A 54,295-nucleotide genomic window follows, 5' to 3' on the forward strand; every position below is an offset into this window, starting at 1 on the left:
TGCAGGGCTGGGCCGACGAGGGCATCCTCGACGCCTACGAGGCCGAACGGCTGCCGATCACCGAGCAGGTCTCGCAGTTCGCGATGGACCATGCGCAGAAGATGATCCGCGCGCGCCGCGCGGTGCCTTCGAACATCGAGGCGCCCGGCCCCGAGGGCGACGCGCTGCGCGCCGACATCGGCCAGGAGGCCTACGAACTCAACGTGCAGCAGTTCTGCTGCGCGGGCCTGAACTTCGGCTACTTCTACACCGGCTCGCCGATCATCGTGCCCGACGGCGAGCACGTGCCGCCGGCCTATTCGATGGGCGCCTTCACGGCCTCGACCGTGCCGGGCTGCCGCGCGCCGCACTTCTGGCTGGCCGACGGCCGCTCGCTCTACGACGCCTTCGGCCCGGGCTACACGCTGCTGCGCTTCGACCGCAGCGCCGACGTGCGCGCGCTGGAACGCGCGGCCGACGCCTACCGCATGCCGCTCACGGTGCTCGACATCGACGCCGCCGTGGTGCCGCCGGCCTACGCGCACCGGCTGGTGCTGTGCCGCGCCGACCAGCACGTGGCCTGGCGCGGCGCCTACGTCCCGGCCGACGTGTACGAACTGGTGGCGCGGCTGCGCGGCGAGCCGCAGCGCGAGCGCGCGGCCAAGCGCGCGCTGCCGTGGGAAGGGGTGCTGGCCTAGGACTCGCGCGTGGTCGACACCACGCGCCGCGCCAGCAGCACCACCAGCGCCGGCGCGATCGCGAAGCTCGCGAACAGCCACACGGCCGCCGAGCGCGCGCCCTCGACGCCGCCCGGCTGCGTGAGCCCGGCCGCGTTCGCCACCAGCCCGGCCACCGCGGCGCCGACCGCCATGCCGTAGAGCTGGACCGTGGTGATCGAGGCCGAGGCCAGGCCTTCCTCGCCGGCCGGCGCGCGCGACATCACGCGCGTCAGCAGGTGCGGCCAGCCGATGCCCACGCCGAGCCCCACGGCCGCCAGCGCCAGCGCGACGGCCAGCGTCTCGAGCCCGGCGGGCAGATGCCCCGGCGCGGGCAGCAGCACGGCCAGCGCCGCCAGGCCCAGTGTGCAGACCACCGGGCCGGCGCGCAGCATGCGGTCGGCACCGACGCCGCTGCGCCCCGACGAGAGCAGCGAGCCCACGCTCCAGCCGCCGGCCATCGCGGCCGTGAGGTAGCCGGCCGCGAGCGGCGTGTGGCCGTGCAGCAGCTGCAGGAAATAGGGCACGAAGATCTCGGTGGTGGTGCCGATCAGCAGCAGCGCCACGCTGGCGTAGATCGCGCCCAGCGGCGCGGCGATCGAATAGGCGCCCGTTGGCAGCAGCCGCACCGCGGCCGCGCGGTCGACGCGGGTGGCGGCGATGCCGAGCGCCAGCCCCAGCGCGACGCCCGCGGCCTGCACCGGCAGCGAGGCGCCGAACTCGCTGGCCGCGATCACCAGCACCGAGGCCAGCAGCAGCGCGATCTGCGGCAGCGCGATGCGCGGCGCGGCGGCGGGGCGCTCGTGGCGCACGCCGGCCGCGGGGCGCAACTGCAGCGCCACCAGCAGCGCCTGCGCGGCCGCCACCGGCAGCAGGGTCCAGAAGGCCCAGCGCCAGTGGCCGCCCTGCGCGAACAGCCCGCCCACCGCCGGCCCGCACAGCGTGGCCACGCCCCACATGCCCGACACCAGCGCCACCGCGCGCGGCCACAGCCGCGGCGCGAACACCAGCTGGATCAGGCCGTAGCTCAGCGCCGCCAGCAGCCCGCCGCCCAGCCCCTGCACCGTGCGGCCGGCCAGCATCCACGGCATGGCCGGCGCGAGCGCGCAGCCGATGGCGCCGGCGCTGAACACCGCCAGCGCCGCGAGGCAGGCGCCGCGCGGGCCCAGCACCGCGAGCAGGCGCACCGACAGCGCCGCGCCGAGGATCGAGCCGAGCACGAACAACGTGGTGCTCCAGGCGTACCAGTCGAGCCCGCCGATCTCGCGCACCACCGAGGGCAGCACGGTGGTCACGATGTGGACGTTGACCGCATGCAGCGCGACGCCGCCGGTCAGCGCGAGCGCGCGCCAGCCGTTGCGGCCGCTGAAGAGTTCGCCCCAGCCGGCGGTGGCCGGCGGATCGGCGCGGGAGCGGTCGAGGGCGGGGGAGGAGGAAGAGGCCATGGTGGAGGCGTTGGCCCCGGCGGCGAAAGCGCCCGGGCCCGGATCTGGAAAGGTGCCTGGATCCTAGGCTGCCACTCCGAATTAAACAAGTAATCTCTTTGATAAATAAAATCGAAGACGACGGGCCGCGCGCCCCGGCGGCACCCGCTGCGGCAAGATGCGCGACACTCCCGGCTGATGCACGCCGCCGTTCCCGCCTCCGATCCCGCCCGTCCGATGCCCACTTCCGGCGCCATGCCCCCGCCCTCCATCCGCCGCCCGAGCGCGCGCTTCCTGTTCTCGCATCCCGCGCACTTCATCGGGCTGGGCCTGGGGTCCGGCCTGTCGCGCTTCGCGCCCGGCACCGTGGGCACGCTGTGGGCCTGGGCCGCGTTCTCGGTGATGCAGCACTGGCTGTCGCCGGCCGCGATCGGCTGGATCATCGGGGTCTCGCTGCCGCTGGGCTGGTGGGCCTGCACGCTGACCGCGCGCGACATGAACCTGGCCGACCCCGGCGCGGTGGTGTGGGACGAGGTGGTCGCGTTCTGGATCGTGCTGTGGCTGGTGACGCCGGCCGGCCTGTGGGCGCAGATCGTCGCCTTCGCCCTGTTCCGCTTCTTCGATGCCGCCAAGCCGGGCCCCGTGGCCTGGGCCGACGGCCTGTTCAAGCAGCGCGATGCCGCGCAGGTGCGCTGGTGGCACGCCGGCTTCGGCATCATGCTCGACGACCTGGTGGCGGCCTTCTGCTCGCTGCTGGTGATCGCGCTCTGGCGCGCCTGGTGAGACCCCGACCCATGGAATCCTCCTTCCCGCCCCCCTCGTCGCAGGACCTCGACACGCCCGAGCTGGTGGAGGCCCTGGCCGGCCTGCTGCTGAAGAAGGGCTGGCTGCTGGCCACCGCCGAGAGCTGCACCGGCGGCCTGATCGGCGCCGCCTGCACCGAGCTCGCGGGCTCCAGCGCCTGGTTCGAGCGCGGCTTCGTGACCTATTCCAACGCGGCCAAGACCGAGCTTTTGGGCGTGGACGCCGCGCTGGTCGAGGCGCACGGCGCGGTCAGCGAGCCGGTGGCGCGCGCGATGGCGCTGGGCGCGATCGCGCATTCGGCGCCGGCGCGCGCCGCGGTGGCGGTCACCGGCATCGCCGGCCCCACGGGCGGCACGCCCGACAAGCCGGTCGGCACCGTGTGGTTCGGCTGGTCGGTCGACGGCCAGGTGCGCACCGAGCGGCGCCGCTTCGACGGCGACCGCGCGACGGTGCGCGCGGCCACGGTGCGGCATGCGCTGCACACGCTGGTGCAGCTGCTCGAAACCCCGACCGCGGCCTGATCAGGCCAGCGCGAACTCGCCCAGCGGCCGGCGCGGCGCGGGCGGCACCAGCGCCGTCGGATAGCCGATGCGGCACAGCAGCTGCAGCGTGCGGCCGCGCGCATCGCGCGGCGGCGGCAGGCCCAGCAGCATCTCGTGCGCCGCTGCGTGGTGCGCGGCCATCTCCGCGAACTCCTCGAGCGGCTGGCTCAGCGGGTGCATGCCCAGCCCGAGGTCGGTGGCGCGCAGTTGCTGGCGCAGGTAGGCGCGGCCGGCGTTGAGCTGGTCGGTGCGGCTGTTGCCCGCGGTGCTGAGCCAGGCGAAGCCCATGGCGGTGCTGGCCTGGTCGGCATACAGCGCCAAGGTGCGCTCGAAGGCGCGGCTGCCCTCGCGCGCCGGCACCTCGCGGTCGAAGCGGCCCAGCGCCACGGCCAGCCGCAGCGCGGGATCGTTGAGCGAGAAGCCGTCGCGGTGCGCGAGGATCTCCTCGGGCCCCACGCGCAGCAGCCGCAGGTTCTCGCGCGCGGTGTGGGGCGTGGTGATCTCCACCCGCGCCGCGGCCAGGCAGAGCCCGCGCAGCGGCAGCACGCGGGCCATCTCGACGGTGCCGTCGGCACGCAGCGAGCCACCGTCGGGCACCGCCGCGATCACGCCCTGCAGCAGTTCGGCCGAGACCGGGCGCGCGGTGTCGAAGCGCTGCTTCGGCGTGCGCCGGCGCAGCACCTGGGCGAACAGCGGATCGGGCGTGCCGCCGCCCGAAAGCCGCAGCCGCGCCACCGGCAGGTGGCCCCACTGGCGCGGGTCGGCGGGCAGTTCGCCCTGCGGCCACAGCTGCACGCTGGCCGCCACGCCCTGCTGGGCCAGCGCCATCACCAGCAGCTCGAGGAAGGCGCCCTGGCCGATCACCAGCTGGCGGCCGAAGGGGTCGGTCTCGGGCAGCAGGCGCTCGCGGTCGCAGTACAGGACGATCGCATCGGGCTCGCGCAGGTCCACGCGCCAGGGCTGCCGGTTGTAGGCCGAGGGCGCGGTCACCGCATAGGCGAGCGCGCGCCGGCGCACGTCGGGCTCGTCGGGCTCGTCGCCCGGACCGTTCCAGATCTCCAGGGCCGCCGCCGGCATGTCGTCGTGCAGCCACCAGGTGGCCAGTGCCGCGGCGCCCGCGGCCAACACCACACCGCCTCCCAGCAGCCGGACAAAGTTTCTTCGCTCGTCCATGCCGGGGATTATCGGAAGTCAAGAATGACTTCACAATTAGACAACCGTTGACAACAGATATTCAGAATTGAATACCCCATGCGGCGCGGCACCGACCTCGATTTCGACTGGCGACTGATCCGCTCCTTCCTCGCGGCCCTCGACAGCGGCAGCCTGCTGGCCGCCTCGCGCCTGCTCAATGCGAGCCAGCCGACGCTGGGGCGGCACATCGCCGAGCTCGAATCGCAGCTCGGCGTGCTGCTGTTCGAGCGCACCGGCCAGGGCCTGCGTCCCACCGCCATGGCCACGCAGCTGGCCGAATCGGCACGCGTCATGGAGAACGGCGCGCTCGCGCTGTCGCGCAGCGTGGCCGGCGCCAATGCCGCCAGTTCGGGCACGGTGCGGCTGTCGGCCAGCCAGGCGACGGCACGCCACCTGCTGCCGGCAATCCTGGCGCGCATGCGGCTCGAGCTGCCCGAGATCCAGATCGAGCTGGTGGCCAGCAACGAGGTCAGCAACCTGCTGCGGCGCGAGGCCGACATCGCGCTGCGCATGACCCGGCCCGAGACCGCGAGCCTGGTGGCGCGGCGCGTGGGCCGCTTCGCGCTCGGCGCCTTCGCGCAGCGCGACTACCTGCGCCGGCGCGGCACGCCGCGCCACTGGAGCGACCTGCCGCGGCACGACCTGCTGGGCTACGACCGCGACGAGAGCATCCTGCGCAGCTCGGCCGCGCTCGGCGCGCCGCTGCAGCGCGAGGACTTCTGCTTTCGCACCGACGACGTCAGCGTCTACTGGGAGGCGCTGCGCCACGGCATGGGCATCGGCTTCGTGGCCGAATCGCTGGCGCGCAGCGACCCCGAGGTGGTGCGCGTGCTGCCCGCGCTCAAGCTGCCCGTGCTGCCGGTGTGGCTGGCGGTGCACCGCGAGGTCCGCACCGACCGGCGCATCCGCGCGGTCTATGATTTCCTGGTGCGCAGCCTTCCGGCCGCGCTCTGACCCTCTTCCCAACCACCGCGCCGCCGGCGCCCGAGGCCCATGACAGCCACCACCAACGCGCAGACCATCGAGCGCTTCTACGGCGCGTTCGCCCAGCTCGACGCCGCCACCATGGAAGCCTGCTATGCACCCGACGCGGTGTTCGACGACGAGGCCTTCTCGCTGCGCGGACGGCGCGAGATCGGTGGCATGTGGCGCATGCTGTGCGAGGCCACGAAGGCCAAGGGCGCGGACGTCTGGCGCCTGAGCCATCGCGACGTGCGCGCCGACGAGCGCGGCGGCAGCGCCCACTGGGACGCCCACTACCGCTTCAGCGCCACGGGCCGGCTGGTCGACAACAGCATCGACGCGCGCTTCGGCTTCACGCCCGAGGGCCTGATCGCCACCCACCGCGACAGCTTCCCGTTCTGGACCTGGTCGCGCCAGGCGCTGGGCACGCCGGGGCTGCTGCTGGGCTGGTCGCCGATGCTGCGCAACAAGGTGCGCGCCACCGCCGCCGCCAACCTCGCCAGGTACCTCGCGAGCCGGCCCGCCTGAACACCAACCTTGCAAGGAAAACCATGAGCACCGACGACAACGCCCCGATCCTCTCGAACAACGAGGCCGAGCACCGCTACGAGGCCCGCATCGGCGGCGAGCTCGCCGCGCTGGCCGAATACAACCTGCTGACCGACGCGATCATGTTCACCCACACCGAGGTGATGCCCGCGCACGAGGGCAAGGGCCTGGGCTCGAAGATCGCGAAGCACGTGCTCGACGAGGCCCGCGCGCGCGGCCTGCACGTGATCCCGGTGTGCCAGTTCATCGCGGGCTACATCCGCAAGCACCGCGAGTACGCCGACCTGGTGCGGCCGGACATCCAGCGCGCCTTCAAGATCTAGGAACGCTGCTTCGCGGCCGGCGCCGGCAGCCAGGCGAAGGCCGCGATGCCCGCCAGCAGCAGCGCGGCGATGGTGGCCAGCACGGCCGTGAGCGGATCGCCGCCATGCGCCGCCGCCACCGAGGCGGCGACGCCCGTGCCCCACTGCATCAGCGCCACGCCCATGAACATCGCCATGGTGAAGACCGCCATCGCACGCCCCGTGAGCGCCGCCGGGTAGGCGCCGCGCACGTCGGCGTACTGCCAGACGATGAAGCCCGACAGCAGGCCGATCAGCAGCATGCCGGCGATGTCGAGCCAGGCCGAATGCACGAAGGCGATCAGCGCGAACAGGCCCGCGTAGGCCAGCGCCCAGAGCACGATGCGGCGGCGCCGCGCGCGGGGCTCGGCACTGTCGAGCCGGCCGAACAGCGGCGCGCCGACCAGCGAGATCACCGACACCGCGAGCGCGACGTTGCCGCTGTTCACCAGCGAGAAGCCGTGCCGCTCGATCATCAGCGGCCCAAGCCAGAGCCCGCGCAGCGAGATGAAGGCGGCGTAGGTCACGCCGCCCAGCACCACGATGCCCAGCGTGTGGCGCAGCATCAGCAGCGCGCCGAACTGGCGGATCGCCTCGGGCACCGACTCGCGCCGCGCCGGCACGGCCGCCGCGGGCTCGCGCACCCAGTGCCAGATCGCGAGCCAGGCCAGCGCGGCCGCCAGCGCCAGCAGCACGAAGCCGGCGCGCCAGGAATGCGCCTGCACCAGCCAGGCCAGCGGCGTGCCGGTGACCAGCATGCCCAGGCCGCCGATCGCCAGCACCAGCCCCGAGACGGTGGCGAAGCGCTCGGCCGGGAAGTGGCGCGCGATGAAGACGGTGCAGACCAGGAAGGCCGGCGCGCAGCCCACGCCGATCAGCGCCTGGGCCAGCACCAGCACCAGGTAGTTCGAGGACAGGGCCGACAGCAGCGCGCCCGCGATCGCGACCGGGAAGGCCACCAGCACGGTGCGCCGCACGCCGTGCAGGTCGATGCCGATGCCCATGAACAGCTGCATCGCGCCGAAGGCGAAATGGAAGGCGCCCGAGAAGATGCCCAGCGCCTGCGGCGACAGGCCGAACTCGGCCTGCAGCGGGCTGGCCATGATGGCGCCGACGGTGCGGAAGGCCTGGCTCAGCGCCACGCCCGCGCACAGCGCGAGCACCATGGCCCAGGCCGCGCGCGCGTTCAGCCCGCCGGCCGGTGGTGAAGCGGTGCTGGCGCCCTCAGCCGGCACCGTGGCACTTCTTGTACTTCTTGCCGCTGCCGCAGGGGCAGGGATCGTTGCGGCCCGGCGTGGCCTCCTTGCGGAGGGTCTCGACCTTCGGGCCCAGGCTCTTCCAGAGCTGGCGCAGGTCGTACACGGCCCAGATGGCGGCGCCGAAGTCGTCCAGGCGCTGCTGGCTCACGCTGGGCGGGCCGTTCTCGTCGTACATCGAGAGCACCGGCTTGGCCTTGTCGTCCTCGGTCAGCACGACGATGTTCTCGAGCGCGTCGTCGAGCATCTGGGCCGCCTCCTTGTCGCGCGGCGGGGTCCAGTCCTCGGGCCAGTTCTCGACCGCGTACATGAAGCCCAGCGCCCAGACCTGGGCGAACGAGGGCAGCGCCTCGCCGTCCATCTCGGCGCGCTCCTCGGGCGGCAGCGCGGCGACGGCGCCGCGGGTGTCGAGCACCTCGGGCTGCCAGCTGCGCTCGTCCTCGAGCGTCTCGACGTCGGCATCGAGGCCGGTCTCGATCTCGCGCCAGCGGCGCTTCCAGTGCCAGACGAACTCCATCTGCTGGGCCGGCACGAAGCCGTCGCCCAGTAGCACGGGCCAGTACTCGGCGGGCTCGATGACGCGGCGGGTACAAACCAGCGCTGCCAGGAAGCCCTCGCAGAACTCCCACTGGGGGATTTCCTCGTCGTGCTCGCGCATCGCGTCGAGCGCCCGATCGAGGGCGTCGAAGTCGTCGGGACCGAGGGGTTGCAGGTCGGTGGCGGGGGCCGGGGTGGTGCCGGCGGAGTCGGGTGGGGTGGTCGTCATGGCAAGTTCGAAGCAGCCCTCTATGATGCAGCAGGCTCCGGCAGCCCCCAACAACCATGCCCACGATCACTCCGTTTCCGGTCCGCTACACCGCCTTCGCCCTGTGCGTGGCCGGCTTCGCGGCCAGCCTGGCCTTCGTCCTGGCCTCCCCCCATCTCTGGTTCGCCTGGCTCGCGCTGGTGGTGTTCGCGGTGCTCGCGGGCACCGGCGTGCACGACCTGCGGCAGACCCGGCACGCGATCCTGCGCAACTACCCGGTGATCGGGCACCTGCGCTTCCTGCTCGAATTCATCCGGCCCGAGATCCGCCAGTACTTCATCGAGAGCGACGCCGAGGCCGCGCCCTTCTCGCGCGCCCAGCGCTCGCTGGTCTACCAGCGCGCCAAGGGCGAGCCCGACAACCGTCCCTTCGGCACCCAGCTCGACGTGACCATCGCGGGCTACGAGTGGATCAACCACTCGATGCAGCCGACCAAGCTGGCCGGCCACGACTTCCGCATCGTGATCGGCGGCACGCCGCAGCCGGCCGATGCCAATCCGAACCAGGTCTGTACGCAGCCGTACAGCGCCAGCGTGTTCAACATCTCGGCCATGAGCTTCGGCGCGCTCTCGGCCAACGCCATCCTCGCGCTCAACCAGGGCGCCAGGAGCGGCGGCTTCGCGCACGACACCGGCGAGGGCTCGATCTCGCAACACCACCGGGTGCACGGCGGCGACCTGATCTGGGAGATCGGCTCGGGCTACTTCGGCTGCCGCAACGACGACGGCTCGTTCAGCGAGGAACGCTTCATCGCCAATGCGCGCGACCCGCAGGTGAAGATGATCGAGATCAAGCTGAGCCAGGGCGCCAAGCCCGGCCACGGCGGCGTGCTGCCGGCACCCAAGGTCACGCCCGAGATCGCGGCCGCGCGCGGCGTGCCGATCGGCGTGGACTGCATCTCGCCGTCCTCGCACAGCGCCTTCTCCACGCCCACCGAGATGATGCATTTCGTGGCCCGGCTGCGCGAGCTCTCGGGCGGCAAGCCCACCGGCTTCAAGTTCTGCCTCGGCCATCCCTGGGAATGGTTCGGCATCGTCAAGGCGATGCAGGCCACCGGCATCACGCCCGACTTCATCGTGGTCGACGGCGCCGAGGGCGGCACCGGCGCGGCGCCGGTCGAGTTCAGCGACCACGTGGGCGCGCCGCTGCAGGAAGGCCTGCTGCTGGTGCACAACACGCTGCTGGGCGTGAACCTGCGTCACCGCATCAAGCTGGGCTGCGCCGGCAAGGTCATCACCGCCTTCGACCTGGCGCGCATGATGGCGCTGGGCGCCGACTGGTGCAACGCGGGGCGCGGCTTCATGATGGCCCTGGGCTGCATCCAGGCGCAGAGCTGCCACACCGGCCACTGCCCGACCGGCGTGACCACGCAGGACCCGGTGCGCCAGCAGGCGCTGGTGGTGCCGACCAAGGCCGAGCGGGTGCGCAACTTCCACCACAGCACGCTGCATGCGCTCAAGGAACTGGTGCAGGCCGCCGGCCTCGACCATCCGCAGCAGATCACGGCCCACCACATCGTGCGCCGCATCTCCGACACCGAGGTGCGCCTGCTGAGCAACCTGGTGATGCAGGTGCAGCCCGGCGCGCTGCTGGGCCCGCTCGACGCGCAGCACAACGTGTTCCGCACCTACTGGCCGCTGGCCAGCGCCGACAGTTTCCAGCCCCTGACGCAGGGGATCCAGGGCACGCAGGAGGCGCTCGCGACGGCGCCCCAGGGGCTCGCGCTGGCCGCATGAATCCGTTGCGACGTGGCGGCGCCGGTGCGCGCCTTTCGATGCGCAAGGGCGTGGCCTCGGGCCCGGCCCCGCTGGACGCGATCCCCTCCGCGCCCGCGCCGGGCGACTACGCCGCCTTCCTGCGCACCACCCTGCCGCGCCAGGCCAAGAACGTGGCCAGCCACCGCTTCGGCGACGAGCGCGTGTGGCTCAAGAAGGCCGGCCCGCGCCACGGCAAGTGGGGCTACCGGGTGATGGCCGCGGTCGCGCGCATGGCGCGGCTGGACATCATCAAGCCGGTGCCGAACCCCGGCGGCGAGGCCGCCATCGCGACCGAGGCGCGCCGGCTGCGCCAGCTGGCCGCGGCCGGACTGCGCGTGCCCCGGGTGCTGGCCGAGCAGGCCGACGGCCTCTTGATCTCGGACCTGGGCGCCAGCGGCCGCGGCACCGTGGTGCTGCAGGAGCGGCTCGACCAGGCCGCCACCGCCGGCCCGGCCGCGCTGCTCGCGGTCTGGCGCGAAGGGCTGGCGGCGATCGCCACCGTGCATGCGCACGGCCAGCACCTGAGCCAGGCCTTCGACCGCAACCTGGTGCAGTGCCCCGACGGCGTGATCGGCTACATCGACTTCGAGGACGACCCCTCGGAGGTGATGACGCTGGCCGAATGCCAGGCGCGCGACTGGCTCAGCTACCTGCATTCCACGGCCATGATGCTCGAGGCCGCGGCGCCGATGCCGCCGGCCAGCACTGGCATGCGGCGCTGGCCGAGGTGAACGCCGACGTGCGCGAGCGCATCGCGAACGCGGCGCGGCGCATGAAGTGGGCGCAGAAGCTGCCCGCGAGCCGGCGCTGGGGCCGCGACACGCAGCGCGTGCGGGCGGTGGCGCGGCTTCTGGGCCGCTGGCACAACGCCTGAGCGACGGAGCCGGCTACGGCAGCGGCTCGAAGGCCGCCTGCACCGCCACCCCGAGCGTGCCCAGCCGCTTGCGCATCGAGAGCACCGCCTTGTCCTTGCTGAGCAGCCGCGCGCGGTGCGCCACCGCGAGGTCGACGAACATCTGGTCGTCGGGGTCGCTGCAGACGTAGGGCGCACGCTTGGGCACGCCCTCCACCAGCCGCGCGCGCGCATCGAAATCGGCCAGCACGGCCGGCAGCTCGAGCGCGCGCTGCGCCATGCGGCGCGCGATCAGCGGATAGCGCAGCACGCGCGCGAGCTCGCCGCGCATGGGCTCGGTGGCGATCCAGCGCAGTTCGCCGGCCGCGAGCACGGCCGCCAGCGGGGCCCAGGCCGGGTCCTCGAACACCAGCAGGTCGAGCGCGATGTTGGTGTCGATGACGATCGACGGCGGCGCGGGCAGCGCCGGGCTGTCTGCGGACACGCGCATGAAGCCGCTAGCCCCGCGCCGAGCCCGCCACCATGTCGAAGCGGAACAGCCGGCACTCGATCGGGCCGTTCCACATCGGCACGCGGCGCGATTCCTTCAGGCGCATGCGCTTGGGCAGCTTGAGGTCGGGCGTGAGCACCCAGGCGGTCCAGCCCGGGTAGTTCTTCTTCCAGTGGCTCGCGAGCTGCGGGAAGAATTCGCCGCCGTCGCCCTCCGCCTCTCCCTCGGCGGGTGCCGCCACCTGCGCGGTCTCGCGCGCGCCGCTGCGCGTCACGCCGCCGATGCCGATGCGCTCGCCGTAGGGCGGGTTCAGCACGATCAGGCCGGCCTCGGCGGGCGGCATGCGCTGCAGCGCGTCGCCGCCGCGGAACTCGACCGCGTGGTCGACGCCCGCGCGCTCGGCGTTGCGCTGCGCGAAGTCGACCATGCGGTGCGAGACGTCGGAGCCGAAGATGCGCGGCGAGGCGCCGGCTTCGGCCGCCGGCGGTTCGGAGGCGGCGCGCACCGCGGCCCACACGTGGGGCTGGAACGGCAGCAGCTTCTCGAAGCCGAAGCGGCGCAGCCAGCCGGCCGGGATGCCGAGCGCGATCTGGGCCGCCTCGATGGCGATGGTGCCGCTGCCGCAGCAGGGGTCGTACAGCGGCTGGCCGGCGACCTCGCCGGTCTCGGGGTTCCACCAGCCGCTGGCGGCCAGCATGGCGGCGGCCAGCGTTTCCTTCAGCGGCGCGTCGCCCTTGTCCTGGCGCCAGCCGCGCTTGAACAGCGGCTCGCCCGAGGTGTCGATGTAGAGGGTGCAGGTGTCGGTGGTCAGGTGCGCGAACACGCGGCAGTCGGGCCACTGGGTCTCGATGCTCGGGCGCACGCCGCCGGCGCGGGCGCGGAAGCGGTCGGCGATCGCGTCCTTGATGCGCAGGGTGGCGAAGTTCAGGCTCTGCAGCGGGCTGTGCTGGGCCGTGGTCTCGATCTTGAAGGTCTGCTTCGGCGTGAACCAGATCTCCCAGGCCACGCCGCTGGCCAGCCCGTAGAGGTCGTTCTCGTTGCGGTACAGGCCCTGGGCCAGCTCGACCAGCACGCGCTGCGCGAGGCGGCAGTGCAGGTTGAGCTGCAGCACCTCGCGCCAGTCGGCGCGCACCCGCACGCCGCCGCGCAGCATCAGCAGGTCGTCGCCGGCACGGCCGGTGAGCGCATGCACCTCCTGCGCGAGAAACTCCTCGACGCCGGCGGCGCAAGGCAGGAAAAGGGAGAGATCATTCACGGAAGTTCGCTTGGTCGACGGCCGGCTACGGGATTGCCATTGTCGCTGTGTCGCCCTGCTTGCCTATAGTGGTCCGGTCCATGAAGCCCCTGCACGACTCCGCGGCGCCCGCCGCCCACCCCGCCAGCGCCGGCGGAAACCCCTCTTCCCCCGGGGCGGCGCGGGACGACGGCTTCGCCATCCAGTGCGAGGTGCTGCGCATCTCGGTGCAGCCGATCGGGCCGATCCTGGCGGTGCAGTACCTGCTGAACTGCGGCATCGCGGCGCTGTTCGCCTGGCAGTTCTCGCTGCCGCTGTCGCTGGCCTGGCTGGGCCTGATCACGCTGGTGACGGTGATGCGCGCCTTCGTGCCGCAGCGCCTGCCCGAGCCCTTCACGCCCGCGAGCCTGCGCCGCGCCCAGCGCGTGCACGTGCTGCGCACCGGCATCTGGAGCTGGCGCACGGCGCGGCCGGCGTGCTGCTGTTCGACCCCTCGCGCATCGAGCTGCAGCTGCTGCTGGGCGTGATCGTGATGGGCATGACGCTGTCGGCCGCCTTCTCGGTCTCGTTCTACACGCCGGCCACGCAGCTCGCGATCACCTTGCTGCTGGCGCCGATCATCGTGATGGGCATCTGGCTCGGGCCGCCGATGATGATCGCGGTCGCCGTCATCGGCGCCGGCCTCACCGCCATGATGTGGAAGCTGGTGGCCGAGCGCTCGCGCCAGCTCGAGGAGAACATCGGCCTGCGCCTCAACGAGCGCACCCTGCGCGAGCAGGCGCTGGCCGGCCTGCGCGCCTCCGAGCAGGCCCAGGCCGAGCGGCTGCGCTTCTTCTCGGCCGCCAACCACGACCTGCGCCAGCCCGTGATGGCGATCGGCCTGCAGGCCGAGGTGCTGCGCCAGCAGCTGCGCGAGGGCGCCGACACGATGGCGGTGCAGCACACGGTGGGCTCGCTGGCACGCGCCCAGCAGGCGCTGGAAGGACTCACCAACCAGTTGCTGGAGATCGGCCGCATCGAGGCCGCGGCCGACCCGCTGCGCCCGGCCGCGGTCGCGCTGGCGCCGCTGCTGCACGAACTCGCGCGCCAGGCCGGCGAGCGCCGGGTGCTGGTGCGCTGCCCGAGCGACGCGGTGGCCTGGAGCGACGCGGTCTCGCTGCGCCGCGTGCTCGCCAACCTGGTCGACAACGCCGTCAAGTTCACGCCCGCGGGCCGGGTGCTGCTGGCGGTGCGCGCGCGCCGGCGCGAGGGTGAGGCCGCCTGGCGCGTCGAGGTGCGCGACAGCGGCATCGGCATCGCGCCCGAGGCGCACGAGCGCGTGTTCGGCGACTTCGAGCAGATCGGCAACGTCGAGCGCAACCTGCAGCGCGGCCACGGCCTGGGGCTGGCGATCGTGCGGCGGCTCGCGACCCAGCTCGGCATCGAGGTGGTGCTGCGCTCGGCGCCCGGTCGCGGCTCGGTGTTCGCCTTCGAGCTCGCGGCCGCGCCCGCCGACGCCGCGCCGCCGGCGCCGGCCGCCCTCAAGCCGCCGGCCGATGCCGCGCCCGCGCTGCGCCCCGGCCTCGCGGTGCTGGTGGTCGAGGACAACGCCGTGGTCGCCGACAGCCTGCAGTCGCTGCTGCGCCAGTGGGGCGCGCAGCCGCGCGTCTACGGCAGCGCCGCCGAGGCGCTGGCGCTGGCCGACCTGCAGGCGCTCGACCTCGCGCTGTGCGACATCCGGCTGCCGGGCGCGCTCGACGGCATCGCGCTCGCCACCCGGCTGCAGCAGCTCAAGCCCGCGCTGGCCATCTCGCTGGTGTCGGCCGACATCGACGAGGCCACGCAGCGGCTGGCCAACGAGCGCGGCTGGCATGCGCTGCGCAAGCCGGTGCAGCCGGCCGAGCTGCATGCGCTGCTGCGGCGCGCGCAGCAGGCGCCGCCGCGGTAGGAGCGGCGCCACCGGGCGCGGCGTTCCGAGCTATGCTGCGCGCCATCCCCGATGCCGGCCCGCCCGCCGATGCCCAGCGCCCCCTCCGCCCCGACCCTCGCCGAACTGAAGGCGGCCCGCTACACGCCGGTCGCGATCGGGCTGCACTGGCTGCTGGCGCTGCTGATCCTCGGCGCGCTCGCACTGGGCCTGTACATGACCGGCCTGCCGTTCTCGCCGCAGCGCGTGCGCCTCTACAGCTGGCACAAATGGACCGGCATCGCGATCCTGCTGCTGTCCGCCGCGCGCCTGCTGTGGCGCCTCGGCCATCCGCCGCCCACCTTGCCCGACTTCGTGCTGGCCGCCATGCCGCGCTGGCAGCGCACGGGCCGCACGATCAGCCATCGCCTGATGTACCTGCTGTTCTTCGCCGTGCCGCTGCTGGGCTGGGCCCAGAGTTCGGCGCTCGGCGTGCCGGTGGTGTGGTTCGGCGTGCTGCCGCTGCCCGATGTCGTGCCCGTGGACCGCGCGCTCGCCGAGCAGTGGCTGCAGCCGCTGCACCGGGCCGGCGCCTACCTGCTGGGTGCCGTCTCGGTGCTGCACGTCGCGGCCGTCGTCAAGCACCAGTGGATCGCGCGCGACGGCCTGCTGCGGCGCATGTGGCCCGGGCCGTCGTCGACTTCCAGGAAACCCAACGCATGACCTCGCTTCTTCACCGCTGGCCCGGCGCGCTGGCGCTCGCCACGCTCCTCCTTCCGGCGGCCCATGCCGAGCCGCCGCCCGCGCGGTTGGTGCCCGAGAAGAGCCAGATCGTGTTCGTGAGCAAGCAGATGGGCGTGCCGGTCGAGGGTTCGTTCAGGAAGTTCGACGCGCGCATCGCCTTCGATCCGAAGAAGCCCGAGGGCGGCAGCGTGGCGCTGCAGATCGACACCGCGAGCGCGGCCTTCGGCATTCCGATGACCGATGCCGAGCTGCCCAAGGCGCCGTGGTTCGATGCCGCGCATTTCCCGCAGGCCGGCTTCCAGACCATGGCCATCAAGGCGCTCGGCGACGGCCGCTTCGAGATGGCCGGCAAGCTCACGCTCAAGGGCATCGCCAGGCCGCTGACCGTGCCCGTGACGATCGCGCCGGGCTCCAACGGCCAGTCGGTGGCCAGCGGCAGCTTCGTGCTGCAGCGCATCGACTACAAGGTCGGCGACGGCGAATGGACCGACACCTCGGTGATCGCCAACGACGTGCAGGTGCGCTTCAAGCTCGTCGTCGACGGCCTCGGCGCGCCCTGACCCCCACACACTCCCCGCATGCAGCATTCGCCATGAAGAACAAGACACTGCCTTCCGCCGTCCTGCTGGGCTTCGCGCTCGCCGCGTCCGGCCTTGCCGCCGCGCAGGAATACACCGCCCCGGCCGTCGCGGCCAAGCCCGCGGGCGGCCCGGTCAAGGGCGCCAGCTACGTGGTCGACCCGACCCACACCTTCGTCATGTACGAGATGGGCCACTACGGCACCACCACCAACCGCGGCCGCTTCAGCACCAAGGACGGCTCGGTGCAGATCGATGCCGCCGGCACCAGCGGCAAGGTCGACATCACCATGGACATCAGCTCGATCAACACCGGCGTCGACCTGCTGAACCGGCACGTGCAGAGCAAGGACTTCTTCAACGTCGCCGAATTCCCCACCGGCCGCTTCGTCGCCGAGCGCATCGCCTTCAGCGGCGACAAGGTGGCCGAGGTGCCCGGCACGCTCACGCTGATGGGCCAGACCAAACCCGTCACGCTCAAGGCCGTGCGCTTCAACTGCTACCTGAGCCCGCTGATCAACCGCCAGGTCTGCGGCGGCGACTTCGAGACCACCGTCGAGCGCAGCGACTGGGGCATCACCTGGGGGCTGAACTTCGGCTTCGAGAACAAGGTGAAGCTGCTGGTGCAGGTCGAGGCGGTCAACGTGCAGCCATGAGTTCCGAAAGAGAGCACCTCCAATGATCGACACCACCCTTTCCCTGCTCGGCATCGCTGGCGCCATGGCCGTGGGCGCGATGAGCCCGGGCCCGAGCTTCGTGATGGTGGCGCGCACGGCCGTGGCCTCGCGCGCCGACGGCCTCGCGGCCGCGCTCGGCATGGGCGCGGGCGGGCTGGTGTTCGCGATCGCGGCGCTCGCGGGGCTGCAGGCCGCGTTCCTCGCGGTGCCGGCGCTCTACCTCGCGATCAAGGGTTTCGGCGGTGCCTACCTGGTCTACCTCGGCATCCGCATCTGGCGCGGCGCGCGGCAGCCGCTCGCGATGGCGCCGGAGGTGGGCACGCCCGCGGCATCGGGCGGCCGCGGCAAGCGCACCTTCCTGCTCGGGCTGGCCACGCAGGTCAGCAACCCGAAGACGGCCGTGGTCTACGCGAGCATCTTCGCGGCCTTCCTGCCGCGCGAGGTGCCGCTGGTGCTGGCGCTCGCGGTGCCGGCCGTCATCTTCTGCATCGAGACCGGCTGGTACGCCATCGTCGCGCTCGCGCTGTCGTCGGCGGCGCCGCGCTCGGCCTACCTGCGCTACAAGACCTGGATCGACCGCGCGGCCGGCGGCGTGATGGGGCTGCTGGGGCTGCGGCTGGTGTGGTCGGCGGTGCGCGGGACCTGAGGCCGGTTCCTAGAGCAGGCTTTCGGGCGTCAACGGCGCCAGCAGCTCGAGCATCGTGCGGTCCCAGAAGCCCGAGTCGGGCTCCTCGCTCAGCACCGTGGTCTTGCCCGCCTCCTCGCTGATCCACTCCAGCCGCGAGTCGCTGCCTTCGGCGAAACGCAACCGGTAGGCGCCCTGCTGCTTGAGCACCTCGAGCAGCTTCAGCGCCTGCTGCGCCATCTCGGGGCTGCGGATGAATAGGCCGATCTCGGTGTTGTGGACCTCGGAGCGCGGGTCGAAATTCATCGAGCCGACGAACAGGATGCGCCGGTCGATCACGGCCGACTTGGCATGCAGCCGGCCGACCGAGGTGCCGAACAGGCCCAGCCGCACGCTGCGACGCGTGCGGTTGGTGCTCAGTTCGTAGAGCTCGGCGCCCAGGCGCAGCATGTCGGGGCGGTAGCGGCGGTAGGCGGTGTGCACCAGCGGCTCGTCGGTGGCGGCGAGCGAGTTGGTCACCACGCTGATCTTCACGTCGCGCCGGCGGATTTCGTTCATCGCCTCGAGCCCCGCGGCGCCCGGGATCAGGTAGGGCGAGACGATGGTCACCTCGCTGCGCGCGCGGCGCATCTGCTCGACCACGTTGTAGCGCACGCTGTCGACATCGAGCAGCGGCACGCCGCCGTACGAGGCGGTCTTGCCGATCACGCGGTCGGGCGAATCGGCATAGGCCTCGGCCGTGGTCCAGATCAGGCCGAGCCGGCCGGCGTCGAGGTCCTCGGCGATCGGGCCGTAGCCCAGCAGGTCGTTGGGCGCGGGCTTCGGCGGCGGCGGCGTGGTGTCGGGGCCGGTGGCGGCCTCGAAGCGGCGCCGCAGTTCTTCGGCAGGCAGCGCGCTCGCCACCACCGACTCGACGGGCCGCACGTAGGGGCTGTTCCAGTACTGGTCGAACAGGCTGCCCAGGCGCGGGATCAGCGCGCCGGTCACGAAGGTGTCGAGGTCGATGAAGTTCTCGCCCGCGGTGCGCCGGAAGTACTGGTTGCCGATGTTGCGCCCGCCCGCCACCGCCATCGCGCCATCGGCGATGAACAGCTTGTTGTGCATGCGCCGGTTGACGCGGTTGAAGTCGAACAGCGAGGCACCGAAGCGCGCGAGCAGGCTGCCGCGGCCGGCCGGGAAGGGGTTGAACAGGCGCAGCTCGACGTTGGGCGTGGCCGCGAAGCCGCGCAGCAGCTCGTCCTCGCCCGAGGTGTAGAGGTCGTCCATCAGCACCGCGCACCCGCACGCCGCGCTGCGCGGCGTCGCGCAGGGTGCGCAGCAGGTAGCGGCCGGTCTCGTCGTTCTCAATCTGGTAGTACTGGACGTCGAGCGTGCGCTGGGCGCGGCGCGCGAGCTGGATGCGGGTGTCGAAGGCGAAGTCGCCGCCGGGCATGAGGCGAAAGCCGCTGAGGTCGGGATCGGGCTGCGCGGCCAGCGCGATGCGGCCGAGCGCGGTGTCCTTCGACACGGCGATGGCCTGGGTGGGCGCGCGCGGGGCCTGGTCGGGCAAGCTCGCGCAGCCGGCGGCCAGCAGCGTGGCCGCGAGGGCGAACATCCAGAGCCCACAGCGCGACAGCAGGCGTCGGGCCATCGGCGGCTTTCTACAGGGCCTTGCGCAGGTTGGCGGGCGCGATGCGCAGCGCCTCGCGGTACTTGGCCACCGTGCGGCGCGCGCACTCGATGCCCTGCTCCTTGAGCATCTCGGAGATCTGGCTGTCCGACAGCGGCTTCTTCACGCTCTCCGAACCGACGAACTGCTTGATCAGCGCGCGCACCGCGGTGCTCGAGGCATTGCCGCCGGTCTCGGTGCCCAGCGCCGAGCCGAAGAAGTACTTGAGCTCGACCGTGCCGAAGGGCGTGGACATGTACTTGGCGGTGGTCACGCGCGAGATGGTGGATTCGTGCAGTCCGAGCTCGTCGGCGATCTCGCGCAGCACCAGCGGGCGCATCGCGAGCTCGCCGTGCACGAAGTAGCTCTTCTGCCGCTCGACGATGGCGTTGCTCACGCGCAGGATGGTGTCGAAGCGCTGCTGGATGTTCTTGATGAACCAGCGCGCCTCCTGCAGCCGCTGCGACAGCGCCTGGCTGCCCTCGCCCTTGTGCGACTTGAGCGCGCCGGCGTAGATGTCGTGCACGCGCAGCCGCGGCATCACCTCGGGGTTGAGCATGACGCGGAACTTCACATTGGTGCCGCGGCCGGTCTTGGTCACGATCACGTCGGGAATGACGATGTTGCGCTCGACGTCGACGAAGCGGCGGCCGGGCTTGGGCTCCAGGCGCGCGATGATCTGCAGCGCCGAGCGCACCAGCTCCTCGTTGGTTCGCGTGAGCGTGGCCAGGCGCTTGAAATCGCGCCGCGCGAGCAGCTCCATCGGCTGCTTGCAGATGGCCAGCGCGGTCTTGCGCACCAGCTCCTCGTCCTCGGTCTCGTCCTCGTCGGCCAGCGCGCGCAGCTGGATCGCGAGGCATTCGCCGAGGTCGCGCGCGCCCACGCCCGCGGGCTCCAGGCTCTGCAGCAGGCCCAGCGCGACCTGGAAGTGGTGCACCAGTTCGTCGAACTGGTCGTTGTCGTCGCCCGCGAGGCCCGAGGCCAGCGCAGGCAGCGAATCCTCGAGGTAGCCGTCGTCGTTGAGCGACTCGATCAAAAAGCGCAGCGCGGCGCTGTCGTTCTCGTTGAGCCGCAGGCTCAGCGCCTGGCGGTGCAGGAAGGACTGCAGCGATTCCTGGCTGCGCGCGAGCTCGGTGGCATCGGCGCGCTCGTCGTCGCCGGTGCTGCTGTTGTTGCGCGCGGGCGCGTCGCTGCCCCATTCGCTGTCGTCGGGCGCCATGTCGACGGTGCCGTCGCCTTCCCAGTCGGGCTCGCGCTCGGGCGAGTCGAGGGCCGGCTCGGCCTCGGACGACGAGGCGGTCTCGGTGGACGTGGTCGAGGTCGAGGGCGCGGCGCTCGCGTAGTCGCTCTCGGCCTCGCGCTCGGTGTCCTCGCGCGGCGCCGGCGTGTCGGCGGCGTCGAGGCCGAATTCCTCGCGCGCGGCTTCCTCGGCGGTGCGCTCGAGGAAGGGGTTCTCGTCGAGCATCTGCTCGACCTCCTGGCTCAGTTCGAGCGTGGAGAGCTGCAGCAGCCGGATCGACTGCTGCAGCTGAGGTGTCAGCGCGAGATGCTGCGAAACGCGCAGCGACAAGCCTTGTTTCATGCCCTCAGCAAATGACTGGCGCGAGCTTCATCACATCCGGAAGTGCTCGCCCAGGTAGACCCGGCGCACTTCGGCGTTGTCGACGATCTCCGAGGGCGTGCCCTGTGCCAGCACATGGCCGTCGCTGATGATGAAAGCGTGATCGCAGATGCCCAGCGTCTCGCGCACGTTGTGGTCGGTGATGAGCACGCCGATGCCGCGCTCCTTCAGGAAACTGATGATGCGCTGGATCTCGATCACCGCGATCGGGTCGATGCCGGCGAAGGGTTCGTCGAGCAGGATGAAGCGCGGCTGGGTGGCCAGCGCGCGCGCGATCTCGACGCGGCGGCGTTCGCCGCCCGACAGCGCGAGCGCGGGCGAATCGCGCAGGTGGTCGACGCGCAGGTCGGCCAGCAGCTCCGACAGGCGCTCTTCCATGCGCGGCTTCGACAGCGCCTGCAGCCGGCCGTTGGCATCGGGTTCGCGCTGCAGCTCGAGCACCGCGCGCACGTTCTCCTCGACCGTGAGCTTGCGGAAGATCGAGGCCTCCTGCGGCAGGTAGCTCAGGCCCATGCGCGCGCGGCGGTGGATCGGCATGTGGGCGATCGGCTCGCCGTCGATGGAGATCTCGCCCGCATCGGCGCGCACCAGCCCGACGATCATGTAGAACGAGGTGGTCTTGCCGGCGCCGTTGGGCCCGAGCAGTCCGACGACTTCGCCCTTCTGCACGTCGAGCGAGACGTCCTTGACCACCTTGCGGCTGCCATAGCTCTTCTGCAGGCCGCGCGCGACGAGGCGGCTGCCCGGCACGCCGTTGGCTTCCTGGGTTCCGGCGGCTTCGATCACTTGCGTTCTTCCGCTTCGCCGCTGAGCGTGGTGCTCGGGCGCAGGCCGGCGCCCGGGGCCGGCGTGGGCGTCGGCGCCGCGGGACGGCGCGTGGCCGGGGCCGAGGCACCGGGTGCCGCGGGCGCGGCCGACTTCGGCGTGAGGATGGCCTTGACGCGGCCGCCGCCGCCCGGCGCCGACACGCCGGCGTTCGGCGGCACGGTCGAGCCGTTGACGGTGTAGGTGTCGTTGCCCTGGTCGTAGACGATCAGCGCGCCGCTGCTCTCGTCGTTGGGCGTGGCGCCGACCAGGCGGCGCATGACGGCGCGGCGGATGAACTTGACGTTGTCGGCGCGGCTGTCGTACTCGATGACCTCGGACTCGCCCTCGATCCACTCGTCGCCGTTGCCGTTGCGCTTCTGCTTGTAATAGGCGAGCTTGCCGGGCGCCGCGGTGACCACCCCGTACTGGTAGCCCTCGGGGTCCTGGCGCACGTCGATGCGCGCGCCGCGGATGATGATGGTGCCCTTGGTGACCACCACGTTGCCGGTGAAGACGCTGGTCTGCTTGAGATCGTCGTAGCGCATCGAATCGGATTCGATGTTCATCGGCTTGGTCCGGTCGGCCGTTTCGGCCAGGGCCGTGGCGGCGGAGCCGGCCAGCAGCAGCGCGGCCAGCACGAGGCGACCGGTGCGGCGAAGGGAGGAGGTGGGGTGAGAGTGCGATGTCATAGAGGCACGAAACTTGCTCTGCATTGTATGCGGCCCATCGCGCCAGACCCATGCGCGCGGATGAAAAAGCCCCGGGACGGCGAACCCGGGTTGCGGCCCCTCGCGGGATGGACCCGCGTTTCCGCCGGATGGCGGCTTGGCCGCCCCGGAACCCTCGACGGGATTCCGGCCTCCCGGCGGCGGAGCGGCTACAAGGTGTGAAGAAACCGTCGCGAGCGCCCCGAGGTCGCGCCGAAGGCCGGAGCCGTACTCTGTACGGTGAGGACCGCAGGTGCGAGATCGGGGCGCGCGGCAGGTTTATTCACGCCCTTGTCAACCCTTGCGGGCTTCGCCGATCAGGTAGTTCGTGACCGACAGCGCCTTGTTCATGTTGCCGGCGGTTTCGCCATCCACGTACCAGCGGCCGGCCACGGCCAGCGCCGGCACGCCGGCCACCTTGTAGGCATCGGTCAGCTGCGAGGCGCGCTTGGCCTTGCTGGCCACGCCGAAGGAGGTGAACAGTTCCTTGAACTTCGCGGCGTCGAGGCCGCTCTTCTCGGCCCAGGCCACGATGTTGGCGTCGCCGTTGACGTTCTGGCGCTGGGCGTGGATCGCGTTGAAGACCTTGGGCTGGTATTCGTCGACCTTGCCCATCGCCTCGAGCGCGTAGTACAGGCGCTGCTTGGCCTCGACGTCGTTGCCCACGAAGGGCACCGGCACGCGGCGCAGCACCACGTCGGCGGGCTTGCTCTTGGCCCAGGCCTCGAGCGCGGGCTCGAAGTCGTTGCAGTGCGGGCAGTTGTACGAGAAGAACTCGATCACCTCGATCTTGCCGGCCGGTGCGTCGACCGGCACGCGCTTGTCGAGCACGAGGTATTCGGTGCCGGCCTTGGGCGCGCGGGCCTGGGCTTGCGCGGGCAGGTGGGCCATCAGGCCGAGCGAGCCAGCGGCGACGGCCAGCGAGAAATCACGACGTTTCATGGGAAAGAGCTCTCCAGTTGGTAGACGGCAGACTGAGCCGGGCCGGTGAAGCGGAGTTCCCGCGCGCGGTGCTCGGGGCTCCGGGAAACCCGGGGGCGGCGCGGACCGCGGCGAAGCTTAAAGAAAAACCATGACCGTTGCCGTGGGGGGCCACCCGGCGGCGCCCTCCCCCGGCCGGACGGCGCTCAGCGCTGGACGCGCACCAGCGCCGAGTCGAGGCCGGCGCCGTCCATCCGTTCCTTGAGGCGGTCGGCGTCGTCCTTCTTGTTGAACGGACCGGCGCGCACGCGGTAGACGGTGCGGCCGGCCTGCTCGCGCTCGGTCACGCGGGCCTCGACGCCCATCAGCGAGAGCTTGGCGCGCTGCGCCTCGGCGTCCTCGGTGGTGCGGAAGGCGCCGGCCTGCACGAAGTACATGAAGGGATCGGCGCCGCCGGAGCCGGTGGCGGCCGCGGCATTGCCGCTGCTCGAGGACGGGGCGGCGGCCACCGTGGTGCTGCCGCCGACGCTGCCGGCGCGGGCCCGGGCCAGATCGCCGAGCGGATCGTTCGAGGGCGGCAGCGCGTTGGCCTCGGCCGGAACCGGCGCGGGCCGCGCGGGCTTGGGCGCGACCACCACCGGCACCGGCGCCGTGGGCGGCGGGGTGCCGGGCGAGACCGCGGCGGTGGCGGGATTGCTGCCGTCGGCCGGCGGCGCGCCGACCGGGCCGGCGGCCGCGGGGCGCGGTTGCTGCGGCTTGCCGGCCAGCGGGGCGTTCGGGTCCCAGTCGCGGTTCTTGCGCGCCTCGGCCTCGTCCTGCTCGGCACCGCCGCGCTGCGTCTTGGTGACGAAGGGGATCGGCACCTTGGTCACGTAGACCGCGATGCCCAGCGCGACGCCCAGGCCGAGCACCAGCCCGATGATCAGGCCGATGACGATGTTGCCGCGTTGTCTGGTTGTCTTCTTCATGGGGAGGGGGTTCACATCTTGCGCGGCGCGGTGACGCCGAGGATCGCGAGGCCATTGTGCAGCACCTGCGCGGTCGCGGCGACCAGCGCCAGGCGCGCCAGCTTCACCGCCTCGTCGTCGACCAGGATGCGCTCGGCGTCGTAGTAGCTGTGGTACGTGGCCGCCAGTTCGCGCAGGTAGAAGGTGACGTCGTGCGGCGCGAAATCCTCGGCCGCGGCGCTCAGCATCTCGGGGTACTTGGCCAGCAGCAGCATCAGCGACTGGGCCGCCGGGCTCTCGAGCGGCGACAGGTCGACGCCCTGCAGCACGGCCGCGTCGCCGCCCCAGGCCGCGAGCACCGAGCAGATGCGCGCATGCGCGTACTGCACGTAGTACACCGGGTTGTCGTTGTTCTGCGCCACGGCCAGGTCGACGTCGAAGGTGTATTCGGTGTCGGGCTTGCGGCTCAGCAGGAAGAAGCGCACGGCGTCGGTGCTGGTCCACTCGATCAGGTCGCGCAGCGTGACGTAGCTGCCGGCGCGCTTGCTGATCTTGACCTCCTCGCCGCCCTTGGTGACGCGCACCATGGTGTGCAGCACGTAGTCGGGGTAGCCCTCGGGAATGCCCCACCCTTCAAATTGACTCGCCGCCTGCACGCCGGCGCGCACGCGCGCGATGGTGCCGTGGTGGTCGGTGCCCTGGATGTTGATGACCTTGTGGAAGCCGCGCTCCCACTTGGCGATGTGATAGGCGACGTCGGGCACGAAGTAGGTGTACGTGCCGTCCTGCTTCTTCATCACGCGGTCCTTGTCGTCGCCGTAGTCGGTCGACTTGAGCCACAGCGCGCCGTCCTGCTCGTAGGTCTTGCCCGCGGCGACCAGCTGCGCCACCGCGCGCTCGACGCGGCCGCTGGTGTAGAGGCTGGACTCGAGGAGTACTGGTCGAAGCGCACGCGGAAGGCCTGCAGGTCCAGGTCCTGCTCGCGGCGCAGGTAGGCGACGGCGAACTCGCGGATCGCGTCCAGGTCCTCGATGTCGCCGTTGGCCGTGACCTCGCGGTCCTCCGACTTCACGGTCTTCTTCGCGATGAAGTCGGCCGCGATGTCGGCGATGTAGTCGCCGTTGTAGGCCGGTGCCTTCTCGCCGCTCGGCCATTCGGCGTCGCCGGGCTTGAAGCCGCGCGCGCGCAGCTGCGTGCTGTTGGCCAGGGTCTGGATCTGCACGCCGGCGTCGTTGTAGTAGTACTCGCGCCAGACGCTCTCGCCCTGCGAGGCGCGCAGGTTGCAGATGGCGTCGCCGAGCGCGGCCTGGCGGCCGTGGCCCACGTGCAGCGGGCCGGTGGGGTTGGCCGAGACGAACTCGACCAGCACCTTCTCGCCGGTGGCCGGGCGCTGGCCGAAGGCGGCGCCGGCGTCGAGCACCTCGCGCACCACCTGCTGCTTGGCGGCGGTCTTCAGCCGGATGTTGAGGAAGCCGGGGCCGGCGATCTCGACCGCCTGCACCCACTGGGCGAAGGCGGGGGTGGCGAGCAGCGCGGCGCTCAGTTCCTCGGCGAGCTCGCGCGGCTTGCGGCCGAGCGGCTTCGCCAGCTGCATGGCGGCATTGCTGGCGAAGTCGCCGTGGGCCGCGACCTTGGGAGACTCGAACGCGGCCTTGAGGCCGGCGCCGGGGAGAAGGATCGAGCGTGTTCGCGAGCGCCGCGAGCAGCTCCTGTTTGACCAATAGCATCGCCGAATTTTACCGGGGGCAAACTCGGCCGCAGTTGACGATCGTCATCCGACCGTCCCCCTGGCCCGTTACGATGGTCAACCCCGAGGCGGGGCAGCCACTGTCACAACCCGTTTGCAAGGACACACACCATGAAGAAGCTCCTTTCCCTGGTCGCCTCCACCATCGCGCTCGGCGCCTGCCTTTCCTTCGGCGCCGCCCAGGCCCAGGACAAGGCCGCCACCCCGGCCGCTCCCGCCGCGGCGGCCCCCGCCGCAGCCGCCGGCGGCTGCGAAAGCCAAGGCCGTCGACAAGAACGGCAAGGCCCTGGCCGGCGCCGCCAAGGCCAGCTCGATCAAGAAGTGCGAGAAGGAAGCCAAGGCCGCCGCCGCTCCCGCCTGCGCCGCCAAGGCGGTCGACAAGAACGGCAAGGCGCTCGCCGGCGCCGCCAAGAACAGCTTCGTCAAGAAGTGCGAAGCGGACGCCGCCAAGGGCTGAGACCCGAAACCGCGTTTCTGAGCCACCTTTGCAAAACAAAGCCCGCCTCGTGCGGGCTTTGTTACTTGAGCACGCCCAACAGGTTGTTGTAGTCGTCGGTCCAGGGCCGCGCGGCCGGATCGACCGCGATCGGTTGCGCCGCCGCGGCGATCGGCGCGCGCGCCAGCACCTGGGGATCGCGCGCCACCAGCACCCAGTCGGTGGCGTGCAGCCAGGCCGAATCCTCCGCGTCGTCGCTGACCAGCACCGCGTGCAGCCCCTGCGACTGCGCGATGCGGGCCACCACGGGCGCGAGCGCGAGGAAGTGGTCGGTGACGTGGAAGGCCACCACGCCGTCGGGCCGCAGGTGCCGCATGTAGACCTGCATGGCCTGCGCGGTCAACAGGTGCACCGGCACCCGAGTCGCCGAGAAGGCATCGACCGCCAGCACGTCGAAGCCCTGCGCGCTCTCGCGTTCCAGCGCCAGCCGCGCGTCGCCGAGCACGCGCTCGACCTTCGCGCGGCTGTCGCGCAGGAAGGTGAATTCGCGGTCCGCGATGTCGAACACCTCGGGATTGATCTCGTAGAAGCGGTAGACGTCGCCCGTGCGCCCGTAGGCCGCGAGCGTGCCGGCGCCCAGGCCGATCAGCCCGACGCGGCGCGCGCCGATCGGCAGCGCCTCGATGGCGCGGCCCACGCCCGAGGTGGCGCCGTAATAGGTGGTGGGCTCGCGGCGGCGCTCGGGCGAGAGGAACTGCTCGCCATGCTTGATCGAGCCGTGGACGAACTGGCGCACGTAGTCGGGCGGATCCTGGCGCCGCACGTCGTAGGTATGCATCGAGCCGTAGAAATTGCGCCCAGGGTGCGCAGCCCCTCGTGGTCGCTGCGTACCTGCTCCGCCAGCAGCCAGGCGCAGCAGGCCGCGAGCCCCACGCCGGGCACCCACAGCAGCCAGCGCGCGCGCAGCACCAGCGCGCCGAGCAGCGCCGCCAGCACCAGCCCCGATGCCGAGCTCGTAGTAGGCCGGCAGCAGGTACGGCGCGCCGAGCCCGACCGTCACGCCGCCGATGGCGCCGCCCAGCGACAGCATCAGGTAGAAGCGCGTGAGGTGCGCGGGAGCGGGCCGCAGCCGCGCGGTCTCGCCGTGCAGGAACATGCACAGCACGAACAGGCCCGCCACGTGGATCGTCAGCGCGGTGTGGATCTCGAGCCCGGCGCCGTCCTGCAGCTGGTAGGCGCACAGCGCCAGCATCGCGGCCGCGAGCGGCACGAACAGGCCGCGCCGGTACCAGCGGTCGCTCTCGAAGCACAGCACGAAGCTCAGCAGGTAGAGCGACAGCGGCAGCACCCACAGGAAGGGCACGGCCGCGATGTTCTGCGTGATGTGGTTGGTGACGGCCAGCAGCAGCCAGGAGCCGAGGGCGGGCAGCGCGAGCCACAGCAGCTGGTCGATGCGGCGCGGCGCCGCGCCGGGCGCATCGGTGGACGCATCGGCAATCTCGGCGGCGGCCGGCAGGTCGTGGCTCCAGCGGCGCGCCATGTATAGCGTGGTGCCCGCGCAGAGCACGACGAAGCCCGCGTAGCCCCACGACCAGCCGATGGCCTGCTGCATCAGCGTGCTGCGCGGCTCGATCAGCACCGGGTAGCTCAGCAGCGAGAGCAGCGATGCGAGGTTCGACAACGAGAAGTAGCGGTACACGCGCGCGCCCCAGGGCGTGCGCGACACCCACGACTGCACCAGCGGCCCGGTGGTCGAGAGCAGGAAATACGGCAGGCCGATGGTGCCCACCAGCAGGCCCAGGATGCGCCAGGCCGGATCCTCGGCGCCGGCCGGCTTCCACTGCGCGCCAGCCACGATCGGCAGAAACGCCAGGCTCGCGAGCAGCAGCGCCACATGCAGCAGCGCCTGCGCGCGCATGCGCAGGTGGCGCGAGATCCAGTCCGAATAGGCATAGCCCGCGAGCAGCGCGACCTGGAAGAACACCATGCAGATCGACCACACGGCGGCCGAGCCGCCGAACCACGGCAGGATCTGCTTGGCGATCAGCGGCTGGACGAGGAAGAGGAGGAAGGCGCTGCCGAAGATCGTGCCGGCAAACAGGAACTGGATGCCGGCGTTCGCCATGCGACTACTTGCTGCCGAAGCCGCGCGCGAAGAACACCGCGGCCAGCGGGATCACGGCGATCAGGTGGGCCTGGATCATCACCAGCTTGCGCGTCTTCTTCACCTCGGCCTCCGACGGCAGCGTGCCGCTGGCGCGCAGCGCCTTGCGCCAGCGCAGGTAGTTCAGGGTCGGGAAGATCGACAGCACGCCGACCACGATGAACAGGCCCAGCTTCAGGTGCAGCAGCGGGTTGGTCCAGTACCAGGCCGTGCCCTTCACGCCCCAGAGGGTGCGCGCGATGCCGGTCAGCAGCACGGCCACGGCGGCGATGCCGTAGACCATGTCGACGCGCGCGAGCCGCTCGACCACCGCGGCATTGAGCCACTCGACGCGGCACAGCGCGGCTTCGCTGGCGATGAAGACGACCATCGTGAGGATGGCCAGCAGATGCAGGTAGGCGAGGATGGCTTCGAGGGTCATCGTGGCGTTCTCTTCGTCGGGGCGCGTGGGGTTTGCAAATGCAAACAGATTGTGCAGCCGCGCGCCCGGCTCAGGTCCGTCCACCCCAGAATTCGGGCCGCCCGTATTGGTCTTTGAGGAAATCAAGCCACAGTCGCACGCGCAGCGGCAGGTGCTTGGCGCCCGCGAACACCGCGTAGATGCCGTTGGGCGGTGCCGCGAACTCGTCGAGCAGCGGCACCAGCAGCCCGGCGTCGATCTCCGCCTCGACCTCCCAGGTGCTGCGCCAGGCGATGCCGTGGCCGGCCAGGCACCAGTCGTGCAGCACCTGGCCGTCGGAGCAGTCGAGCGGGCCGCTGGGCCGCAGGTGGATCAGCTCGTGGCCGCCCTGGGCGTCGGGAATGCGGAAGGCCCAGCCGCGCGTCTGCGAGGCGTCGCTGGTGAGCGCCAGGCAGGCGAAGCGCGAGAGCTCGTTCGGATGGCGCGGCGCGCCGTGTCGCAGCACGAACTCGGGCGTGGCCACGCAGCGGCGCCGGTTGTCGGCCAGCCGCACGCTGACCAGCGAGGAATCGGGCAGGTCGCCCACGCGCACCGCGCAGTCGAAGCTCTCGCCGGCCACGTCGACCACGCGGTCGCTGAGGTTCAGCGAGATCGTCACCTCGGGATGCAGCGCGTGGAAGCGCGGCACCAGCGGCGCGACGTGGCGGCGGCCGAAGCCCGCGGGCGCGGTCACGCGCAGGTGGCCGCTGGCCTTGACGCCGCCCGCGCTCACGCTGGCCTCGGCATTGGCGAACTCCACCAGCAGGCGCTGGCAGTCCTCGAGGAAGGCGCTGCCCTCGTGCGTGAGCGTGATGCGCCGCGTGGTGCGAACCAAAAGCTTCACGCCCAGGCGCTCCTCGAGCGCATCGAGCCGGCGCCCCATGATCGCGGGCGCCACGCCCTCGGCCTTGGCGGCCGCGGTGAGGCTGCCGCGCGTGGCGACCGAGACGAAGGATTCGAGCTGCTTCAGGCGGTCCATGGCGCCCGAACTATATAGAGGCGGCGGGAAGCCCGGCGCCGCGCGGGCTCATCCCGGGGACCGGCTATTCGGGCTGCACCCCGGCCTCGCGCACCGCCGCGCCCCAGCGCGCATGCTCGGCGCGCACGTACTGCGCCGCCTGCTCGGGGCTGCCGCCCACCGGCATGCTGCCCTCGGCCTGCAACTGCGCGATGGTCGCGGGCTTGGCCAGCGCCTTGTCGATCGCGGCGTTGAGCTTCTTCACGATCTCGCTCGGCGTGCCCGCGGGCACCACCACCGCCTTCCAGTCGACCGCCTCGAAGCCCTTGTAGGTCTCGGCCACGGTGGGAATGTCGGGCATCACCGGCAGCCGCCTGGCCGAGGTCACGGCCAGCGCGCGCAGCTTGCCAGCCTTGACCATCGACAGCGCGCCCTGCGGCGTCGCGAACATGCAGTCGGTCTGGCCGCCGAGCAGGTCGGTGATGGCCGGCGCCGCGCCCTTGTAGGGCACGTTGAGCACCTTGAAGCCCACGCGCTTGGCGAGCACCTCGCCGGCCATGTGGCCCAGAGTGCCGGTGCCGGCCAGCGCCTGCTTGATCTCGCCGGGCCTGGCCTTGGCCGCGGCGACGAAGTCGGCCAGCGAGCGGTACGGCGAATCGGCGCGCACCACTAGCACCACGGGCTGCGCGGCGACGACCGAGACCGGCACCACGTCCTTCAGCGCGTCGTAGGGCATCTTCGGGAACAGCGTCGGGTTGATCGCGAGGTTCGCGGTCTGGCCCATGCCGATGGTGTAGCCGTCGCGCTTGGCCTTGGCGACCACGTCGATGCCGATGTTGCCGTTGCCGCCCGCGCGGTTGTCGACGATGAAGCTCCACTTCGTGTCCTCGGCGAGCTTCTGCGCGACCAGCCGCGCCACGATGTCGGTGGCGCCGCCGGGCGTGTAGGGCACGACCAGGCGCACCGGCTTGTCGGGCCAGGCGGTGTCGGCATGGGCCGGCCAGGCGGTGAGCGCCAGGGCGCAGGCGAACGCGGTCGCGGCGCCGGCCAGCAGGCCGCGCCGTGGGATGGATGTCATGGGATCAGTCTCCTGTGGTGATGTGGCGGCGCCGGAGCGCCTCGATCGCTGCGTCGTCGTAGCCGGCTTCGCGCAGCAGCTCGACGGTGTGTTCGCCCAGGCGCGGCGGCTGCAGGCGGATGCCGGGCCGCACGCCGTCGAGGGTGAACGGTGCCAGCGGCACCTTGGCCATGTGGCCGTCGTTCATGCGCACCGGCGCGAGGCCGCCGGTGGCGTTGAGGTGCGGGTCGTCGAACAGCGCCTGCGGCTTGGTGATGGGCGCGAACGGCAGCTCGTTCTGCTCGAACACCGCGGCGAGCTCGGCCGCGCTGCGCTCGGCGAGGTGCGAGCGCAGGATCGGCATCATCCATTCGCGCGCCAGCACGCGGTCGTTGTTGGTCTTCAGGCGCGGGTCGGTGGCCAGTTCCTCGAGGCCGAAGGCCTGGCAGAACACGGCCCACTGCTTGTCGCTGACGGCCGCGAGGAAGATCTGCTCGCCGTCCTTGACCGTGAACACGTCGTACACCGCCCAGGCCGAGATGCGGCTGGGCATCGGGTCGGCCGGCTTGCCGGTGGCGGCGAACTGCATCATGTGCTGCGCCACCAGGAACACGTTGTTCTCGAACAGCGCCGACTGCACCTCGCAGCCCTTGCCCGTGAGCTCGCGCTGGCGCAGCGCGGCCATCGCGCCGATGGCGCCGAACATGCCGCCCATGATGTCGTTGACGCTGGTGCCCGCGCGCAGCGGATCGCCCGAGCGGCCGGTCATGTAGGCCAGGCCGCCCATCATCTGCACCACCTCGTCGAGCGCGGTGCGGTGGTCGTAGGGGCCGGGCAGGAAGCCCTTGTGGCTCACGTAGATCAGGCCCGGGTGCAGGGTCTTGAGCGTGTCGTAGTCCAGGCCCAGCTTCTTCATCGTGCCGGGCTTGAAGTTCTCGCTCACGATGTCGGCCGTGGCGATCAGGCGCAGCGCGGCCTCGATGCCCTCGGGTTGCTTGAGGTCGAGCGCGATGCTCTTCTTGTTGCGGTTGAAGGTCGGGAAGAAGCCGGCGCCCGAGCCGAGCAGGCGGCGCGTGTTGTCGCCCTCCACCGGCTCGACCTTGATGACCTCGGCGCCGAGGTCGGCCAGGATCAGGCCGCAGGTCGGGCCCATCACCATGTGGGTGAACTCGACCACGCGCACGCCGGCGTAGGGCAGCGGATTGGTGTCAGCCATGGGCGGTGTTCTCCTGGGCGAAGCCCTTGGGCAGGCCGGCCTCGGGCGTCATGCCGTAGACCGGTTCGCCGGGCAGGCCGGCCATGAGCGGCGCGCGCGCCGCGATGAGTTGGGCGATGTCGATGCCGGTGCGCACGCCCATGGCCTCGAACATGAAGACCAGGTCCTCCGTGACCGCGTTGCCCGAGGCGCCGGGCGCATAGGGGCAGCCGCCGAGGCCGCCGAGCGAGGCGTCGAAGGTGCGTACGCCCTCGTCCCAGGCCGCGAGGCAGTTGGCGATGCCGAGGCCGCGCGTGTTGTGCATGTGGGCCGCGCCGGCATGAGCACCGAGCTCGGCGCGCAGCCGCTTGAACAGCCGGCGCACCTGGGCGGGATTGGCATAGCCCACGGTGTCCGACAGGCCCGACTCGTCGGCGCCGGCCTCGATGCACTGGGCCGCGAGGCGGATCACGTCGTCCTCGGGCACCAGGCCCTGCAGCGTGCAGCCGAAGGCGGTGGAGATGCCGGCCTCGAGCTTCACCTGCGGCGCGATCGCGCGCCGCAGCTCGGCGATGGCGCGCACCTCCTCGACCATCTCGGTGGGCGTCTTGCGCACGTTGGCCAGCGAGTGCGCCACGCTGGCCGACACCGGCATGGTGAGCTTGTGCACGCCGGCCTCGAGCGCGGCCTGCGCGCCCTTGCGGTTGGGCACCAGCGCCATCACGACGAGGCCGGGCAAGGTGATCGCATGGCGCACCACCTCGGCCGCGTCGGCCATCTGGGGCAGCAGCTTCGCGGGCACGAAGGAGGCGACCTCGATCTCGCGCACGCCGGCGGCGTGCAGCGCATCGATCCAGCGCAATTTGTCGGCCGTGGGCATGGTGGCCGCGACCGATTGGAGGCCGTCGCGCGGACCGACCTCGCTGATGAGCACATCTGGGGTTGCCATCGGAAATTTGACGGTTCTGTTTGACAGTTCTATCTGACAGAACTATATTTTGCAGAACAGAATTAGACGCCGGCCCCGGCATCGCTGTCAAGCCACAGGCCCCGCCCATGCCCCGCAAAGCCCAGACCGAATCGATGTCCGACCGCGATGCCGCGCCCGGTGGCGCGGCCGCGGTCGACCGTGCCTTGAGCCTGCTCGGCGCCTTCCGCCCCGGCGACGAGGCGCTGTCGCTCGCGCAGTTCGCCGAGCGCACGCAGCTCTACAAGAGCACGGTGCTGCGCCTCCTGGCCTCGCTCGAGCACGCGCGGCTGATCCGCCGCCAGGACGACGGCCGCTACGCGCTCGGTTCGGAGATCGCGCGGCTGCACGGTCTGTACGCGGCCGCGCAGTCGCTCGACCGCATCGTGCTGCCGGTGCTGCGCGCGCTGGTCGCGGCCACCGGCGAGAGCGCGGCCTACCACGTGCGGCAGCCGCAGGGCACGGGCTGGGTGCGGCTGTGCCAGTTCCGTGTCGATTCGCCGCAGGTGGTGCGCGACCACGTGCGTGCCGGCGACCTGCTGCCCAACGACCGCGGCGCGGGCGCGCGCGTGCTGATCGCCTGGGGGCCCGAGGCCGAGCTGCCGCGCGCCGCGGCCGAGCGCCGGCGCTACGAGGAGATCCGCGCGCTGGGCTTCTGCGCGCTGGTGGGCGACCGCAGCGCCGAGCTCGCGGGCATCTCGGCGCCGGTGTTCCATGGCGACGGCCGCCTGGCCGCGGCGGTCACGCTGACCATGCCCGCGCATCGCTACGACGCGCGCCATGCCGAGGCGGTGCGTTCAGCGGCACGCGAACTGACGGGGCTGGTTTAGGAAAGCGGGATCGGACAGCCGAACGCAGAGGTCGCGAAGGTTTCGCAGAAGTCGCGAAAGGAACAGCCAAAAAATGGTTTTCCTTCTGCGACCTTTGCGTAGTTTTTGTCTTCCTTCTGCGTTCGGCTGTCCGGCTGTTCGGCTGTTCGGCTTCAGCCCTCGGCCTTGAAGCCCGAGTTCTTGATCGGCAGCTCCCACATCTTCAGGTGCGCCGCCTGCGTGGCCGCGAGTTCGGTCGGGCCGGCGTGCGTGGGCACCAGGCCCAGCGCGTAGATGCGCTCCTGCACGTCGGGCGCGCGCAGTGCCTCGGCCACGGCGCGGTCGAGGCGCTGCACCGTCTCGGCCGGCAGGCCGGCCGGGCCGTAGAGGCCGAAGAAGGCATTGGCCGTGACGTCGATGCCGGCCTCCTTGAGCGTGGGCACCTCGGGCAGCGAGCGGTTGCGCTGCGCGCCGGTCATCGCGAGGATGCGCACCTTGCCCGCGCGGTGGTGCTCGATGGTCTCCGAGGCGGTGTCGACCATCAGCGGCACCTGGCCGCCGATCAGGTCCTGCGCGGCCGGCGCGCCGCCGCGGTAGGCCACGTGCGTCATCGGCACGCCCGAGGCCTGCGCCAGCAGCTGGCCCGCGAAGTGCGGCACGGTGCCCGCGCCCGAGGTCGCGTAGTTGGCCTTGGTGGGGTTGGCCTTCATCCAGGCCAGCACGGCCTTCAGGTCGCCGGCCGGCGCGCCGGGGCCGGCCGTGACCGCGAAGTCGAAGGTGCCCGCGAGCGCGACCGGCGTGAAGTCCTTGACCGGGTCGTAGCCGAGGCTCGGGTAGAGCCACGGATGGATCACCAGCGCGCCGCTCGGCGAGAACACCAGCGTGTTGCCGTCGGGCGCCGAGCGCTTGACCTCGGCGAGCGCGAGCCGGCCGGCCGCGCCGGGCTTGTTGTCGATGATGACGTTCTGGTTGAGCGTCACGCGCATCTTGTCGGCCAGCAGGCGCGCGACCACGTCGGCCGAGCCGCCGGGCGGGAAGCCCACCAGGATGCGCAGGGTGCGCTCCTGCGCGAAGGACCGCGGCGCGATGGCGGCGGCGGCGGCGAATGCAGCGGCCTGCGCTGCGAACTGACGGCGTTTCATGGGGGTCTGTCTCCTCGGGGGTGGATGGTCTGTCGCGTTGTTGTCGTGTCGTCGTCCCTGGATTTCTTCGTTCTTCAGCGCAAGGCGGCCAGCAGCGCGCGGTTCTGCTCGGGCAGGCCGACCGAGACGCGCAGCCATTCGCCCAGGCCGTAGTTGCCCAGCAGCGAGACCTCGATGCCCGCGGCCAGCAGCCGCGCATGCACCGCGGCGCTGTCGCCCACCTTCACCGCCAGGAAGTTGCCCGACGAGGGCAGGTGCGCGAGGCCGAGTTCGTCGAAGCCCGCGGCGAGCTGCGCGCGGCCGGCGGTGTTGAGTTCGTAGCTGCGCGCGAGGAAGTCCGCGTCGCCCAGCGCGGCCGTGGCCGCGGCCAGCGCCGGCGTGGTGACGTTGAAGCGCGGGCGCTGCGCGTTCATGCGCGCGGCCAGCGCGGGCTGCGCCACGCCGTAGCCGATGCGCAGGCCCGCGAGGCCGAAGGCCTTGGAGAAGGTGCGCGCCACGATCAGGTTCGGCAGCCGCCGCACCCAGCCGATGCTGTCGTAGCGCTGCGCGGGCGCGAGGTACTCGGTGTAGGCCTCGTCGAGCAGCACCGTCACGTGCGCCGGCACCGACTGCAGGAAGGCCTCGAGCGGCGCGGCCTCGATGAAGCTGCCGGTGGGATTGTTGGGGTTGGCGACGAAGACCAGCTGCGTGTCCTCGCCGATCGCCGCGCGCATCGCGTCGAGGTCGTGGCCGAAGTCGCGCGCCGGCACCACGACGGCGCGCGCATGGGCATGCGCCGTGGCCTGGGCGTAGACCACGAAGCCGTACTGCGAATAGACCACGCTCTCGCCCGGCTTCAGGCTGACCTGCGCGGCCAGCTCGAGGATCTCGCTCGAGCCGCTGCCCAGCACCAGCCATTCGGGCGGCACGTCCAGGCGCGCGGCCAGCGCCTGCTTGAGCGCGCTGCCGTTGCTGTCGGGGTAGGTGCCGGCGCCCGCGAGCGCGTCGGCGGCCGCGCGGCGCGCCGACTCGGGCATGCCGAGCGGGTTTTCGTTGGAGGCGAGGAGGATCTTCGGGGCGGTCATGTCGTCGGTGCGAAAAGGCGGATTTATTTAAGAAGTTAAATTTATCCGGCCCATCCAGTGCGGCCATCGGGGCCTACCCTTCCCGCGGTTGCGGGCGGGTGAACGCATTGCAGGCCGCAGGTGAACGCAAAGGCGGTGAGCGGCGCCGATTACATTCATTTTTGTCATCGATTAATCCCGCTTTGAGCTATTACTCTTCACTACGGTATGCAATAAAGTGGAGCTTATGGATCGCGCATGCGCGCGCCCCGAACCCGAATACATCCCCCGCATCGCATTTCGTCCCCGAGGAGAAAACATGACCGCCCGCACCACCGCCCACGGACTCCAGGTCGCGACCGAACTCCACCGCTTCGTCGAGGAGAAGGTGCTGCCCGCCAGCGGCGTGGCCAGCGAGACCTTCTGGAAGGGTTTCGACGCCATCGTCACCGACCTCGCGCCCAAGAACGTGGCGCTGCTCGCCGAGCGCGACCGCCTGCAGAGCGAACTCGACGCCTGGCACAAGAAGAACCCCGGCCCGATCGCCGACATGCCGGCCTACCGCGCCTTCCTCGAGAAGATCGGCTACCTGCTGCCGCAGCCCCAGGGCGCGAAGGCGACCACCGCCAACGTCGACGCCGAACTGGCGCAGCAGGCCGGCCCGCAGCTGGTGGTGCCGATCCTCAACGCGCGCTACGCGCTCAACGCCGCCAACGCGCGCTGGGGCTCGCTGTACGACGCGCTCTACGGCACCGACGCCATTCCCGAGACCGACGGCGCAGAGAAGGGCAAGGGCTACAACCCCGTGCGCGGCGCCAAGGTCATCGAGTTCGCGCGCAACGTGCTCGACCAGGCCGCGCCGCTGGTCAACGGCTCGCACAAGAACGCCACCGGCTACAGCGTGAAGAACGGCCAGTTGGTCGTCGCGCTGCAGAGCAGCAGCACCGCGCTGGCCGATCCTTCGCAGTTCATCGGCTACCAGGGCGATGCCGCGGCCCCGTCGTCGGTGCTGCTCAAGCACAACGGCATCCACCTCGACATCCGCATCGACCGCTCCACGCCGATCGGCAAGAGCGACGCCGCCGGCGTCAGCGACCTGGTGCTCGAGGCCGCGCTGTCGACCATCCTCGACCTCGAGGACTCGGTGGCCGTGGTCGATGCCGCCGACAAGGTGGTCGCCTACTCGAACTGGCTCGGCATCGTGCAGGGCACGCTGACGGAAGAAGTCGCCAAGGGCGGCAAGACCTTCACGCGCGGCCTCAACCCCGACCGCGAATACACCGGCGCCAACGGCCAGCCGATCAAGCTGCATGGCCGCTCGCTGATGTTCCTGCGCAACGTGGGCCACCTGATGACCAACCCGGCCGTGCTGTACGACGGCGGCAAGGAAATCCCCGAAGGCATCCTCGATGCCGTGGTGACCACCACCATCGCGATGATCGACCTCAAGCGCAAGGGCAACTCGCGCACCGGCAGCATCTACATCGTCAAGCCCAAGATGCACGGCCCGGCCGAAGTGGCCTTCGCGAGCGAGCTGTTCGGCCGCGTCGAGCAGCTGCTGGGCCTGCCGGCCAACACCGTGAAGCTCGGCATCATGGACGAGGAGCGCCGCACCAGCGTGAACCTCAAGGCCTGCATCGCCGAGGCCGCCGCGCGCGTGGCCTTCATCAACACCGGCTTCCTCGACCGCACCGGCGACGAGATGCACACCGCCATGCAGGGCGGCCCGATGATCCGCAAGGGCGACATGAAGGCCAGCGCCTGGATCGGCGCCTACGAGAAGAACAACGTGCTGGTCGGCCTGTCGTGCGGCCTGCGCGGCAAGGCGCAGATCGGCAAGGGCATGTGGGCCATGCCCGACCTGATGGCCGCCATGCTCGAGCAGAAGATCGGCCACCCCAAGGCCGGCGCCAACACCGCCTGGGTGCCCTCGCCCACCGCCGCCACGCTGCATGCGCTGCACTACCACCAGGTCAGCGTGACCGCGGTGCAGCAGGAGCTCGAGAAGATCGACGCCGATGCCGAGCGCGACAACATCCTGAACGCGCTGCTGCAGGTGCCGATCGCCGCCGAGGCCAAGTGGACCGAGGCCGAGAAGCAGCAGGAGATCGACAACAACGTGCAGGGCATCCTCGGCTACGTGGTGCGCTGGATCGACCAGGGCGTGGGCTGCTCGAAGGTGCCCGACATCCACGACGTGGGCCTGATGGAAGACCGCGCCACGCTGCGCATCTCGAGCCAGCACATCGCCAACTGGCTGCTGCACGGCGTGGTCACCAAGGCGCAGGTCGACGAGACCTTCCAGCGCATGGCCAAGGTGGTCGACGGGCAGAACGCCGGCGACCCGCTGTACCAGCCGATGGCCGGCCACTTCGACACCTCGGCCGCCTACAAGGCCGCGCAGGACCTGGTGTTCAAGGGCATCGAGCAGCCCAGCGGCTACACCGAGCCGCTGCTGCACGCCTGGCGCCTGAAGGTCAAGGGCGAAGCCTGATCGCCGAGCGCGCGACTCGCGAACCACGGCGCCTTCGGGCGCCGTTTTTCATGGCTGGTTAGGATGCGGGCCGCTCTCCGTTTCCCGCTGCTCCATGACGTTCTCCCCGGCCCGCGCACGTTCGGCCACCTCGATGCTGATCGTGCTGGCCTCGGCCTTCGCGCTGAGCCAGGCCTTCCGCACCGTCGGCGCGATGATGGCCACGCCGCTCTCGCAGCACTTCGGCCTCACGGCGCAGGCGCTCGGCCTGTGGGCCGGCACCTTCCACTTCATGTTCGGCGCCACGCAGCTCGCGATGGGCGTGTCGATCGACATGTACGGCGTGCGCCGCACGGTGCTCACGGCCTTTCCGCTCGCGATCGCGGGCGCGGTGCTGTGCGCGCTGGCGCCGAGCTTCCATGCGCTGCTGCTGGGCCAGGCGATGATCGGCGTCGGCTGCGCGCCGGCCTTCCTGGCCTGCACCGTGTTCATCGCGCGCCACTTCGAGGCCGCGCGCTTCACCGCCATGTCGGGCCTGGTCATGAGCCTCGCGGGCCTGGGCATCCTGTTCACCGGCACGCCGCTGGCGCTCTTGATCGAGGCCGCGAGCTGGCGCGCGGGCTATGCCTGCCTCGCGGGCTTCGCGGTGCTGTCGTGGGGCTTCGTGTTCTGGCGCGTGCACGAGCCGCCGCATGCGCAGGCCACGCAGCGCCAGACGGTGGGCCAGGCGGTGCGCGAGCTGCTGCCGCTGTTCGCGATGCCGCACACGCTGGGCCTGCTGTGCTTCGCCTGCGTCTCGTACGCGGCCTTCATCACCTTGCGCGGCCTGTGGCTCGGCCCGGTGCTGCACGACCGCCACGGGCTCTCGCTCGTGAGCAGCGGCAACGTGGCGCTGGTGATGACCGTCGCGGGCATGATCAGCCCGGCGCTGTTCGGCCGGCTCGATCCCGGTGGCGCGCGGCGCGGGCGCTGGCTCATGGGCTGCGCCTCGGCGGCCGCGGTCATGTTCGCGCTGATGGCGTTCACGCAGTCGCTGGCGGTCGACATCGGCCTGCCGATCCTCTACGGCCTGCTCTCGGGCTACTCGGTGCTGCAGTACTCGTACACGCGCGCCGCCTATCCGGCCGCGATGACCGGGCGCGCGCTGTCGCTGCTCAACATGGCGATGTTCCTCGGCGTCTCGCTGATGCAGTGGACCACCGGCGTGGCCGCCTCGTGGGCGGCCACGAACGGCGTCGAGCCGTTCCGCGCGGTGTTCCTCACGATCGCGCTGATGCTGGCCGCGGGCACCACGGCCTTCCTGCTGCTGCCGCGCGCGGTCGCTGCCCAACGCTGAGGCTGAGGCTCAGCCGAGCCGCGAGCGCACCTCCACGCGGCCCAGCCGGCGCATGTCTTGCGCGTACACCTGCGGCCGGCCGTACATCGCCCGCGCATCGGCGCTGCCGAAGGCCGGGGGCTCGCAACCCTTGCGCGTGACGAAGCAGCGGCGCAGCACGTCGTAGTGCCGCGGCTCGGCCTCGCCGGCGCGCGCCTCGGGCACGCGCGCGAGCCGCACCTCCCACCAGGCGCCATCGACGCGGTGCCACTGCGTGACGGCATCGATGACGTGATAGGGCGCATAGGGTCGCACCGTCTCATGGCCGCCGTAGCGCTCGGCCCGTTCGGCCTTGCGTTGCTGCTTCGCGCGCCGCAGGTGGCGGTTGGGCAGCAGGATGCCCGTGCCGGGATGCACGAACAGCTCCACCGACGCCGACTCGCGCAGCGGCACCAGCGACCGTTGCCACACGCGGCCCGGCACCCACACCTCGCCCTCGCGCAGCTCGGCCTGGCGTTCGACGAACTGGTCGATGTGCACGAAGAGGTGCGCCTGCACCGTGTTGCGCCGGTCGATGCCGTCGCAGAGCTCGCTCCACACCTTGTCCCAGGGCCGATGCACCTGCTTGTGCAGCCAGCGCTTGAGCGGCTGCAGGTTCTCGCTGAGCCACTTGGGGTGCTGGTAGCCGCGCCGCATGCCCAGGTGCGATCCGCGCTCGCGGCTGTTGCGCCACAGGCGGCCGTCGCCCTGCACGCGCCAGCCGCCGCGCGGGCGTTCGACGATCACCTTGTCCATGTCTTCGCGCATGGTCAGTCCTCCTTCAGTCCGCGCGCCGCCTTCTGCAGCGCGACCTTCTGCGCGCGCCGCTCGGCGCGATGCGTGCGCAGGTGGCGGCCCGCACCCTGGCTGGATGCGCGGCGCGCCATCGCGGCCACGACGGGATTGCGCGGGGCTTCGCCCGGCACCGAGAAATAGAACCGGCCCAGACGCTTCTCGTCGTCACGGGCCTTTCGCTGAGCACTCATGTGCACACACTCCGGATCAAAACAAAAAGGCCCCGGCGAATGTTTGCGCGCGGGGCCCTTGTCGATACGGCCGCGGCGGGATGCGTGGATGCACATCCGGCCGGGGCGGTCGGTGTGCGGTCAGGAGTTCAGAGGACGGTTCATTGAAGTGGTGGTGCGCCCGGGAGGTCGATCGTCGCCGTGCGCGCGTGAAAGAAAAACTGTCGCTGAAAAATGAAGGCCGGATTCTGGCGAGGCCGCGCACGCTGCGCAAGACCGTTGTGCAACGCTGTGGCGTGAAGGCGACGTGCCCGTTTCACCGTCATCGAAGAAAAAAACCGCCGCGCGAATCCAGCCGCGCATGCGCCCCGTATTGGTCTCAAGCGCATCGCGCCCCCGCGCTGTTGGCGGTTCCACAGACACATGGCGATGCGCGCATGGCGCATCCCTCAAGGAGACCTTCATGAAGAAACTCGTCATCGCACTCGGCGTCTCGGTCCTGCTCGGCGCTTGCGCGGGCGGCGGCATGGGCATGGGTGGCAGCAGCAGCAGCATGAACACGCCCATGGTCGGCGGCGCGCCGATGTATCCGACGAAGGACATCGTCGACAACGCCGTGAATTCGAAGGACCACACGACGCTGGTCGCGGCCGTGAAGGCCGCGGGCCTGGTCGACACGCTCAAGAGCCCCGGCCCGTTCACCGTGTTCGCACCGACCAACGCGGCCTTCGCCGCGCTGCCGCCCGGTACGGTCGACACGCTGCTCAAGCCCGAGAACAAGGGCACGCTGACGACGGTGCTGACCTACCACGTGGTGCCCGGCCGCATGGACAGCGCCGCGCTGATGAACGCGATCAAGGCCGGCGGCGGCAAGGCCACGCTGAAGACCGCGAGCGGCGGCACGCTGACCGCGATGATGAGCGGCAGCAACGTGCTCGTGACCGACGCGAAGGGCGGCACCGCGATGGTGACGATCGCCGACGTCTACCAGTCGAACGGCGTGATCCACGTCGTGAACAAAGTGCTGCTGCCGGGCTGATCGCCCGCCGGCGCGGCGCGCTCAGGCGCGCTGCGCCGCCTCGGCCTCTTCGGCCTCCTCGCGCAGCCACTGCGCGAACTCGAGCGCATCGCGGTTGCCCGCGGCACGCCGCGAGGTCTCGACGAAGTAGCCGCGCTGCGAGGCCGCGCCCTCGCCCAGCGGCGCCACCAGCCGGCCCTCGCGCATCAGCTCGCGCAGCAGCGGCAGGCGCCCGATCACCACGCCCTGCCCCGCCACCGCCGCGCCCACCGCGTCGGCGTACTGCGTGAAGCGCAGCGTGCTCTTCATGCGCAGGTCGTGCAGCCCCATCACCTTGAGCCAGGGTTCCCAGTCGACGGTGGGCGCCTCGCTGTGGTCGGGGTACTCGACGGTGAGCAAGGTGAGGTTCGCGAGATCGGCCGGCTTGCGCAGCGACTTGGCGAGCGCGGGCGAGCACAGCGGCACCACGCTCTCCTCGAACAGCGCCGGCCCCTTGCCGCGCGAGACCGGCATCAGCCGCACCGCCACGTCGACGCGGCTGCGCTCGAGGTCGAGCACCTCGAGCGTGGCCGACACGCGCACGTCGACCTGCGGATGGCTGCCGGTGAAGCGCGCGAGCCGCGGGATCAGCCACAGCGAGGCGAAGCCCGGCGTGGTGGTGATCGCGACCTGGCGCGGCGCCGAGCCGGCGCGCACGCGCGCGGTGGCATCGCGCAGCCGCTCCAGGCTGTCGGTGACGGCGCGCTGCATCACGCCGCCGGCCTCGGTGAGCACCAGCGCGCGATGGCGGCGCTCGAACAGCAGCACGCCCAGGCTCGCCTCGAGCTGCTGGATCTGGCGGCTCACGGCCGACTGCGTGAGATGCAGCTCGGTCGCGGCCAGCGTGAAGCTGAGCCGACGCGCGGCCGCCTCGAAGCTGCGCATGAGTTCCAGCGGCGGCAGGTCGACCGTGCTCTGGGGCGGGGCCGGCGAGGCCTTCTTTGCATTCTCGATACGCATGCAATGAGTTCCAAAAGACCGTTTGTAAAGGACTGGGCGCTCAATATATTCATTCGCATGACGAATGCAATGGAGCTTGCCATGAGCACCCCCTTCCCTTCCTGCTTCCAGCTCAGCCTGCCGGCGCGCGCGGTCGTCGCCGTGGCCGATGGCGCCGGCGTGGGCATCGAATGCCGCAGCGGCTCGGTCTGGGTCACCCTGGATCGCGATCCGCGCGACATCGTGCTCGAGCCCGGCGAGCGCTTCGAGGGCACCGAGCACCGCCGCATCCTGGTGTCGGCGCTCGAGCCCGCGCGCATCACGGTGTCGGACGCGCAGCCGGCCGCGATCCCGCTGCCGGTGCCCGCGCGCCGGCGGTCGCCTTGGCGACTGCTGCCCCACGGGTTGTCCCCGGCTTGACCCGGGGCGCCCCGGCATCGAACCATCGATGCCAGGGAACCGGAGCAGGCCATCCAGAGCCGCCCCGTCGACGGGCGGCTTTTTCTTTGGGCGCCACGCACGGTCATCCATTCGCCCCGAACATCCGAGCCGACGAACACGTGGAGAGATTCCGATGACGCAGCAGCCACCCCAGGACCCGGGCGCCCAGCCCAGCGTGCTCTACGCGCTCGACGAGGGCATCGCCACGCTCACGCTCAACCTGCCGGCCAAGCTCAACCCGCTCGCGATCGAGCTGCAGCAGGAACTGCGCGCCCACCTCGAGCGCATCCGCGACGACCGCGCGGTGCGCGCCCTGATCCTCACGGGCGCGGGCAAGGCCTTCTGCGTGGGCGCCGACCTCAGCGCGATGCGCCCGCCGCAGGACGGCAAGACGCTCGGCGACCAGACCGCCGAATGGATGCAGTCGCTGAGCAATCCGCTGATCGAGACGCTGCAGTCGATGCCGATCCCGGTCGTGGCCGCCGTCAACGGCGCAGCCGCCGGTGCCGGCGTGGGCCTCGCGCTCGCGGCCGACATCACGCTGGCGGCGCGCAGTGCCTACTTCTACCTGCCCTTCCTGCCCAAGCTCGGCATCGTGCCGGACCTGGGCTGCACCTGGGCCATTCCACACCGCGCGGGCCGGGCGCGCGCGATGGGCATGGCGCTGCTCGACGAGCGGCTCGGCGCCGGGCGCGCGGTGCAGTGGGGCCTGATCTGGGGCTGCGTGGACGACGAGAACCTGATGGCCGAGGCGCGCGAGACTGCGCAGCGCCTCGCGCGCCTGCCCGCGCATGCGGTGACCGAGGCACGCGCCGCCTTCGCCGCGGCCGAGCGCCACACGCTGCCCGAGCAGTTGCACTACGAGAGCGAGCGCCAGCGCGAGCTGATCGAGCGGCCGACCTTTCGCGAAGGCGTGAGCGCTTTCCTGCAGAAGCGCGCGCCCGAATTCCCGGGGCGTTGAGCAGGGCCGGCGCGCGGCTGGCCGCTGTCATGCGAGTGCGCCAGAATGGCCCTTCCGCGCGAAGGAGCCCCGCATGCCCACGAACCCCACCAATGCCTTCTACGCCCAGTCGGGCGGCGTCACCTCGGTCATCAATGCCTCGGCCTGCGGCGTGATCGAGACGGCGCGCCGTCATCCCGAGCGCATCGGCCGTGTCTATGCCGGTCGCAACGGCATCATCGGCGCGCTGACCGAGGACCTGATCGACACCGGTGCCGAGCCGGCCGAGGCCATCGCCGCGCTGCGCAGCACGCCCGCGGGCGCCTTCGGCTCCTGCCGCTACAAGCTCAAGTCGCTCGAGAAGAACCGGCGCGAGTACGAGCGGCTGATCGAGGTCTTCAAGGCGCACGGCATCGGCTACTTCTTCTACAACGGCGGCGGCGATTCGGCCGACACCTGCTTCAAGGTGAGCCAGCTCTCGCAGTCGATGGGCTATGCGCTGCAGGCCATCCACGTGCCCAAGACCATCGACAACGACCTGCCGCTGACCGACTGCTGCCCGGGCTTCGGCTCGGTCGCGAAGTACGTGGCGGTGTCCACGCTCGAGGCCTCGTTCGACGTGCGCTCGATGGCCGCGACCTCGACCAAGGTGTTCGTGCTCGAGGTCATGGGCCGGCACGCGGGCTGGATCGCGGCGGCCGGCGGGCTCGTGGCCGAGCAGGGCATTCCGGTGGTGGTGCTGTTCCCCGAGATCGAGTTCGACAAGCAGCGCTTCCTCGCGCGCGTCGACGCGCTGGTGAAGCAGCACGGCTACTGCTCGGTGGTGGTGTCCGAGGGCTGCCACCATCCCGACGGCACCTTCCTCGCCGAGCAGGGCACGCGCGACGCCTTCGGCCATGCGCAACTCGGCGGCGCGGCGCCCGTGGTGGCGCAGATGGTGAAGGACGCGCTGGGCCACAAGTTCCACTGGGCGGTGGCCGACTACCTGCAGCGTGCGGCGCGCCACATCGCCTCGGCCACCGACGTGCGCCAGGCCTACGAACTCGGGCAGCGCGCGGTCGAGCTCGCGCTCGAGGGCCACAACGCGGTGATGCCGACGATCGAGCGCACCAGCGATGTGCCCTATGCCTACGCCATCGGCAGCGCGCCACTGGCCTCGGTGGCCAATGTCGAGAAGCCGATGCCGCGCGACTTCATCTCCGACGACGGCTACGGCATCACCGAGCAATGCCGGCGCTACCTGCTGCCGCTGATCGAGGGCGAGGACTACCCGGCCTACCGCGGCGGCCTGCCGGTCTACGCCACGCTCAACAACGTGGCGGTGCCGAAGAAGCTGCCGCCGTTCGAGCTCGCGTGATGGCGAACACCGCGCAGGCGCTCGACGCCACGCGCTGCCCGCTGTGCGGCGAGTCGAACCGCTGCGCGATGGAGATCGAGCGCGAGACCGGCCAGCCGCAGCCGCCGTGCTGGTGCATGGCGATGGATTTCTCGCAGGCACCGCTCGAGCGCCTGCCCGAGGCGCTGCGCGGCCAGGCCTGCCTCTGCGCGCGCTGCGCGGCGGGCGCTCAGGACGACTGAACCGCGGGCTGGGCCTCGCCCTCGGCCACCTGCTCCTGCTCCTGCTCCTGCGCTTGCGCCGTGGCCTCGGCCGCCGCCTCCACGTCCTGCGCCGTCACCAGCGACGGCCCGCCGTCGCCGCGCAGCTCGGTCACCACGCAGTGGATGAACTGCAGCTTGCCGACGGCGGTGCGCGGCAGCACGAAGGGATAGAAGTCGGGCTGGCCCATGCTGCGCGACAGCTCGTTGAGCACGTTGGTCAGCCGCACCCAGCTGTTGATGAAGTCGAGGAATTTCGCGGCCTCGGGATGCTCGGGCCGCCACAGGTCCTCGGGCGTGAACAGGTCGCTCGTGAGTTCGACGTTGGTGGCATCGACGCCGAAGCTCATCGCGGTGTCGGCCGAATCGGCCATGTGCAGGTAGTGGGCCCAGGTCTCGGCCCAGTCCTCCCACGGATGCATGCTGGCGTAGCTGCTCACGAGGCGCTGCGCCCAGTCGGGCGGCGGGCCCTGGTTGTAGTGCTGCTGCAGCGCGGCGCCGTAGTCGGCGCGCTCGTCGCCGAACAAGGTGCGGAAGTCCTCGAGCCAGGCCGAGGGCAGCACCAGCAGGTCCCAGTAGTAGTGGCCGATCTCGTGGCGGAAGTGGCCCACCAGCGTGCGATAGGGCTCGTGCATCTCGGTGCGGATGCGCTCGCGCACCGCGTCCTCGGCCTCCTCGGCATTGAGGGTGATGATGCCGGTGTCGTGGCCGGTCATCACGTGCGGTCCGCCCGGCAAGTTGCTCAGGAAGTCGAAGGCCAGGCCGTGCACCGGGTCGGCATGGCGGCTCACCACGGGCAGCCGCAGCGCGAGCAGCTGCGAGATCAGGCGCCGCTTGGCCTGCTCGAGCTTGCGCCAGAGTTCGTCGTTGCCGGCCACCGAGAGATCGGGGATGGTGCGCGTGACGCTGCAGGCCAGGCAGTAGCCGGGCGCGAGGCCGTGCGTGTCGGGCGCGGGCGCCTGGCCCGGGCGCGCCACCGGCACCATCCAGTTGCAGGCCGCGGGCGTCATCAGGTTGGCGCAGCGCCGGTAGGTCGGGCCCTGCGGGTCGCCGAAGAGGGTGTAGCTGTCGGGCTCGGCGACGGCGTTGCCGTTGGCGTCCTCGGCCACGGCGAGCGCGAGCGGCACCACGCCGAGGCTGTCCTCCACGTAGCCCAGCGGCGTGTGGCAGGCCAGGCATTCGCTGTTGCGCAGGAACACGGGCCGGCCGCACTGGCAACGGTAGGCGCGCGTGACGGTGGGCGCGGCGAGCTCGGCGGCCAGGGTGGTCGCGCCTTCGGCGGGTTCGGGCGTCGTTTCGTCGTTCGTCGCGGAGGGAGAGTGATCCATGGTCGTCTTTGTGTGGTGCCTGCGGCGGGTCGGATGCGGGACAGCCGGGGCATTGTGGAGCCGGCCCTCGCGCGGGCCGCCGCGCAAAGCCCGATATGCTTGTAGGACGACGGGCCCGGCATCGCCGACCTTCACGCCCGACGCTTCCCCACTTCCGATGACCCACCACGAGACGCCCGAAGCCGCCACGCCGGCCCCGCCCCCCGCCATGGGCCCGCTGCGCGCGCGCTACGGCGAACGCTACCGCTGGTACCTGCTGCTGTCGGTGATGGTCGGCACGATGGCCTCGATCATGTCCTCGACCATCGTCAACGTGGCGATCCCCGGCATGAGCCACCACTTCTCGCTGGGCCAGGAGCGCGCCCAGTGGGTGAGTTCGGGCTTCATGGTGGCGATGACGGTGTCGATGCTCACCACGCCCTGGCTGCTGGCGCGCTACGGCTACCGGCGCACCTACGTCGGCACCATGCTGCTGCTGCTGGCCGGCGGCGTCGCGGGCGGCATGGCCAACGATTTCTCGCTGGTGCTGCTGGCGCGCGTGGCCGAGGGCCTGGCCGCGGGCGTGGTGCAGCCGATCCCCCGCGATCATCATCCTGCGCGCCTTCGAGCCCCACGAGCAGGGCCGCGCGAGCGGCATCTTCGGCATGGGCGTGGTGCTGGCGCCGGCCATCGGCCCGAGCATCGGCGGCGTGCTGGTCGACCTGTTCGGCTGGCGCTCGATCTTCTACATGGTGGTGCCGTTCTGCCTGGCCTCGCTGTGGCTGGCCTACAAGTTCGTGCCGACCACCGCGCCCGGCGGCGCGGTCGCGGCGCGCAGCGGCGGGCTCGACGTGCGCGGCCTCGCGCTCGGCACCGTGGGCACGCTGTGCCTGCTCAACGGGCTGGTGGCGCTGCGTGGCGATTCGCCGCTCGAGGCAGTCGCGCTGCTGGGCGGCGCGCTGCTCTCGTTCGGGCTCTTCATCTGGTGGCAGCGGCGGCTGGCGGCCGCGGGCGGCACGCCGCTGATGAACCTCGCGCTGTTCGGCTACCGCCAGTTCGCGATGGGCAGCGTGGTCGCCTTCATCTACGGCACCGCGCTGTTCGGCTCCACCTACCTGCTGCCGGTCTACATGCAGGTCGGGCTGCACCTGTCGGCCTCGCACGTGGGCACGATCCTGCTGCCGGCGGGCTTCGTGCTGGCGGCCACCATCGCGGGCGTGGGCCGGCTGGCCGACCGGCAGCCGACCTGGGCGCTGGTGAGCATCGGGCTGGCGCTGCTGGCGGCCTCGTTCGCGCTGATGATGGTGCTGCGCGCCGACAGCGCGCTGTGGCTGCTGGTGGCCTTCGCGATCGTCGGGCGCATCGGGCTGGGCTTCATCCTGCCCTCGCTGAACCTGGGCTCGATGCGGCCGCTGGCCAAGCCGCTGATCCCGCAGGGCGCGAGCGCCATCAACTTCGTGCGCATGCTCGGCGGCGCGGCCGGCGTGAGCCTGTGCGCGATCGTGCTCGAGTGGCGGCTGGCGGCGCACGGCGACTCGCTCGCCAACCCGCAGACCAGCCCGGCGCGGCTGGCGGCCTTCGACGAGGTGTTCGCGATGCTGGCCGGCCTGTGCGCGCTCGCGATCTGCGCGGCCTGGCAGCTGCGCATCCGCCCGAACGCCGACGACGCGCCCCGCAAGCCGGGGTAAACCCCTGCGGGCAAACGGCCGCCCATCGATTTCAATTGTTATCAGTTGTATCGATTGGACGGTTTTCTCCCATGCATCGTCGGAATTTCATGGCCGCCTCGGCGGCCGCGGCCAGCCTTGGCCTTTTTCCCGTGGCCCGCGCGGCCGAGAACGGCGTCACCGACACCGAGGTGGTGCTCGGCCACACCGGCATCCTGAGCGGCCCGCTGGGCGCGCCGATCAAGGTGGTGATGGCCGGCGCGGGGCTGGCCTTCGACGCCGTCAACGCGCAGGGCGGCGTTTCGGGCCGCAAGATCCGGCTGGTGTCGCTCGACGACGAGCTCTCGCCCGAGAAGGCGGTGGCCAACTACGAGAAGCTGCTCGGCGAACACCGCGCGTTCGCCTTCTTCGGCTGCGTCGGCTCGGCCACCACCGCGGCCGCGGCCAAGGTGCTGTCGCAAAGCGGCGCGCCGATGGTCGCGGGCTACGCGGTGTCGGATTCGGCGCGCGAGAAGGTCATGGGCTCGGGCTACTTCGTGCGCGCCACCTTCGCGCGCGAGGCGCAGGCGCTGGTGCAGCACCTCACGACCATCGGCGTGACGCGCATCGCCTCGGCCTGCCTCGACAACCCGGGCGGCGCCGAAGTGACGAAGCTGGTCGAGGCCGCGCTCGCGGCGCACCAGCTCAAGCCGGTGGCGGCGGTGGCGGTCAAGGGCGACGGCTCGACCAACGCCGCCATGGGCAAGGCGCTGGCCGACAGCAAGGCGCAGGCGGTGATCATGTACCTGGGCGGCGCCATCGGCGGCGAGGTGATGAAGAGCGCCTGGGACGCGGGCGGGCGCCAGATGTTCTACGGCATGTCGATCGTGCCTGGCGACGTCACGGCCAGGCTGGTGGGCGACAAGACCAGCGGGCTGGCGATCTCGCAGGTCGTGCCCTATCCCTGGAGCGAGGTCGATCCGGTGACGCGCGACTACCGCCAGCTCGCCGAGCGCGCCAAGGTCGACATCGGCTACCTGAGCTTCGAAGGCTACGTGAACGCGCTGGTGATGATCGAGTCGCTGCGCCGCGCCGGCCGCGACCTCACGCGCGCGCGGCTGCATGCGGCGCTCAAGGCGATGAAGCTGCGCATCGCCGGCATGGAGGTCGACTTCACCGGCGCCAGCAACACCGGCTCGCGCTTCATCGAGATGGTCCGCGTGACCAAGGAAGGCCGCTTCCTGCGCTGAGGCGGAAGCAAACCCAAGCGCTCGGGTAAGCGGGGGCGGTGTCTTAATGGCCCCATGTGTCAATTGCTAGGGATGAACTGCAACACGCCGACCGACGTGACCTTCAGCTTCACGGGGTTCGCGCAGCGCGGTGGCCGCACCGACCACCACGCCGACGGCTGGGGCATCGCCTTCTTCGAGGACCGCGGGCTGCGCCATTTCGTCGACCACCAGCCGGCCTGCGAGTCGCCGGTGGCCGAGCTGATCCGGCGCTACCCGATCCAGAGCCGCAACGTCATCGCCCACATCCGCAAGGCCACCCAGGGCGAGGTCAACCTGCAGAACTGCCACCCCTTCGTGCGCGAGCTGTGGGGCCGCTACTGGGTGTTCGCGCACAACGGCGACCTGAAGGACTTCCGCCCGCGGCTGCACGGCAACTTCCACCCGGTGGGCAACACCGACAGCGAGCACGCCTTCTGCTGGCTGATGCAGGAACTCGCGAAGTCGCATGCGGGCGTGCCCAGCGTCGAGGAGCTCACGCTCACCTTGCGCGAACTCGCGCCGCAGCTCGCGCGGCACGGCACCTTCAATTTCATGCTCTCGAACGGGCAGGCGCTGTGGGCCCATGCCTCCACGAACCTCTGGTACGTGGAACGGCGCCATCCCTTCGTGACCGCGCAGCTGTCGGACGAGGACCTCGAGATCGACTTCGCCCAGCACACCACGCCCAACGACCGCGTCGCGGTGGTGGTGACGGCGCCGCTGACCACCAACGAGGAATGGACCGCGTTCCAGCCGGGCGAGCTGCACGTGTTCGTGGACGGGCGGCGTTCGGGGCGCTGAGGGGCGCTGAGGGGCTGCCGCCCGGCGCGGCTTGTTGGACGAGTGCCCGGTTTATTCGGGCAATGTCCCTCCGAATGAAACGTTTTTTCTGACACATTTTTGCAACATTGCAAGAAAGTATCGGTGGACCGACGGAGTCCGTTAACAATAACGGTTCTCATTTGCGTGAAAACGAACCGTCCATGCCCGCCTCCTCCGCCCTACTCCGTGCCAGCCTTCGCCCGACCGTCGCCGCTACGCTGCTCGCCCTCCATGCCCTGACGGCCTCGGCGCAGACCGCCGCGCCGGCACCGGCTGCCGCGACCGCGCCCACCGCCCCCGGCGCCGCGCTGGGCACCATCACCGTCGAAGCCAGTGCCGACGCCTCGGCCGAAGGCCTGACCAAGCCCTACGCGGGCGGCCAGGTGGCGCGCGGCGGCCGGGTCGGCATCCTGGGCAACCAGGACATGATGTCGACGCCGTTCTCGGCCACCAGCTACACCGCCGACCTGATCCAGGACCAGCAGGCCAAGAGCGTGGCCGACGTGCTGCTCAACAATCCGTCGATCCGGCAGGCACGCGGCTTCGGCAACTTCCAGGAGCTCTACATGGTGCGCGGCTTCCAGCTGGGCTCCGACGACATCTCCTACAACGGCCTGTACGGCATGCTGCCGCGCCAGTACGTGGCGTCCGAGCTGTTCGAGCGCGTCGAGGTCTTCCTCGGCGCCAGCACCTTCCTCAACGGCGCGGCACCGGCCGGCAGCGGCATCGGTGGCGCGATCAACCTGCTGCCCAAGCGCGCGCCCAACGATCCGATCACGCGCGTGAGCGCCGGCGTGCAGAGCGGCGGCCAGGGCTACGTGGCGGCCGACATCGCGCGCCGCTTCGGCCCCGACCAGAGCACCGGCATCCGCCTGAACGCCGTGCGCCGCGACGGCGGCACCGGCATCGACGACGAGAAGCGCGAACTCAGCGCGCTGGGCCTGGGCTTCGACTGGCGCAACCGCAACGTGCGCATCTCGGCCGACGTCGGCTTCCAGGACCACGAGATCCGTGGCGGCCGTCCCAACGTGACGCCGGCCTCCAACCTGCCGATTCCGCGCGCGCCCGACGCCAGCAGCAACTTCGCGCAATCCTGGACCTACGCGAAGGAACGCGACACCTTCGCCACCGCACGCGCCGAAGTCGACGTCACCGACAACGTCACGGCCTGGGCCGCCGCCGGCGTGCGCCGCGGCACGGAGTCGAACGTGCTGGCCAATCCCACCCTCACCAATGCCTTCGGCAACCTGTCGAACTACCGCTTCGACAACGTGCGCAAGGACGAAGTCAGCACCGGCGAGATCGGCCTGCGCGGCAAGTTCCAGACCGGCTCCGTCGGCCACACGGTCACGGTATCGGCGGCCATGTACGACAACAAGCGCCGCAACGCCTATGCCTTCTCGAGCTTCGGCGGCCTGACGGACAACCTCTACGCCCACTACGACTCCTTCATCCCGCTGGCAAATGCGACCACGGCGGGCGGGATCCTGTCCAATCCGCTGGTGCAATCGCGCTACCGCTCCAAGAGCGTGGCGATCGCGGACACCATGTCCTTCGTCGACGACCGCCTGCTGGTCACGCTCGGCGCGCGTCGCCAGAACATCGACCAGGACACCTACAGCTACACCACGGGGTTGCCCACCGACGGCTACGAGTCGGCGCGCACGACGCCGGTGGCCGGCGTCGTGTTCAAGGCCACGAAGGAAGTCTCGGTCTACGCCAACTACATCGAGGCGCTGCTGCCCGGCGAAACGGCCCCGAGCACGACGTCCAGCGGCATCGTGCTGAACGGCGGCACGGTGTTCGCCCCCTATCGCTCGAAGCAGAAGGAAATCGGCGTCAAGTACGACGGCGGCAACCTCGGCGGCAACCTCGGCGGCAGCCTCTCGGCCTTCTCGACCACCCAGCCGCAATACTTCGTGCAGAGCGGCACCTTCGGCCCCAACGGCGAGCAGCGCAACCAGGGCGTGGAACTCAACCTCTTCGGCGAACCCGTCAAGGGCCTGCGCCTGCTGGGCGGCCTGACCTGGCTCGACGCCGAACAGCGCCGCACCGCCAACGGCGCCACCGACGGCAAGACCGCCATCGGCGTGCCCAAGACGCAGCTCAACATCGGCGGCGAATGGGACGTGCCGGGCGTGCGCGGCCTGGCGCTCAATGCGCGCGTGATCCACACCACGAAGCAGTACGCCAATGCCGCCAACACGCAGGTGCTGCCCGCCTGGACCCGCGTCGACGCCGGCGTGCGCTACCTGATGGACATCGGCAACGGCCGTGCACTGACGCTGCGCGCGCGCATCGACAACCTGTTCGACAAGTCGTACTGGGCCTCGACCGGTGGCTATCCGGGCGCCAACTACCTCGTGCTCGGCGCCCCGCGCACCTTCTCGGTCAGCGGCACCGTCGACTTCTGATCGCCCCATGAGCAACGGCCCCGGCGGCGCATGACGCGTCGCCGGGGCCGTTGTCGTTGGGGGCTCGCCCTCAGGCCGCCTGCTTCAGATGCGCCTCCAGCGCATCGACGAACATCGCCGGCACGTCGAAGCCGGTCTGCTCGGTGATCTCCTGGAAGCAGGTCGGGCTGGTCACGTTGATCTCGGTCACCGAGTCGCCGATCACGTCGAGGCCGATCAAGAGCAGCCCGCGCGGCGCGAGCGCGCGGCCCACGATCTCGGCGATCTCGCGGTTGCGCGGCGTGAGCGGCTGGGCCACGCCCTTGCCGCCGGCCGCGAGGTTGCCGCGCACCTCGGTGCCCTGCGGGATGCGCGCCAGCACGAAGGGCGCGGGCTCGCCCGCGATGATCAGGATGCGCTTGTCGCCCTCGACCACGTCGGGCACGAAGCGCTGGACCATGATGGTCTCGGCGCCGTCCTTGTTGAGCGTCTCGACGATCGAGCCGAGGTTCAGCGCGTCCTGCTTCACGCGGAAGATGCCCATGCCGCCCATGCCGTCGAGCGGCTTCAGGATGATGTCGCCGTGCTGCGCATGGAAGTCGCGCACCGCCTGCGCGCTGCGCGTGACCAGCGTGGGCGCGGTGAACTGCGGAAACTCCATGATCGCGAGCTTCTCGGGATGGTCGCGCAGCGCGCGCGGCTTGTTCACCACGCGCGCGCCCTCGCGCTCGGCCTGCTCGAGCAGGTGGGTGGCGTAGATGTACTCGGCGTCGAAGGGCGGGTCCTTGCGCATCAGCACGGCGTCGAAATCGGCCAGCGCCTTGCTCTCGACGATGTCGACGGCATACCAGTCCTTCGGGTCGCCGGTCAGCGTGACCTGGCGCACCGTGGCCGTGACCTTGCCGCCCGACACCCACTGCAGGTCCTGCGGCAGGCAGGCCGCGATGCGGTGGCCGCGGCGCTGGGCCTCGCGCATCATCGAGAAGGTGGTGTCCTTGTAGATCTTGAAGTGATCGAGCGGGTCGGCCACGAAGAGGATGTTTTTCATCAGGAGGTCTTTCCGGCGC

51 protein-coding genes and 4 pseudogenes (2 of these 55 only partly in view) are annotated in these 54,295 nt (G+C 71.1%); 28 read left to right on the forward strand and 27 right to left on the reverse strand.

The window, feature by feature from the left end; genetic code table 11:
* A protein-coding gene (locus tag ACHMXE_RS39970) for an FAD-dependent oxidoreductase (protein ID WP_395349106.1) crosses the window boundary here: on the forward strand, positions 1–677 show its final stretch. The gene continues 1,030 nt to the left of window position 1, outside the view; the window shows 677 of its 1,707 coding nt (coding positions 1,031–1,707); the start codon falls outside the window, past its left edge; its stop codon occupies positions 675–677.
* On the opposite strand, the gene ACHMXE_RS39975 is transcribed toward ACHMXE_RS39970, so the two are convergent.
* Positions 674–2,140, reverse strand: a complete 1,467-nt coding sequence (locus ACHMXE_RS39975) for an MFS transporter (protein WP_395349107.1) — start codon at positions 2,138–2,140, stop codon at positions 674–676. The genes ACHMXE_RS39970 and ACHMXE_RS39975 overlap by 4 nt on opposite strands.
* A 234-nt stretch (positions 2,141–2,374) precedes the next feature.
* Between ACHMXE_RS39975 and ACHMXE_RS39980 the strand changes: the two genes are divergently transcribed.
* Both ACHMXE_RS39980 and ACHMXE_RS39985 read left to right on the forward strand, forming a co-directional pair.
* Positions 2,375–2,902: a phosphatidylglycerophosphatase A gene (locus tag ACHMXE_RS39980; protein WP_203204085.1), complete on the forward strand. Its 528-nt coding sequence runs from the start codon at positions 2,375–2,377 to the stop codon at positions 2,900–2,902.
* 11 nt (positions 2,903–2,913) lie between these two features.
* A complete protein-coding gene (locus tag ACHMXE_RS39985) occupies positions 2,914–3,444 on the forward strand; it encodes a CinA family protein (RefSeq protein ID WP_395349108.1) in 531 nt (176 codons plus the stop codon).
* Here the strand turns inward: ACHMXE_RS39985 and ACHMXE_RS39990 are convergent, their stop codons facing one another.
* Positions 3,445–4,638, reverse strand: coding sequence for an Acg family FMN-binding oxidoreductase (locus tag ACHMXE_RS39990; RefSeq protein ID WP_395349109.1), 1,194 nt, complete (start codon positions 4,636–4,638; stop codon positions 3,445–3,447). It lies immediately after the preceding gene.
* 78 nt (positions 4,639–4,716) lie between these two features.
* On the opposite strand from ACHMXE_RS39990, the gene ACHMXE_RS39995 reads away from it, so the two are divergent.
* Genes ACHMXE_RS39995 through ACHMXE_RS40005 form a run of 3 tightly spaced genes read left to right on the forward strand, consistent with a single transcriptional unit; the run spans position 4,717 to position 6,494 of the window.
* On the forward strand, positions 4,717–5,613 hold the full coding sequence (locus ACHMXE_RS39995) for a LysR family transcriptional regulator (RefSeq protein WP_203204082.1): 897 nt from the start codon (positions 4,717–4,719) through the stop codon (positions 5,611–5,613).
* Between the two features lie 39 nt (positions 5,614–5,652).
* Complete coding sequence (locus ACHMXE_RS40000; RefSeq protein WP_203204081.1) at positions 5,653–6,150, forward strand: nuclear transport factor 2 family protein; 498 nt, start codon at positions 5,653–5,655, stop codon at positions 6,148–6,150.
* 23 nt (positions 6,151–6,173) lie between these two features.
* Positions 6,174–6,494, forward strand: a complete 321-nt coding sequence (locus ACHMXE_RS40005; RefSeq protein ID WP_057595774.1) for a GNAT family N-acetyltransferase — start codon at positions 6,174–6,176, stop codon at positions 6,492–6,494.
* Here the strand turns inward: ACHMXE_RS40005 and ACHMXE_RS40010 are convergent.
* A complete protein-coding gene (locus ACHMXE_RS40010) occupies positions 6,491–7,678 on the reverse strand; it encodes an MFS transporter (protein WP_395353011.1) in 1,188 nt (395 codons plus the stop codon). The genes ACHMXE_RS40005 and ACHMXE_RS40010 overlap by 4 nt on opposite strands.
* Before the next feature lie 58 nt (positions 7,679–7,736).
* Positions 7,737–8,534, reverse strand: coding sequence for a UPF0149 family protein (locus ACHMXE_RS40015; RefSeq protein ID WP_395349110.1), 798 nt, complete (start codon positions 8,532–8,534; stop codon positions 7,737–7,739).
* 56 nt (positions 8,535–8,590) lie between these two features.
* Between ACHMXE_RS40015 and ACHMXE_RS40020 the strand changes: the two genes are divergently transcribed.
* Genes ACHMXE_RS40020 through ACHMXE_RS40030 form a run of 3 tightly spaced genes read left to right on the forward strand, consistent with a single transcriptional unit; the run spans position 8,591 to position 11,204 of the window.
* Positions 8,591–10,309: an FMN-binding glutamate synthase family protein gene (locus tag ACHMXE_RS40020; protein WP_209545965.1), complete on the forward strand. Its 1,719-nt coding sequence runs from the start codon at positions 8,591–8,593 to the stop codon at positions 10,307–10,309.
* Complete coding sequence (locus ACHMXE_RS40025; protein WP_395349111.1) at positions 10,306–11,061, forward strand: hypothetical protein; 756 nt, start codon at positions 10,306–10,308, stop codon at positions 11,059–11,061. The genes ACHMXE_RS40020 and ACHMXE_RS40025 overlap by 4 nt, the downstream gene beginning before the upstream one ends.
* Positions 11,058–11,204, forward strand: coding sequence for a hypothetical protein (locus ACHMXE_RS40030; protein ID WP_395349112.1), 147 nt, complete (start codon positions 11,058–11,060; stop codon positions 11,202–11,204). The genes ACHMXE_RS40025 and ACHMXE_RS40030 overlap by 4 nt, the downstream gene beginning before the upstream one ends.
* A gap of 13 nt (positions 11,205–11,217) precedes the next feature.
* On the opposite strand, the gene ACHMXE_RS40035 is transcribed toward ACHMXE_RS40030, so the two are convergent.
* Positions 11,218–11,673, reverse strand: a complete 456-nt coding sequence (locus ACHMXE_RS40035) for a putative toxin-antitoxin system toxin component, PIN family (protein WP_203204077.1) — start codon at positions 11,671–11,673, stop codon at positions 11,218–11,220.
* 7 nt (positions 11,674–11,680) lie between these two features.
* A complete protein-coding gene (locus ACHMXE_RS40040) occupies positions 11,681–12,928 on the reverse strand; it encodes a class I SAM-dependent RNA methyltransferase (RefSeq protein ID WP_395349113.1) in 1,248 nt (415 codons plus the stop codon).
* 80 nt (positions 12,929–13,008) lie between these two features.
* On the opposite strand from ACHMXE_RS40040, the gene ACHMXE_RS40045 reads away from it, so the two are divergent.
* The 6 genes from ACHMXE_RS40045 (at position 13,009) to ACHMXE_RS40070 (ending at position 17,437) form a co-directional block, all read left to right on the forward strand.
* Positions 13,009–13,434, forward strand: a complete 426-nt coding sequence (locus tag ACHMXE_RS40045) for a hypothetical protein (protein ID WP_395349114.1) — start codon at positions 13,009–13,011, stop codon at positions 13,432–13,434.
* Positions 13,383–14,834: a hybrid sensor histidine kinase/response regulator gene (locus tag ACHMXE_RS40050; RefSeq protein WP_395349115.1), complete on the forward strand. Its 1,452-nt coding sequence runs from the start codon at positions 13,383–13,385 to the stop codon at positions 14,832–14,834. The genes ACHMXE_RS40045 and ACHMXE_RS40050 overlap by 52 nt, the downstream gene beginning before the upstream one ends.
* Positions 14,835–14,903: 69 nt before the next feature.
* Positions 14,904–15,515: a cytochrome b gene (locus ACHMXE_RS40055; protein ID WP_395349116.1), complete on the forward strand. Its 612-nt coding sequence runs from the start codon at positions 14,904–14,906 to the stop codon at positions 15,513–15,515.
* Positions 15,512–16,096: a YceI family protein gene (locus ACHMXE_RS40060; protein ID WP_395349117.1), complete on the forward strand. Its 585-nt coding sequence runs from the start codon at positions 15,512–15,514 to the stop codon at positions 16,094–16,096. The genes ACHMXE_RS40055 and ACHMXE_RS40060 overlap by 4 nt, the downstream gene beginning before the upstream one ends.
* Positions 16,097–16,128: 32 nt before the next feature.
* On the forward strand, positions 16,129–16,770 hold the full coding sequence (locus tag ACHMXE_RS40065) for a YceI family protein (RefSeq protein WP_395349118.1): 642 nt from the start codon (positions 16,129–16,131) through the stop codon (positions 16,768–16,770).
* Positions 16,771–16,792: 22 nt separating this feature from the next.
* Complete coding sequence (locus ACHMXE_RS40070; protein ID WP_395349119.1) at positions 16,793–17,437, forward strand: LysE family translocator; 645 nt, start codon at positions 16,793–16,795, stop codon at positions 17,435–17,437.
* Between the two features lie 9 nt (positions 17,438–17,446).
* Here the strand turns inward: ACHMXE_RS40070 and ACHMXE_RS40075 are convergent.
* The 7 genes and pseudogenes from ACHMXE_RS40075 to argS form a co-directional block, all read right to left on the reverse strand.
* Positions 17,447–19,046: pseudogene (locus ACHMXE_RS40075) on the reverse strand (phospholipase D family protein).
* A gap of 10 nt (positions 19,047–19,056) precedes the next feature.
* A complete protein-coding gene (locus tag ACHMXE_RS40080) occupies positions 19,057–20,646 on the reverse strand; it encodes an RNA polymerase factor sigma-54 (RefSeq protein ID WP_209545985.1) in 1,590 nt (529 codons plus the stop codon).
* A gap of 30 nt (positions 20,647–20,676) precedes the next feature.
* Positions 20,677–21,471, reverse strand: coding sequence for an LPS export ABC transporter ATP-binding protein (gene lptB, locus ACHMXE_RS40085; protein ID WP_395349120.1), 795 nt, complete (start codon positions 21,469–21,471; stop codon positions 20,677–20,679).
* On the reverse strand, positions 21,468–22,181 hold the full coding sequence (gene lptA / locus ACHMXE_RS40090) for a lipopolysaccharide transport periplasmic protein LptA (protein WP_209545989.1): 714 nt from the start codon (positions 22,179–22,181) through the stop codon (positions 21,468–21,470). Before lptA ends, lptB begins: the two co-directional genes overlap by 4 nt.
* Positions 22,182–22,493: 312 nt before the next feature.
* Positions 22,494–23,141, reverse strand: coding sequence for a thiol:disulfide interchange protein DsbA/DsbL (locus tag ACHMXE_RS40095; protein ID WP_203204061.1), 648 nt, complete (start codon positions 23,139–23,141; stop codon positions 22,494–22,496).
* A gap of 185 nt (positions 23,142–23,326) precedes the next feature.
* Positions 23,327–24,088: an SPOR domain-containing protein gene (locus ACHMXE_RS40100; protein ID WP_203204060.1), complete on the reverse strand. Its 762-nt coding sequence runs from the start codon at positions 24,086–24,088 to the stop codon at positions 23,327–23,329.
* 11 nt (positions 24,089–24,099) lie between these two features.
* A pseudogene (gene argS, locus ACHMXE_RS40105) lies at positions 24,100–25,794 on the reverse strand (arginine--tRNA ligase).
* A 131-nt stretch (positions 25,795–25,925) separates the two neighbouring features.
* Here argS and ACHMXE_RS40110 point away from each other — a divergent pair.
* Positions 25,926–26,363, forward strand: a complete 438-nt coding sequence (locus tag ACHMXE_RS40110; protein WP_395349121.1) for a hypothetical protein — start codon at positions 25,926–25,928, stop codon at positions 26,361–26,363.
* On the opposite strand, the gene ACHMXE_RS40115 is transcribed toward ACHMXE_RS40110, so the two are convergent.
* The 6 genes from ACHMXE_RS40115 to ACHMXE_RS40140 all read right to left on the reverse strand — a co-directional run bounded on the left by ACHMXE_RS40115 (position 26,333) and on the right by ACHMXE_RS40140 (position 33,012).
* Entirely contained in the window at positions 26,333–28,375 is a 2,043-nt protein-coding gene (locus tag ACHMXE_RS40115; RefSeq protein ID WP_395349122.1) for a spermidine synthase, read from the reverse strand. The two genes, ACHMXE_RS40110 and ACHMXE_RS40115, sit on opposite strands and share 31 nt — an antisense overlap.
* 4 nt (positions 28,376–28,379) lie before the next feature.
* On the reverse strand, positions 28,380–28,835 hold the full coding sequence (locus ACHMXE_RS40120; protein WP_203204056.1) for a DUF2214 family protein: 456 nt from the start codon (positions 28,833–28,835) through the stop codon (positions 28,380–28,382).
* A 70-nt stretch (positions 28,836–28,905) separates the two neighbouring features.
* Complete coding sequence (locus tag ACHMXE_RS40125) at positions 28,906–29,832, reverse strand: LysR family transcriptional regulator (RefSeq protein WP_093350615.1); 927 nt, start codon at positions 29,830–29,832, stop codon at positions 28,906–28,908.
* 64 nt (positions 29,833–29,896) lie between these two features.
* Positions 29,897–30,889 (reverse strand): Bug family tripartite tricarboxylate transporter substrate binding protein, encoded by a 993-nt coding sequence (locus ACHMXE_RS40130; RefSeq protein ID WP_395349123.1) that lies wholly within the window; start codon positions 30,887–30,889, stop codon positions 29,897–29,899.
* Positions 30,890–30,893: 4 nt separating this feature from the next.
* Entirely contained in the window at positions 30,894–32,084 is a 1,191-nt protein-coding gene (locus tag ACHMXE_RS40135; protein WP_395349124.1) for a CaiB/BaiF CoA transferase family protein, read from the reverse strand.
* On the reverse strand, positions 32,077–33,012 hold the full coding sequence (locus ACHMXE_RS40140; RefSeq protein ID WP_395349125.1) for a hydroxymethylglutaryl-CoA lyase: 936 nt from the start codon (positions 33,010–33,012) through the stop codon (positions 32,077–32,079). The genes ACHMXE_RS40135 and ACHMXE_RS40140 overlap by 8 nt, the downstream gene beginning before the upstream one ends.
* Positions 33,013–33,119: 107 nt before the next feature.
* Here ACHMXE_RS40140 and ACHMXE_RS40145 point away from each other — a divergent pair, with 107 nt between their 5' ends.
* Positions 33,120–33,860 carry an IclR family transcriptional regulator gene (locus tag ACHMXE_RS40145; protein ID WP_395349126.1) on the forward strand — a complete coding sequence of 247 codons (741 nt, stop codon included), beginning with the start codon at positions 33,120–33,122 and terminating at the stop codon, positions 33,858–33,860.
* A gap of 152 nt (positions 33,861–34,012) precedes the next feature.
* Here the strand turns inward: ACHMXE_RS40145 and ACHMXE_RS40150 are convergent, their stop codons facing one another.
* Both ACHMXE_RS40150 and hisC read right to left on the reverse strand, forming a co-directional pair.
* Positions 34,013–34,981, reverse strand: a complete 969-nt coding sequence (locus ACHMXE_RS40150) for a Bug family tripartite tricarboxylate transporter substrate binding protein (RefSeq protein WP_395349127.1) — start codon at positions 34,979–34,981, stop codon at positions 34,013–34,015.
* 74 nt (positions 34,982–35,055) lie between these two features.
* Entirely contained in the window at positions 35,056–36,045 is a 990-nt protein-coding gene (gene hisC / locus ACHMXE_RS40155; RefSeq protein ID WP_395349128.1) for a histidinol-phosphate transaminase, read from the reverse strand.
* A gap of 298 nt (positions 36,046–36,343) precedes the next feature.
* On the opposite strand from hisC, the gene ACHMXE_RS40160 reads away from it, so the two are divergent.
* Together ACHMXE_RS40160 and ACHMXE_RS40165 are read left to right on the forward strand one after the other, a co-directional pair.
* Positions 36,344–38,518 carry a malate synthase G gene (locus tag ACHMXE_RS40160; RefSeq protein WP_395349129.1) on the forward strand — a complete coding sequence of 725 codons (2,175 nt, stop codon included), beginning with the start codon at positions 36,344–36,346 and terminating at the stop codon, positions 38,516–38,518.
* A gap of 94 nt (positions 38,519–38,612) precedes the next feature.
* A complete protein-coding gene (locus tag ACHMXE_RS40165; protein ID WP_395349130.1) occupies positions 38,613–39,833 on the forward strand; it encodes an MFS transporter in 1,221 nt (406 codons plus the stop codon).
* A 9-nt stretch (positions 39,834–39,842) separates the two neighbouring features.
* Here the strand turns inward: ACHMXE_RS40165 and ACHMXE_RS40170 are convergent, their stop codons facing one another.
* Entirely contained in the window at positions 39,843–40,619 is a 777-nt protein-coding gene (locus ACHMXE_RS40170; RefSeq protein ID WP_395349131.1) for a hypothetical protein, read from the reverse strand.
* A gap of 2 nt (positions 40,620–40,621) precedes the next feature.
* Positions 40,622–40,837, reverse strand: coding sequence for a hypothetical protein (locus ACHMXE_RS40175; RefSeq protein ID WP_093350583.1), 216 nt, complete (start codon positions 40,835–40,837; stop codon positions 40,622–40,624).
* 442 nt (positions 40,838–41,279) lie between these two features.
* On the opposite strand from ACHMXE_RS40175, the gene ACHMXE_RS40180 reads away from it, so the two are divergent.
* A complete protein-coding gene (locus ACHMXE_RS40180; protein ID WP_395349132.1) occupies positions 41,280–41,855 on the forward strand; it encodes a fasciclin domain-containing protein in 576 nt (191 codons plus the stop codon).
* Between the two features lie 21 nt (positions 41,856–41,876).
* On the opposite strand, the gene ACHMXE_RS40185 is transcribed toward ACHMXE_RS40180, so the two are convergent.
* Positions 41,877–42,833, reverse strand: a complete 957-nt coding sequence (locus ACHMXE_RS40185; RefSeq protein ID WP_203204044.1) for a LysR substrate-binding domain-containing protein — start codon at positions 42,831–42,833, stop codon at positions 41,877–41,879.
* An 81-nt stretch (positions 42,834–42,914) separates the two neighbouring features.
* Here ACHMXE_RS40185 and ACHMXE_RS40190 point away from each other — a divergent pair, with 81 nt between their 5' ends.
* The 4 genes from ACHMXE_RS40190 to ACHMXE_RS40205 all read left to right on the forward strand — a co-directional run bounded on the left by ACHMXE_RS40190 (position 42,915) and on the right by ACHMXE_RS40205 (position 45,771).
* Positions 42,915–43,232 carry a DUF2917 domain-containing protein gene (locus ACHMXE_RS40190; RefSeq protein ID WP_395349133.1) on the forward strand — a complete coding sequence of 106 codons (318 nt, stop codon included), beginning with the start codon at positions 42,915–42,917 and terminating at the stop codon, positions 43,230–43,232.
* Between the two features lie 154 nt (positions 43,233–43,386).
* Positions 43,387–44,214: an enoyl-CoA hydratase-related protein gene (locus ACHMXE_RS40195; RefSeq protein WP_395349134.1), complete on the forward strand. Its 828-nt coding sequence runs from the start codon at positions 43,387–43,389 to the stop codon at positions 44,212–44,214.
* A 73-nt stretch (positions 44,215–44,287) separates the two neighbouring features.
* Complete coding sequence (locus tag ACHMXE_RS40200) at positions 44,288–45,550, forward strand: 6-phosphofructokinase (RefSeq protein ID WP_395349135.1); 1,263 nt, start codon at positions 44,288–44,290, stop codon at positions 45,548–45,550.
* On the forward strand, positions 45,550–45,771 hold the full coding sequence (locus tag ACHMXE_RS40205; RefSeq protein ID WP_395349136.1) for a cysteine-rich CWC family protein: 222 nt from the start codon (positions 45,550–45,552) through the stop codon (positions 45,769–45,771). Before ACHMXE_RS40200 ends, ACHMXE_RS40205 begins: the two co-directional genes overlap by 1 nt.
* On the opposite strand, the gene ACHMXE_RS40210 is transcribed toward ACHMXE_RS40205, so the two are convergent.
* The gene (locus tag ACHMXE_RS40210; RefSeq protein ID WP_395349137.1) at positions 45,759–47,117 is read right to left on the reverse strand and encodes a putative zinc-binding metallopeptidase; all 1,359 of its coding nucleotides are present in this window, start codon (positions 47,115–47,117) and stop codon (positions 45,759–45,761) included. The genes ACHMXE_RS40205 and ACHMXE_RS40210 overlap by 13 nt on opposite strands.
* A gap of 157 nt (positions 47,118–47,274) precedes the next feature.
* On the opposite strand from ACHMXE_RS40210, the pseudogene ACHMXE_RS40215 reads away from it, so the two are divergent.
* The 4 genes and pseudogenes from ACHMXE_RS40215 to ACHMXE_RS40230 all read left to right on the forward strand — a co-directional run bounded on the left by ACHMXE_RS40215 (position 47,275) and on the right by ACHMXE_RS40230 (position 53,249).
* A pseudogene (locus ACHMXE_RS40215) lies at positions 47,275–48,784 on the forward strand (MFS transporter).
* Positions 48,785–48,855: 71 nt separating this feature from the next.
* A complete protein-coding gene (locus ACHMXE_RS40220) occupies positions 48,856–49,992 on the forward strand; it encodes an ABC transporter substrate-binding protein (RefSeq protein ID WP_203204038.1) in 1,137 nt (378 codons plus the stop codon).
* 54 nt (positions 49,993–50,046) lie between these two features.
* On the forward strand, positions 50,047–50,814 hold the full coding sequence (locus ACHMXE_RS40225) for a class II glutamine amidotransferase (RefSeq protein ID WP_203204037.1): 768 nt from the start codon (positions 50,047–50,049) through the stop codon (positions 50,812–50,814).
* A gap of 182 nt (positions 50,815–50,996) precedes the next feature.
* A complete protein-coding gene (locus ACHMXE_RS40230; RefSeq protein WP_395349139.1) occupies positions 50,997–53,249 on the forward strand; it encodes a TonB-dependent receptor in 2,253 nt (750 codons plus the stop codon).
* A gap of 70 nt (positions 53,250–53,319) precedes the next feature.
* Here ACHMXE_RS40230 and gshB read toward each other — a convergent pair whose 3' ends face one another.
* Together gshB and ACHMXE_RS40240 are read right to left on the reverse strand one after the other, a co-directional pair.
* Entirely contained in the window at positions 53,320–54,276 is a 957-nt protein-coding gene (gene gshB, locus ACHMXE_RS40235) for a glutathione synthase (protein WP_093350548.1), read from the reverse strand.
* Positions 54,276–54,295, reverse strand: a pseudogene (locus tag ACHMXE_RS40240) (benzoate/H(+) symporter BenE family transporter) (its annotated part continues 1,258 nt past the right edge of the window); the annotation flags it as partial. The gene gshB and the pseudogene ACHMXE_RS40240, both read right to left, overlap by 1 nt.

The sequence above is a fragment of the Variovorax sp. UC122_21 genome (assembly GCF_044056785.1).
Lineage (GTDB): Bacteria > Pseudomonadota > Gammaproteobacteria > Burkholderiales > Burkholderiaceae_C > Variovorax.

What these genes read in the sequence shown, in the direction of transcription:
- ACHMXE_RS39975 (WP_395349107.1), bottom strand. Translation starts at nt 2,140, where the DNA reads ATGGCCTCTTCCTCCTCCCCCGCCCTCGACCGCTCCCGCGCCGATCCG.
- ACHMXE_RS39980 (WP_203204085.1), top strand. Translation starts at nt 2,375, where the DNA reads ATGCCCCCGCCCTCCATCCGCCGCCCGAGCGCGCGCTTCCTGTTCTCG.
- ACHMXE_RS39985 (WP_395349108.1), top strand. Translation starts at nt 2,914, where the DNA reads ATGGAATCCTCCTTCCCGCCCCCCTCGTCGCAGGACCTCGACACGCCC.
- ACHMXE_RS39990 (WP_395349109.1), bottom strand. Translation starts at nt 4,638, where the DNA reads ATGGACGAGCGAAGAAACTTTGTCCGGCTGCTGGGAGGCGGTGTGGTG.
- ACHMXE_RS39995 (WP_203204082.1), top strand. Translation starts at nt 4,717, where the DNA reads ATGCGGCGCGGCACCGACCTCGATTTCGACTGGCGACTGATCCGCTCC.
- ACHMXE_RS40000 (WP_203204081.1), top strand. Translation starts at nt 5,653, where the DNA reads ATGACAGCCACCACCAACGCGCAGACCATCGAGCGCTTCTACGGCGCG.
- ACHMXE_RS40005 (WP_057595774.1), top strand. Translation starts at nt 6,174, where the DNA reads ATGAGCACCGACGACAACGCCCCGATCCTCTCGAACAACGAGGCCGAG.
- ACHMXE_RS40010 (WP_395353011.1), bottom strand. Translation starts at nt 7,678, where the DNA reads ATGGTGCTCGCGCTGTGCGCGGGCGTGGCGCTGAGCCAGGCCTTCCGC.
- ACHMXE_RS40015 (WP_395349110.1), bottom strand. Translation starts at nt 8,534, where the DNA reads ATGACGACCACCCCACCCGACTCCGCCGGCACCACCCCGGCCCCCGCC.
- ACHMXE_RS40020 (WP_209545965.1), top strand. Translation starts at nt 8,591, where the DNA reads ATGCCCACGATCACTCCGTTTCCGGTCCGCTACACCGCCTTCGCCCTG.
- ACHMXE_RS40025 (WP_395349111.1), top strand. Translation starts at nt 10,306, where the DNA reads ATGAATCCGTTGCGACGTGGCGGCGCCGGTGCGCGCCTTTCGATGCGC.
- ACHMXE_RS40035 (WP_203204077.1), bottom strand. Translation starts at nt 11,673, where the DNA reads ATGCGCGTGTCCGCAGACAGCCCGGCGCTGCCCGCGCCGCCGTCGATC.
- ACHMXE_RS40045 (WP_395349114.1), top strand. Translation starts at nt 13,009, where the DNA reads ATGAAGCCCCTGCACGACTCCGCGGCGCCCGCCGCCCACCCCGCCAGC.
- ACHMXE_RS40055 (WP_395349116.1), top strand. Translation starts at nt 14,904, where the DNA reads ATGCCCAGCGCCCCCTCCGCCCCGACCCTCGCCGAACTGAAGGCGGCC.
- ACHMXE_RS40060 (WP_395349117.1), top strand. Translation starts at nt 15,512, where the DNA reads ATGACCTCGCTTCTTCACCGCTGGCCCGGCGCGCTGGCGCTCGCCACG.
- ACHMXE_RS40065 (WP_395349118.1), top strand. Translation starts at nt 16,129, where the DNA reads ATGAAGAACAAGACACTGCCTTCCGCCGTCCTGCTGGGCTTCGCGCTC.
- ACHMXE_RS40070 (WP_395349119.1), top strand. Translation starts at nt 16,793, where the DNA reads ATGATCGACACCACCCTTTCCCTGCTCGGCATCGCTGGCGCCATGGCC.
- ACHMXE_RS40080 (WP_209545985.1), bottom strand. Translation starts at nt 20,646, where the DNA reads ATGAAACAAGGCTTGTCGCTGCGCGTTTCGCAGCATCTCGCGCTGACA.
- lptA (WP_209545989.1), bottom strand. Translation starts at nt 22,181, where the DNA reads ATGACATCGCACTCTCACCCCACCTCCTCCCTTCGCCGCACCGGTCGC.
- ACHMXE_RS40095 (WP_203204061.1), bottom strand. Translation starts at nt 23,141, where the DNA reads ATGAAACGTCGTGATTTCTCGCTGGCCGTCGCCGCTGGCTCGCTCGGC.
- ACHMXE_RS40100 (WP_203204060.1), bottom strand. Translation starts at nt 24,088, where the DNA reads ATGAAGAAGACAACCAGACAACGCGGCAACATCGTCATCGGCCTGATC.
- ACHMXE_RS40110 (WP_395349121.1), top strand. Translation starts at nt 25,926, where the DNA reads ATGAAGAAGCTCCTTTCCCTGGTCGCCTCCACCATCGCGCTCGGCGCC.
- ACHMXE_RS40115 (WP_395349122.1), bottom strand. Translation starts at nt 28,375, where the DNA reads ATGGCGAACGCCGGCATCCAGTTCCTGTTTGCCGGCACGATCTTCGGC.
- ACHMXE_RS40120 (WP_203204056.1), bottom strand. Translation starts at nt 28,835, where the DNA reads ATGACCCTCGAAGCCATCCTCGCCTACCTGCATCTGCTGGCCATCCTC.
- ACHMXE_RS40125 (WP_093350615.1), bottom strand. Translation starts at nt 29,832, where the DNA reads ATGGACCGCCTGAAGCAGCTCGAATCCTTCGTCTCGGTCGCCACGCGC.
- ACHMXE_RS40130 (WP_395349123.1), bottom strand. Translation starts at nt 30,889, where the DNA reads ATGACATCCATCCCACGGCGCGGCCTGCTGGCCGGCGCCGCGACCGCG.
- ACHMXE_RS40135 (WP_395349124.1), bottom strand. Translation starts at nt 32,084, where the DNA reads ATGGCTGACACCAATCCGCTGCCCTACGCCGGCGTGCGCGTGGTCGAG.
- ACHMXE_RS40140 (WP_395349125.1), bottom strand. Translation starts at nt 33,012, where the DNA reads ATGGCAACCCCAGATGTGCTCATCAGCGAGGTCGGTCCGCGCGACGGC.
- ACHMXE_RS40145 (WP_395349126.1), top strand. Translation starts at nt 33,120, where the DNA reads ATGCCCCGCAAAGCCCAGACCGAATCGATGTCCGACCGCGATGCCGCG.
- ACHMXE_RS40150 (WP_395349127.1), bottom strand. Translation starts at nt 34,981, where the DNA reads ATGAAACGCCGTCAGTTCGCAGCGCAGGCCGCTGCATTCGCCGCCGCC.
- hisC (WP_395349128.1), bottom strand. Translation starts at nt 36,045, where the DNA reads ATGACCGCCCCGAAGATCCTCCTCGCCTCCAACGAAAACCCGCTCGGC.
- ACHMXE_RS40160 (WP_395349129.1), top strand. Translation starts at nt 36,344, where the DNA reads ATGACCGCCCGCACCACCGCCCACGGACTCCAGGTCGCGACCGAACTC.
- ACHMXE_RS40165 (WP_395349130.1), top strand. Translation starts at nt 38,613, where the DNA reads ATGACGTTCTCCCCGGCCCGCGCACGTTCGGCCACCTCGATGCTGATC.
- ACHMXE_RS40170 (WP_395349131.1), bottom strand. Translation starts at nt 40,619, where the DNA reads ATGCGCGAAGACATGGACAAGGTGATCGTCGAACGCCCGCGCGGCGGC.
- ACHMXE_RS40175 (WP_093350583.1), bottom strand. Translation starts at nt 40,837, where the DNA reads ATGAGTGCTCAGCGAAAGGCCCGTGACGACGAGAAGCGTCTGGGCCGG.
- ACHMXE_RS40180 (WP_395349132.1), top strand. Translation starts at nt 41,280, where the DNA reads ATGAAGAAACTCGTCATCGCACTCGGCGTCTCGGTCCTGCTCGGCGCT.
- ACHMXE_RS40185 (WP_203204044.1), bottom strand. Translation starts at nt 42,833, where the DNA reads ATGCGTATCGAGAATGCAAAGAAGGCCTCGCCGGCCCCGCCCCAGAGC.
- ACHMXE_RS40190 (WP_395349133.1), top strand. Translation starts at nt 42,915, where the DNA reads ATGAGCACCCCCTTCCCTTCCTGCTTCCAGCTCAGCCTGCCGGCGCGC.
- ACHMXE_RS40195 (WP_395349134.1), top strand. Translation starts at nt 43,387, where the DNA reads ATGACGCAGCAGCCACCCCAGGACCCGGGCGCCCAGCCCAGCGTGCTC.
- ACHMXE_RS40200 (WP_395349135.1), top strand. Translation starts at nt 44,288, where the DNA reads ATGCCCACGAACCCCACCAATGCCTTCTACGCCCAGTCGGGCGGCGTC.
- ACHMXE_RS40205 (WP_395349136.1), top strand. Translation starts at nt 45,550, where the DNA reads ATGGCGAACACCGCGCAGGCGCTCGACGCCACGCGCTGCCCGCTGTGC.
- ACHMXE_RS40210 (WP_395349137.1), bottom strand. Translation starts at nt 47,117, where the DNA reads ATGGATCACTCTCCCTCCGCGACGAACGACGAAACGACGCCCGAACCC.
- ACHMXE_RS40220 (WP_203204038.1), top strand. Translation starts at nt 48,856, where the DNA reads ATGCATCGTCGGAATTTCATGGCCGCCTCGGCGGCCGCGGCCAGCCTT.
- ACHMXE_RS40225 (WP_203204037.1), top strand. Translation starts at nt 50,047, where the DNA reads ATGTGTCAATTGCTAGGGATGAACTGCAACACGCCGACCGACGTGACC.
- ACHMXE_RS40230 (WP_395349139.1), top strand. Translation starts at nt 50,997, where the DNA reads ATGCCCGCCTCCTCCGCCCTACTCCGTGCCAGCCTTCGCCCGACCGTC.
- gshB (WP_093350548.1), bottom strand. Translation starts at nt 54,276, where the DNA reads ATGAAAAACATCCTCTTCGTGGCCGACCCGCTCGATCACTTCAAGATC.